The organism is Streptomyces sp. NPDC060000 (assembly GCF_042737375.1).
Lineage (GTDB): Bacteria > Actinomycetota > Actinomycetes > Streptomycetales > Streptomycetaceae > Streptomyces.
In genome coordinates this window covers 1-56,679 of sequence record NZ_JBHWUU010000053.1, presented here as the reverse complement: position 1 = coordinate 56,679, position 56,679 = coordinate 1, and the positions used below count along the sequence as shown (strand labels likewise).

At 66.6% G+C, this 56,679-nt stretch carries 57 protein-coding genes and 4 pseudogenes (1 of these 61 only partly in view); 11 read left to right on the top strand and 50 right to left on the bottom strand.

The genetic code is table 11. The annotated features are described in order from the left end of the window. From ACFWBB_RS26255 to ACFWBB_RS26175, 17 genes are all read right to left on the bottom strand, one after another. On the bottom strand, positions 1-130 hold the 5' portion of the coding sequence (locus ACFWBB_RS26255; RefSeq protein WP_385277188.1) for a hypothetical protein. The gene continues 323 nt to the left of window position 1, outside the view; only the first 130 of its 453 coding nucleotides appear in the window; its start codon is at positions 128-130; the stop codon falls past the left edge of the window. Beyond that, a complete protein-coding gene (locus ACFWBB_RS26250) occupies positions 127-1,632 on the bottom strand; it encodes a DNA cytosine methyltransferase (RefSeq protein ID WP_385277186.1) in 1,506 nt (501 codons plus the stop codon). Before ACFWBB_RS26250 ends, ACFWBB_RS26255 begins: the two co-directional genes overlap by 4 nt. A 68-nt stretch (positions 1,633-1,700) precedes the next feature. After that, on the bottom strand, positions 1,701-2,183 hold the full coding sequence (locus ACFWBB_RS26245) for a hypothetical protein (RefSeq protein ID WP_385277184.1): 483 nt from the start codon (positions 2,181-2,183) through the stop codon (positions 1,701-1,703). Positions 2,184-2,242: 59 nt separating this feature from the next. Further along, a complete protein-coding gene (locus tag ACFWBB_RS26240) occupies positions 2,243-2,398 on the bottom strand; it encodes a hypothetical protein (protein WP_385277182.1) in 156 nt (51 codons plus the stop codon). After that, entirely contained in the window at positions 2,395-2,613 is a 219-nt protein-coding gene (locus tag ACFWBB_RS26235) for a hypothetical protein (protein WP_385277180.1), read from the bottom strand. The genes ACFWBB_RS26240 and ACFWBB_RS26235 overlap by 4 nt, the downstream gene beginning before the upstream one ends. After that, positions 2,613-3,263: a hypothetical protein gene (locus ACFWBB_RS26230; RefSeq protein WP_385277178.1), complete on the bottom strand. Its 651-nt coding sequence runs from the start codon at positions 3,261-3,263 to the stop codon at positions 2,613-2,615. Before ACFWBB_RS26230 ends, ACFWBB_RS26235 begins: the two co-directional genes overlap by 1 nt. A gap of 84 nt (positions 3,264-3,347) precedes the next feature. Then, complete coding sequence (locus ACFWBB_RS26225) at positions 3,348-3,797, bottom strand: hypothetical protein (RefSeq protein WP_385277176.1); 450 nt, start codon at positions 3,795-3,797, stop codon at positions 3,348-3,350. Between the two features lie 104 nt (positions 3,798-3,901). Continuing rightward, positions 3,902-4,882 (bottom strand): helix-turn-helix domain-containing protein, encoded by a 981-nt coding sequence (locus ACFWBB_RS26220; RefSeq protein ID WP_385277174.1) that lies wholly within the window; start codon positions 4,880-4,882, stop codon positions 3,902-3,904. A gap of 89 nt (positions 4,883-4,971) precedes the next feature. Beyond that, positions 4,972-6,099, bottom strand: a complete 1,128-nt coding sequence (locus tag ACFWBB_RS26215; protein ID WP_385277172.1) for a PD-(D/E)XK nuclease family protein — start codon at positions 6,097-6,099, stop codon at positions 4,972-4,974. A gap of 32 nt (positions 6,100-6,131) precedes the next feature. Then, positions 6,132-7,223: an AAA family ATPase gene (locus ACFWBB_RS26210; protein ID WP_385277170.1), complete on the bottom strand. Its 1,092-nt coding sequence runs from the start codon at positions 7,221-7,223 to the stop codon at positions 6,132-6,134. A gap of 23 nt (positions 7,224-7,246) precedes the next feature. Then, positions 7,247-7,591, bottom strand: a complete 345-nt coding sequence (locus ACFWBB_RS26205; RefSeq protein WP_275458596.1) for a hypothetical protein — start codon at positions 7,589-7,591, stop codon at positions 7,247-7,249. A gap of 217 nt (positions 7,592-7,808) precedes the next feature. Next, entirely contained in the window at positions 7,809-8,396 is a 588-nt protein-coding gene (locus tag ACFWBB_RS26200) for a hypothetical protein (protein WP_385277168.1), read from the bottom strand. Between the two features lie 180 nt (positions 8,397-8,576). Beyond that, positions 8,577-8,831, bottom strand: coding sequence for a hypothetical protein (locus tag ACFWBB_RS26195; RefSeq protein WP_385277166.1), 255 nt, complete (start codon positions 8,829-8,831; stop codon positions 8,577-8,579). Between the two features lie 31 nt (positions 8,832-8,862). Next, positions 8,863-9,711 (bottom strand): peptidoglycan-binding protein, encoded by an 849-nt coding sequence (locus tag ACFWBB_RS26190; RefSeq protein ID WP_385277165.1) that lies wholly within the window; start codon positions 9,709-9,711, stop codon positions 8,863-8,865. A gap of 40 nt (positions 9,712-9,751) precedes the next feature. Beyond that, positions 9,752-10,075, bottom strand: coding sequence for a hypothetical protein (locus ACFWBB_RS26185; RefSeq protein ID WP_385277163.1), 324 nt, complete (start codon positions 10,073-10,075; stop codon positions 9,752-9,754). A gap of 72 nt (positions 10,076-10,147) precedes the next feature. Then, positions 10,148-10,654, bottom strand: a complete 507-nt coding sequence (locus ACFWBB_RS26180) for a hypothetical protein (RefSeq protein ID WP_385277162.1) — start codon at positions 10,652-10,654, stop codon at positions 10,148-10,150. Positions 10,655-10,842: 188 nt separating this feature from the next. Then, the gene (locus ACFWBB_RS26175; protein WP_385277161.1) at positions 10,843-11,139 is read right to left on the bottom strand and encodes a hypothetical protein; all 297 of its coding nucleotides are present in this window, start codon (positions 11,137-11,139) and stop codon (positions 10,843-10,845) included. Between the two features lie 36 nt (positions 11,140-11,175). Between ACFWBB_RS26175 and ACFWBB_RS26170 the strand changes: the two genes are divergently transcribed. Next, a protein-coding gene (locus ACFWBB_RS26170; RefSeq protein WP_351768265.1) for an IS5 family transposase occupies positions 11,176-11,975 on the top strand; the annotation gives its coding sequence in 2 pieces (ribosomal slippage) (positions 11,176-11,515 and positions 11,515-11,975; 801 coding nt in all). Positions 11,976-11,991: 16 nt separating this feature from the next. On the opposite strand, the gene ACFWBB_RS26165 is transcribed toward ACFWBB_RS26170, so the two are convergent. From ACFWBB_RS26165 to ACFWBB_RS26030, 28 genes and pseudogenes are all read right to left on the bottom strand, one after another. Next, the gene (locus ACFWBB_RS26165; RefSeq protein ID WP_385277159.1) at positions 11,992-13,569 is read right to left on the bottom strand and encodes an SMI1/KNR4 family protein; all 1,578 of its coding nucleotides are present in this window, start codon (positions 13,567-13,569) and stop codon (positions 11,992-11,994) included. A 313-nt stretch (positions 13,570-13,882) separates the two neighbouring features. After that, complete coding sequence (locus tag ACFWBB_RS26160) at positions 13,883-14,332, bottom strand: phage tail protein (protein ID WP_385277157.1); 450 nt, start codon at positions 14,330-14,332, stop codon at positions 13,883-13,885. Between the two features lie 464 nt (positions 14,333-14,796). Continuing rightward, positions 14,797-17,946: a hypothetical protein gene (locus ACFWBB_RS26155; RefSeq protein WP_385277155.1), complete on the bottom strand. Its 3,150-nt coding sequence runs from the start codon at positions 17,944-17,946 to the stop codon at positions 14,797-14,799. Further along, positions 17,943-19,046 carry a hypothetical protein gene (locus tag ACFWBB_RS26150; protein ID WP_385277153.1) on the bottom strand — a complete coding sequence of 368 codons (1,104 nt, stop codon included), beginning with the start codon at positions 19,044-19,046 and terminating at the stop codon, positions 17,943-17,945. Before ACFWBB_RS26150 ends, ACFWBB_RS26155 begins: the two co-directional genes overlap by 4 nt. A 57-nt stretch (positions 19,047-19,103) precedes the next feature. Next, a complete protein-coding gene (locus tag ACFWBB_RS26145; RefSeq protein WP_385277151.1) occupies positions 19,104-20,033 on the bottom strand; it encodes a hypothetical protein in 930 nt (309 codons plus the stop codon). 15 nt (positions 20,034-20,048) lie between these two features. Then, positions 20,049-20,951 carry a hypothetical protein gene (locus ACFWBB_RS26140; RefSeq protein WP_385277149.1) on the bottom strand — a complete coding sequence of 301 codons (903 nt, stop codon included), beginning with the start codon at positions 20,949-20,951 and terminating at the stop codon, positions 20,049-20,051. Next, positions 20,951-25,228 carry a phage tail tape measure protein gene (locus tag ACFWBB_RS26135; RefSeq protein WP_385277147.1) on the bottom strand — a complete coding sequence of 1,426 codons (4,278 nt, stop codon included), beginning with the start codon at positions 25,226-25,228 and terminating at the stop codon, positions 20,951-20,953. Before ACFWBB_RS26135 ends, ACFWBB_RS26140 begins: the two co-directional genes overlap by 1 nt. Positions 25,229-25,231: 3 nt before the next feature. Further along, entirely contained in the window at positions 25,232-25,537 is a 306-nt protein-coding gene (locus ACFWBB_RS26130) for a hypothetical protein (RefSeq protein ID WP_240203611.1), read from the bottom strand. A gap of 26 nt (positions 25,538-25,563) precedes the next feature. Continuing rightward, positions 25,564-26,175 (bottom strand): hypothetical protein, encoded by a 612-nt coding sequence (locus ACFWBB_RS26125; protein WP_385277145.1) that lies wholly within the window; start codon positions 26,173-26,175, stop codon positions 25,564-25,566. A 14-nt stretch (positions 26,176-26,189) separates the two neighbouring features. Further along, on the bottom strand, positions 26,190-26,684 hold the full coding sequence (locus ACFWBB_RS26120) for a hypothetical protein (protein ID WP_385277143.1): 495 nt from the start codon (positions 26,682-26,684) through the stop codon (positions 26,190-26,192). Positions 26,685-26,816: 132 nt separating this feature from the next. Next, positions 26,817-27,248 (bottom strand): hypothetical protein, encoded by a 432-nt coding sequence (locus tag ACFWBB_RS26115; protein ID WP_385277141.1) that lies wholly within the window; start codon positions 27,246-27,248, stop codon positions 26,817-26,819. After that, a complete protein-coding gene (locus ACFWBB_RS26110) occupies positions 27,248-27,679 on the bottom strand; it encodes an HK97 gp10 family phage protein (protein ID WP_205382930.1) in 432 nt (143 codons plus the stop codon). Before ACFWBB_RS26110 ends, ACFWBB_RS26115 begins: the two co-directional genes overlap by 1 nt. Next, on the bottom strand, positions 27,679-28,083 hold the full coding sequence (locus tag ACFWBB_RS26105; protein WP_385277139.1) for a hypothetical protein: 405 nt from the start codon (positions 28,081-28,083) through the stop codon (positions 27,679-27,681). The genes ACFWBB_RS26110 and ACFWBB_RS26105 overlap by 1 nt, the downstream gene beginning before the upstream one ends. A 40-nt stretch (positions 28,084-28,123) precedes the next feature. Then, positions 28,124-28,549, bottom strand: a complete 426-nt coding sequence (locus ACFWBB_RS26100; protein ID WP_385277137.1) for a DUF6093 family protein — start codon at positions 28,547-28,549, stop codon at positions 28,124-28,126. 1 nt (position 28,550) lies between these two features. Next, positions 28,551-28,982 carry a DUF6093 family protein gene (locus tag ACFWBB_RS26095; protein ID WP_385277224.1) on the bottom strand — a complete coding sequence of 144 codons (432 nt, stop codon included), beginning with the start codon at positions 28,980-28,982 and terminating at the stop codon, positions 28,551-28,553. Positions 28,983-29,099: 117 nt separating this feature from the next. Further along, positions 29,100-29,306: pseudogene (locus tag ACFWBB_RS26090) on the bottom strand (helix-turn-helix domain-containing protein); the annotation flags it as partial. Positions 29,307-29,364: 58 nt separating this feature from the next. Then, a complete protein-coding gene (locus tag ACFWBB_RS26085; protein ID WP_385277135.1) occupies positions 29,365-30,480 on the bottom strand; it encodes a hypothetical protein in 1,116 nt (371 codons plus the stop codon). A gap of 97 nt (positions 30,481-30,577) precedes the next feature. Then, complete coding sequence (murA, locus tag ACFWBB_RS26080; protein WP_385277133.1) at positions 30,578-31,927, bottom strand: UDP-N-acetylglucosamine 1-carboxyvinyltransferase; 1,350 nt, start codon at positions 31,925-31,927, stop codon at positions 30,578-30,580. A 102-nt stretch (positions 31,928-32,029) separates the two neighbouring features. Next, positions 32,030-32,776 (bottom strand): class II aldolase/adducin family protein, encoded by a 747-nt coding sequence (locus tag ACFWBB_RS26075; protein ID WP_385277131.1) that lies wholly within the window; start codon positions 32,774-32,776, stop codon positions 32,030-32,032. Beyond that, positions 32,773-33,480 carry a hypothetical protein gene (locus tag ACFWBB_RS26070; protein ID WP_385277129.1) on the bottom strand — a complete coding sequence of 236 codons (708 nt, stop codon included), beginning with the start codon at positions 33,478-33,480 and terminating at the stop codon, positions 32,773-32,775. The genes ACFWBB_RS26075 and ACFWBB_RS26070 overlap by 4 nt, the downstream gene beginning before the upstream one ends. Next, positions 33,477-34,595 (bottom strand): glycosyltransferase family 4 protein, encoded by a 1,119-nt coding sequence (locus ACFWBB_RS26065; protein ID WP_385277127.1) that lies wholly within the window; start codon positions 34,593-34,595, stop codon positions 33,477-33,479. Before ACFWBB_RS26065 ends, ACFWBB_RS26070 begins: the two co-directional genes overlap by 4 nt. A 268-nt stretch (positions 34,596-34,863) precedes the next feature. Beyond that, the gene (locus ACFWBB_RS26060) at positions 34,864-36,147 is read right to left on the bottom strand and encodes an acyl-CoA dehydrogenase family protein (protein ID WP_385277125.1); all 1,284 of its coding nucleotides are present in this window, start codon (positions 36,145-36,147) and stop codon (positions 34,864-34,866) included. Positions 36,148-36,225: 78 nt separating this feature from the next. Further along, positions 36,226-36,837, bottom strand: coding sequence for a GAF domain-containing protein (locus ACFWBB_RS26055; RefSeq protein WP_385277123.1), 612 nt, complete (start codon positions 36,835-36,837; stop codon positions 36,226-36,228). After that, on the bottom strand, positions 36,834-37,433 hold the full coding sequence (locus tag ACFWBB_RS26050) for an ATP/GTP-binding protein (RefSeq protein ID WP_385277121.1): 600 nt from the start codon (positions 37,431-37,433) through the stop codon (positions 36,834-36,836). Before ACFWBB_RS26050 ends, ACFWBB_RS26055 begins: the two co-directional genes overlap by 4 nt. A 4-nt stretch (positions 37,434-37,437) precedes the next feature. Next, positions 37,438-37,788: a DUF742 domain-containing protein gene (locus ACFWBB_RS26045; protein WP_385277119.1), complete on the bottom strand. Its 351-nt coding sequence runs from the start codon at positions 37,786-37,788 to the stop codon at positions 37,438-37,440. Between the two features lie 56 nt (positions 37,789-37,844). After that, on the bottom strand, positions 37,845-38,357 hold the full coding sequence (locus ACFWBB_RS26040; protein ID WP_385277117.1) for a roadblock/LC7 domain-containing protein: 513 nt from the start codon (positions 38,355-38,357) through the stop codon (positions 37,845-37,847). Positions 38,358-38,383: 26 nt separating this feature from the next. Next, complete coding sequence (locus ACFWBB_RS26035; protein WP_385277115.1) at positions 38,384-39,838, bottom strand: ATP-binding protein; 1,455 nt, start codon at positions 39,836-39,838, stop codon at positions 38,384-38,386. Positions 39,839-39,915: 77 nt separating this feature from the next. Further along, positions 39,916-40,230, bottom strand: coding sequence for a hypothetical protein (locus tag ACFWBB_RS26030; RefSeq protein WP_385277113.1), 315 nt, complete (start codon positions 40,228-40,230; stop codon positions 39,916-39,918). 432 nt (positions 40,231-40,662) lie between these two features. On the opposite strand from ACFWBB_RS26030, the gene ACFWBB_RS26025 reads away from it, so the two are divergent. Further along, complete coding sequence (locus ACFWBB_RS26025; protein ID WP_385277111.1) at positions 40,663-42,135, top strand: XRE family transcriptional regulator; 1,473 nt, start codon at positions 40,663-40,665, stop codon at positions 42,133-42,135. 35 nt (positions 42,136-42,170) lie between these two features. Beyond that, the gene (locus ACFWBB_RS26020; protein WP_385277222.1) at positions 42,171-42,773 is read left to right on the top strand and encodes a 2'-5' RNA ligase family protein; all 603 of its coding nucleotides are present in this window, start codon (positions 42,171-42,173) and stop codon (positions 42,771-42,773) included. Between the two features lie 749 nt (positions 42,774-43,522). Here ACFWBB_RS26020 and ACFWBB_RS26015 read toward each other — a convergent pair. Both ACFWBB_RS26015 and ACFWBB_RS26010 read right to left on the bottom strand, forming a co-directional pair. Further along, complete coding sequence (locus ACFWBB_RS26015) at positions 43,523-43,882, bottom strand: hypothetical protein (protein WP_385277109.1); 360 nt, start codon at positions 43,880-43,882, stop codon at positions 43,523-43,525. 809 nt (positions 43,883-44,691) lie between these two features. Then, a pseudogene (locus tag ACFWBB_RS26010) lies at positions 44,692-45,236 on the bottom strand (IS5 family transposase); the annotation flags it as partial. A gap of 53 nt (positions 45,237-45,289) precedes the next feature. Here ACFWBB_RS26010 and ACFWBB_RS26005 point away from each other — a divergent pair. The 5 genes and pseudogenes from ACFWBB_RS26005 to ACFWBB_RS25985 all read left to right on the top strand — a co-directional run. After that, positions 45,290-45,479, top strand: a pseudogene (locus ACFWBB_RS26005) (xanthine dehydrogenase); the annotation flags it as partial. Between the two features lie 155 nt (positions 45,480-45,634). Beyond that, positions 45,635-46,558: a serine/threonine protein kinase gene (locus tag ACFWBB_RS26000; protein WP_385277107.1), complete on the top strand. Its 924-nt coding sequence runs from the start codon at positions 45,635-45,637 to the stop codon at positions 46,556-46,558. 47 nt (positions 46,559-46,605) lie between these two features. Further along, entirely contained in the window at positions 46,606-47,181 is a 576-nt protein-coding gene (locus tag ACFWBB_RS25995; protein WP_385277105.1) for an ABC-three component system middle component 2, read from the top strand. 5 nt (positions 47,182-47,186) lie between these two features. Further along, positions 47,187-49,202 carry a DNA recombination protein RecN gene (locus tag ACFWBB_RS25990; RefSeq protein ID WP_385277103.1) on the top strand — a complete coding sequence of 672 codons (2,016 nt, stop codon included), beginning with the start codon at positions 47,187-47,189 and terminating at the stop codon, positions 49,200-49,202. 346 nt (positions 49,203-49,548) lie between these two features. After that, complete coding sequence (locus tag ACFWBB_RS25985) at positions 49,549-49,977, top strand: DUF6233 domain-containing protein (RefSeq protein ID WP_385277101.1); 429 nt, start codon at positions 49,549-49,551, stop codon at positions 49,975-49,977. 694 nt (positions 49,978-50,671) lie between these two features. Here the strand turns inward: ACFWBB_RS25985 and ACFWBB_RS25980 are convergent. Continuing rightward, a complete protein-coding gene (locus tag ACFWBB_RS25980) occupies positions 50,672-52,105 on the bottom strand; it encodes a hypothetical protein (protein WP_385277099.1) in 1,434 nt (477 codons plus the stop codon). Next, positions 52,105-52,713, bottom strand: a complete 609-nt coding sequence (locus ACFWBB_RS25975; protein WP_385277097.1) for a hypothetical protein — start codon at positions 52,711-52,713, stop codon at positions 52,105-52,107. The genes ACFWBB_RS25980 and ACFWBB_RS25975 overlap by 1 nt, the downstream gene beginning before the upstream one ends. A gap of 262 nt (positions 52,714-52,975) precedes the next feature. On the opposite strand from ACFWBB_RS25975, the pseudogene ACFWBB_RS25970 reads away from it, so the two are divergent. The 3 genes and pseudogenes from ACFWBB_RS25970 to ACFWBB_RS25960 form a co-directional block, all read left to right on the top strand. Continuing rightward, positions 52,976-53,728 (top strand): annotated as a pseudogene (locus ACFWBB_RS25970) (hypothetical protein); the annotation flags it as partial. A gap of 161 nt (positions 53,729-53,889) precedes the next feature. Next, positions 53,890-54,381: a hypothetical protein gene (locus tag ACFWBB_RS25965; protein WP_385277228.1), complete on the top strand. Its 492-nt coding sequence runs from the start codon at positions 53,890-53,892 to the stop codon at positions 54,379-54,381. 111 nt (positions 54,382-54,492) lie between these two features. After that, positions 54,493-54,723, top strand: coding sequence for a hypothetical protein (locus ACFWBB_RS25960; protein WP_385277095.1), 231 nt, complete (start codon positions 54,493-54,495; stop codon positions 54,721-54,723). 66 nt (positions 54,724-54,789) lie between these two features. Here ACFWBB_RS25960 and ACFWBB_RS25955 read toward each other — a convergent pair whose 3' ends face one another. Beyond that, positions 54,790-55,284 carry an HNH endonuclease gene (locus ACFWBB_RS25955; protein ID WP_385277220.1) on the bottom strand — a complete coding sequence of 165 codons (495 nt, stop codon included), beginning with the start codon at positions 55,282-55,284 and terminating at the stop codon, positions 54,790-54,792. Between the last annotated feature and the right edge of the window lie 1,395 nt (positions 55,285-56,679).

Here is a 56,679-nt window from a genome sequence, read left to right as displayed (position 1 = left end):
CGGGCTCGCAGATGGCGACCAGTTCGATGCCGTTCGTCCATCTGTCGTCGGCAACGGCGAAGTCCTCGTCGCCGAAGCACGGGGCGTGGGAGGTGACGTGGGTGCCGATCTGGGTTCGTGATCCGGTCACAGGACGGGCTCCAATCGCTGGCCTATCCACCGGGCGACGTTGACCGAGACCGCGTTGCCTGCCTGCGCGGTCTGCTCGGCCTGGTTGCCGTAGACGACGTACTTCTTGGGGAACCGCTGCCCTTCGAGCTGTTCGCGGGGCTTGAGCATCCGGAAGTAGCAGTCGTTGATGTCCGGGGCGTTTTGCACCAGAGCGGCTGAGTCGCGAGTGGAGAGGGTGTGGACGGGTTCGGCGGCCGTCTTCACCGCGGCCTTGCGGTACGGCACGACGAGGGTGTTCCGCGCGCGGTCGGGCACCGTGCCGGCGTGCGTGACGAGGCCGTGGTGGTTGCCCTGGGCGGTGACGACGCTGAGCGGGTCGCTCGCGGGGCTGGCGGTGGCGTGATTGCGGTACTCGATGATGAACGGGTCCATCGTCAGCAGGGCTTCGCTCTGGCGGGTGGTGCGAGTACGCATCGGCACGTCGAGGGGGACGGCGTCGGTGTTCCACGAGCCGCCGGTCGGCACCAGAAGCGCGTCTCCCTGCTTCACCGTCCGGGCGGGCATCGGCCGGTCCTCGACGGCGTACGCCCTGTCCCCGCCGTCCTTGCCGTGGGTGAGGGAGATCGAGTACGGGCGCCAGGGGAACTTGCGGCGCCCTGCGCGGATTCGATCCATGGTCGTATCCGCGAGGGGCTTCTTGCGGTCGCCGATACGCTTCCCGAGGTCGCTGAAGTCGATGATGTCGCTGGCCGGGCGAACGTACGGCTCGACCATGGCGTGGCGGCAACGGGTGTTGGGGCAACGGTAGATGTAGTCGCGTCGGTATTTCCCGATACGCAGGCCATCGGTCTTGGTCCAGGACTGGACGGCGTGCACGTCTTCACCACAGTCGACGCAGGGAGCGAGCGGCCTGGGCTCCAGGTCGGGCTTGCGCATGGTCTTGAGGGTGAAGACCACGTACATCCGGTCACGCCACTGCGGGGCGCGCAGGTTGACCTCGTCGCCCACGTGGGCGCTGCTGACGCACACGATCTGGTACTGGTATCCGAGCAATTCCATGGCTTGGAGCCAGGTGGCGAACAGGATCCAGTCCAGGCCGAATTCGACGACGTTCTCTACGACGATGGCCTTGAACCGCTTCGCTTCAGCGGCTCGCACCACGCACCACGCGGTAACCCGGGTCGCCTCGAAGGCGTCCCTGGTCAGGGCCTCCCACTCGTCGCGTTCCTCTTCGAGCAGGTCGAGGAGATCAAGTTGATTGGTCTCCCGGGGCTTGCCGCCCGCGGGGCTGATCTCGGTGCAGATGACGGATGCCCACAGTCCATCGGCCTTGGGCAGCATGCGCATAGGGAAGCCGTCGCTGAGCGTCATGACGGCGTGCTCACAGTTGGGATGGTTGGCGGCGTGGGTCTCGATCGCGAGCCGCCAGTGGTTGATGCCGAGCAACAGCTCGTGCCCGGCTTCGACAAGTCCGGTGCTGCTCCCACCCGCGCCACACAAAAGGTCAATCCAGGTGGCCATGCTGGTAGTTGTTCTCCAAGAGGTCTTGCGTGCCCGGCCCCGCGACGCGGGGCCGGGCACGGCCGAGATCAGTAAGTGCGCAGGCCGCCGTGCGCCTGCGCGCGGCGCAGGAAGGCGATCCAGCGCCCCCACATCGGGTCGCCCACGGGCATCTCTGCGATGGCCACGCCCGGGTGGGCGTCATAGGCGGTGAGGGCAGCAGTGATCTCGGCGACCGTCACGAGGAAGCCGTCGTTGTAGTTGAGCTTGTACCTGGGTATGCCGGTCGGCGCCGCCTCGGAGGCGTCCTTGACGGCCTGGTACGCGGTCCGGAACTCGGCGATGCGGTTCGCCGTGCTCTCGTCGTGCTTGATGCCGTACCGGAGGTCCACGCCCGCCAGCCCGTAGGCGGTCAGCTGGGGGTATGACGGTACGGGCAGCTCGACGAGCATCCCGAAGTTGTTCATCGTGTCGAGGGTGCGCGGCATAGCGGTGTAGGCGAACCGGAAGTAGTTCTGGTCCCCTTCAGCGGGCTTTCCGTCGGAGGTCTGGATGTAGATGTCGTATCCCATGAGGGTGTTCTCCAAGAGGTCTGCGGCTGCCCGGCCCGGAGTCGGGCAGGGCAGCGCGATCAGCGGTGGGCGGCGTGGCGGTGGTGGACTTCGCCGTAGGTCATGCGGAGCGGGACCCGGCTGCGGGCCTCCCAGCGGCGCTCTTCGATGACGATCACGGTGAGGCCGACACCGACACCGAGGGCGAGCACGAGCAGCGCGTACAGCTCCGTCACCGCGCCACCACCTCGTAGCGAGCCGGGCAGGGCTGAAGGAGCTGCATGCAGGCGACGAACACCCCGTGGGCGTCGTTGGTCGCGAGTCCGTTGTCCAACGCGGCCTGGGCTCGAACTCGTTCGGCGTCGTCCTGCGGGTGCGCGATGATGCAGGCACAGCGGCGCTCGCCGGTCTCCTCCGCCGGATTCGGCGGGACCGCTTCGATGCCCGCCATCAGACGATCACCTGCCCAGCGGACGCGAGGTAGAGGATGCCCACCTCGTCGTTCAGCTCCCACACGGTGAGCGGCCAGTCCGTGCCACCTTGCGCGTGGACGCACGTCCAGCCCTTCTCCGCCATGGCGCGCACGACGTTGCCGTACTCCTTGATGGCCGCGTCGTTGTCGGTGAGGGGGTCGTGGAGCAGCTTGGACAGCGGTAGGCGCTGCGCTGTCACGCCCCGAAGCCGGACGGACACCAGGTCGATGACGCGTGGCGCTAGGCGCCGCTCGGTGACGAAGGCCGTGATGGCCTGGATGAGCGGGACGGCGTTGTTGCCGTGTTCCGACTGCTCACCGCTGTCGGTTGAGTCGTAGAGCACCTCGTCGATGTTCGGGTTGTCGTCGTGGAGGCGCTTGACGTGGAAGCCCTCCAGAGCGGCCGGGTCCGTAGGCAGGTCCTCGACCGAGGAGATCCACAGATACGAGCCGTCGGTGAGCTCGGCGGTGATGGCGAACATGTTCCCGGACTCGACGTTCGTCACGAGCGGGATGCGGCGCAGTGCGGTGATGACCGGCTCGTACGCGCTCCACAGGGCCAGCCACAGCGGGTCTTCGGTGTTGTTGTGCACGGGCATTGGGGCCAGCGGCGCCAGGTCGTTGCTCACAGTTCCTTCTCCAAGAGGTCGTGTGCCAGACAACAGTACAGAGTTGGGATCTATCTCAAGGCAAATTGACGCACGCGGACGCGCTCACCACAGGCGAGTGACGAACACCAGGCGCGGGGCCTTGCGCCGTTCCTCTCGCGCCTGCCGGGCGAGGGCGGTCGAAGCCTCCAGCTCGTCGGCACGCTGGAGGGCGACCTCGGCGATGTCCAGCGCCTGGTGGGCGAGGTCACGGGTCTGCATGAGCGCCCGATGGTTCTCGCGGTGGTCGAGGTGGATCTCGGCGCCGCCGACGTCGTCGAGGAGTTCGCCAACGATCTCGTCCCGTACCAGCTTGGCGCGCCCGAGCCCCCCGAGGTGGCGCTCACAGTCGATCACATCCTTGAGGTCAGCGATCTGAATGAGCATGTCGCCGACACCCTCGGGGTCCTGGCGGTAGAGGTCGGCGAGGCCGTGGATCTGTTCGCGGGCGGCAGCACCGTTGTCGAGCGCGAGCGCGCCCTTGTGGCAGCGACGAAGGATGGGCAGGTAGTTCATGTCGTCCTTCCGATCAAGAGGGGGCTCCTCCCCCTCTTTCTGGTTCTATTCTATATGCATTGCCAGGGATGTCCATATTCCTGGTGATATTTTCTTTCGGGTGCCTAAGTTTTTCGCTGGCTGCCACCCTTCCGGGCTCGTACGGCCTCGCGCGCGGCCTTGCGCGCCTCATCGGCCGCCTCCGGGTGCTCCTCGACCCGCTGCCGGCGTCTGGCGGCTTCCTCGTACCAGTTGTCCCAGAAGCGCCCGTGTACCCGCTGTTCCTCCTCCTTGGCCTCCTCCTGCTCCCTCCGGCGTCCTGCGCGCGGGTTGGTGCCGCAGCCACGGCAGGAGGCAGCAGGGCGCCCTCGGTGCTTCGTGCAGCCTCTCGGGGGCTCCCCGCGCTCGGCGGCGGAGCCGTCTGGCGGAGCGGATGCGGGCTCCCCTGCGGCGTCAGCCATGGGGGTAGGGGGGGAAGGAAGGACAGAGGAAGAACCAGGAAAGGAAGGGGTTCCACCACTGGAACCCAGTGGGTTCCCCCCGTGAAACTCACCGGGTTCCACCGGTGGAACCCGGCTGCCCTCCCTATCTGGGTTCCCTCCGTGGAACCCTGCTTCCCCGTCTGGGTTCCCCGCGTGGAACCCAGACTCGACCTGCGACGATTCGGCCTTCTCTCGGCGAGCGGCCTCGCGGTCTTCGACGTCCTGATAGGTCATCGCAGGCTTTGCGGGGGCCGACCGCGTGAGTCCGGGGCGGGCCTTGTTGGGGTTCTTCGGAGCAGCCTTGCGGGCTTCCAGGCGCTCCTTGAGCTCCGGCGTAGTCGGCGTGGGCGGAACCCCGAGGGGAAAGACCCGGTAGACCGCCGAGCGTCCCGCCTTGCCGACCTCCACGCGCTCGACAAGCCCTTTGGCTATCAGCTCCGTGACGATGGTGATGGCGCGTTTGTCGGTCACGCCGACCCAGGCCGCGAGGCGGGTGATGCCGGGGCGCGCGAGTCGCGTCTCGTCGTCGGCGCTGTCCGCGATCTTCATGAGGGCGAGTTTCTGGCTCTGGCTGAGCACGTCAGGCGGCAAGTAGGCCGCAGCGATCATCAGTTGGATGGACACGGTTCCCCTTGGGCGGTACAGGCGCGGCGGCAGGACGGGGTGCCCCGCCCGGTCGTTCCCGGGCGGGGCTGAGACTCACCGGAGTCGGGTCAGGCCGGCGCGATGTTGATGACCGCGGGCGTCTTCTTACCGGTCTTCCGCCGAGGGATCGCCAGTCCTGCGTCCTTGAGGTTCTTGACCATGCGGTTGACGTCCGGCGTCATCGGGACCGGGATTCCGGCGACCTCATGCAGGTCGACCATCGCCTCCACGTCGTCCTTCTCCTCGTCGTTGCCCCCGCCCCAGGAGAGCTTGTTGGGGCCGTAGATCCCCTCCGGGGATCGGTCGAGCTTCTTGCGCGCGAACTCCTTGATCCTTTTCCCCTCGCTGAAGAGCTTGTGTCCGTTCACGTAGTCGATGAGCGCCTGTTCGCGGTCAGCGTCGTTGCGGATGAGCGCCGTCTGCTCGGGCACGCCAGGAGCTGTCCCGGGCCAGCACAGAGAGCGGAACGGGCAGTAGTCGCAGATGGCGTCCAGACCGGGGCCGTTGAAGTCTCGGGGCATCTCTTCGGGGTTGCTGGTCTCGCGCACACGTTCCACCCACCACTGGGCCTCCGCCGCGCGCTGCGGGTCGAAGTCGATCTCCTGGACGTGCTCTGCGCCGGAGTCCCGGTTGATAAACCGGAAGCGAATACGACCGATGTTCAGTGGCCCCAGGCGGGACAGGTACCGCTGGCCGGGAACGTCCTCGAACCCGACCTCGAACAGCGCGCCCGCGTACAGCTGGACCTGCCGCAGCTCGGCGGCCGTGGCACCGTAGCGGAGAACGCGGTCCCACAGATAGGTGGACTTGGTCTTCACGTCCTCCACGGTGAGGACGTCGGCGGGTATCGCTGGCCTGTGGCGAGCGGGCAGGCGAGCGGCGGTCGCCGCGTCGAGCTGTACAACGTCGACATGCCCTCGGATCAGGTTGTCCTGGACGCTGCGTTCCACCAGCCACCTGTACTCCGTGCGCGCCGACTCAAGCAGCCCGTGGTGAATGAACGTTCCGAGGATCGCCGCACGCTTGTCGGGGTGATCGGTCGGTGTGATGCCGTGCAGGATGTAGGCGGCACGTCGGCCGCACACGGTGTCGGACGCGCCCAGCTGTGTCTGACGAGAGCGGGGGCGGCGGGCGTCCACGTGGTGTGCGGCATCCCAGATGGAAGGTGCGATGCCGTCAACGGTGGCTACGGACATAGGGGAGTTCTCCAAGAGGTCAGCGTGGGCGGTCACTGCTCGGCGTCCGCGTCCTGCTCGTCGGCCTTGCGCTGGGCGGCGGCACGGAGCTTGTCGGCGTCGGACAGTGGGCCCTCCCCCATCTCCCGCCGGGGGCTATCCAGTTCGGCGGCACGCTGCTCGGCAGCGGCCCGGATGGTGAGAATCTCGTCGTGGCTCAGGCGGTTCACCGGGTCTGGGACTGCCCGCCACAGCGCCTCAAGGAGCTTCTTGTCCGTCAGGCCGGCGATACGGGCGAGCCAGGGCTGCACGAGATCGCCGACGAGCGCGGGCATGATGCGCGGCTGGGACTCGACGGAACAGCCCAGCTTGTTGAAGACCAGGTCCTCGATGGTGAAGTCCCGTAGCGGCAGCGGTTTGTTCCGCTCAACGCGCATCCGCAGCGATCGAACCTTGATGACCTGCGGGTCGGCGTCACGCTTCATGCGCACCCAGCACGACGAGTCGAAGCCGAGGTCTTTCTGGGCTGAGACCTTCCACTCGCTCTTGTTCTGGATCGGCTGGCCGTTGTCGTCCGTGGCGCTGACCTGCTTGCCGCGGGCCAGCACGATGGCGATGCCGGGCAGTGTGCGCAGAAGATAGATGATCCTGTTCCACCGCTCCGTGGCGTCGTTCCACAGGTTCCGGCCGATGTCGAACGCGGCGTCCGGGTCCTCCTGGAGCAGAGCGCGGTTCTTGCGCGTCCGGCGACCGCGCTCGTAAGTCCAATTGGTGAGCATTCGCCACAGGGCAGATCCCGAGTCGATGGTGAGGACGACTGGGGGCTCTCCAGCTGCCGCCGCGCGCCTTGCCTCGGCGTGCACGGCCTCGACCTGTTCGAGAATGTCTCGGTAGGTGCCGTCGTGCTCGATGATCAGGTAGTTGGCCCCCTCGATGGCCGCGTACTCGTCGGCCGATCCCTCGTCGAGGTCGATCCAGTACATCTGGCCGATGCGGTCGCTGCTGGAGAACTGTGCGGCCGAGTAAGTCTTGCCCGCGCCCTCCTCGCCCTCGATGAGGAGCAGGGGCCAGGGGACGATCCCCGTCGGCTTACGTGTTTTCAGTTGGACTGCGGGCGGCTTTGCGGTGCCCGCCGGTGCGTTCACGATCTGGCTCCAAGAGGTCGTGGTCAGTCCGTGCGCAGCGCCCGGACTTCGAAGAGGGCTGTCCACTCCGGGTGTTCGGCCAGCAGGAGCCGTACGTACCGGGAGCGGTAGTCGTTGTTCAGCGCGAACTCGTCGCCTCGGGTCGCCGCGCCGTACTGGTAGCGCAGGAGCTCGAAGAGCATCCCGATGCCGATGCGGCCGAACCCCTTCTCCGCGCAGTCGGCGGTCATCCGGATCAGCGCCCTGAGAACCCAGGGATTGAGCGCATGGAACGCCTCGAATCGCTGCTGGATGGTCAGGCTGCCGACGTCGGCGGGGTGGCGAACGGGCTGGATGGTGCCGAACAACGGCGGCTGTTCGATCAGCAAGGCTCCCCCCTCAGAGATAGACCTGGCACATTGGAGTGTTGGAATCTATCTCTGAGCAGAGGGATTGTCGATCGACAACACCACCGAGGCCCCCTCGGCGGCCCCCTGGATCGGCACATAATCCCCCCTGAATGCATGAAGCGCACCCCTCTGGGTGCGCTTCTATTCTATATGCAATCAGGGGTTGAAGCAAGAATCGTAAGCCTCTGACCTGCGATTATTCGGCGACCTTCTTCGCCGCTTTGCCGCGCGGCACGATCCTGGATCCGGCCCCGTCGTAACTGCCCGCACGCAGGGCAGCCAAGACATTGCCGTCGATCGCCCAGTCCACTGCACGCGCTCCCGCCTGTAGCGCGGGTGCATCTGCAACGACCGGCTCCAAGAGCCAGATCGGCGATCCGGACAGGTTGTAATCAGCGGGCCGGAACCGGCCCGTGCTGATCGCCTTGCGCAGGAGCTCGCCAGACGGCAGCTGGAACAGGGCCACCAACTCGGCCTGTCCTACCAGCGGCGGGAGTTGCTCAACCTCTCTCACCCAGTAGCCCGGATCCTGTTCCTTGGCCAGACGCTCAAGCTCCGCCTGATTGAGGTGCTTGGGGCGCGGGGTCGTCTCTCCGAAACCCTTCACGAAGTGGAGGAGCCAGTACGGCGACCCGCTGATGATCTTGGCGTAGCGGTAGTCGAGGGTGTGATCCCGGCTGATCCACTGACTGACCTGGAGTGGCCTCACGTCGTACAGCGCGGCGAACTCGACCCTGCCGGCCAGGTACGGCTTCCTTCCCGCCGGCGCCTTGTCCTCTGCCACTCCATCGCCTCCAGCTCACGTCGCGTCTGCATATAGATTGTAACCAACGTGGAAGCAGAGTCCGAACCCGCCACAGAGGCGATAAGGTGGAGTCTCCAAGAGGTCGAAGACCCCCGTCGCGAGACGGGGGTCTTTTTCCATGCTGGGCTCTCGGGCTGCTCGACGTCACCTCATCGTGGGTCAGGTACGGGGCAGGGTGAGCGACGTGTTCTCGTACTTCGGCGGACGGGCGTAGCCGAGCAGCCAGCCGAACCGAGGCGACAGGTGCTCCTCGGCGAGCCGGAAAACGCCGTAGTAGGAGAAGGTGGCGACCGGGGTCAGGACTCCCGTGACGGCCGTGGTGTCGAGATCGAGTCCGTGGCGGAAGGCCACCGCAACGAGCCAGCCGACCGCGGCCGGGACGCCCGTACGCAGCAGCGAGGCGTAGAGGTTCATGGGGATTAGCTCCTTGAGATGGTGAGAGAGATCAGGCGAAGAGACGGCGCCAGGTCTCCGGGCCGGGGTAGCCGTCGGCGTCGGAGCCGGACCACTTCTGGGCGTGCTGGAAGTCGACGACGTTGAGGCGGTCTGCCTCGCCCCAGTCGCGGGACGGGCCGACGCGGTAGTGCTTGCCGTAGCCCTTGCGCACGAGCTGCTGGCCCAGCAGGAGAATCGAAGCGTTCGACTTGCCAGGGCCGAAGGCGCTTCGGCCGGGGAAGGCCGGCGGGCCCGGCTTGGGCGTCGTCGACGTGGTGGTCGGCCACTTCGGCATAGGACCCGGGTCGGTGTGCTGGTTCTCGGGCGTCTGGCCGTGGCCGTAGTGCCCGCCCTCCGTCTCCCAGGTGTGCTCGCTGCGGTTCGCCTTCCAGGTCGGGGCGCCCATCGGCCAGGTGTCCGGCACCCCCCAACTCCGGGCCCAAGCGAGGATCTTGTCCAGACCCTTGGCCGGGCTGTCCCGGACCGTCGCGTACGACTTCCCGTTCACGCGGCAGTACGGGAAGAACAGCGTCTCGACTTGGAGACACACCTTCCCGGTGCGGTTGGTTCGGGTGCCGCCGGCGGTGTCGACGACCGACTTGGCCCGGCTGTTCGCCGGATAGAACTGGGCGGTTCTGCCCGTGAAGGGATCCCAAAGCAGATGGGGCGCGACTCCCTTGCCGCCGCCGGTGAAGTACTGCACGAGCTTGTCGAATGCCACGAGATCGGCGGGCTTGGCCGCCGTGGCGTTCTTGTCCCACGTGATGTGCCAGATGACGCGTGGGTCGTACTGCGTGTCGGTGGGTGCGGTATCGCTGAGGGGGTGCCGCTCAGCTCCAGGCAGCCAGAGATCAGGCATGGCGCGTTCCTTGTTCTCCCCCGCGCCTGCTGTTCCGAGCCTACAGTCCGAGCTTGCCGGTCACGATCGCGACAATCACTCCCACCACGACCGGGGCCACGAGGGCGGTAAGAGCCAACCGCCGTACGCCACGGGCCTCCTGGCGCTCCGTCTCGCGCTCGCGCCGGATCTGGGCGATGTCGTCCTCAACGGCTTTGATCCGTACCTCGTCAGTCCGCCGGTCGGCGTCGTACTGGATCTTCGTCACCATCTCGGCGAGCCGCGCGCTGAAGGCAGCGAAGTCGGCGCGCAGGTCGTCGCGCATCTGCTGCATGGCCCGCAGCAGTTCCCACGGCGTGGGGTCCTGGCCCTGCGGCGCGCTCACCGTGCTCCCTTCGGCAGCCCCGCGCCGCTGAAGATCAGTCTATGAGCAATTTCCCTTGCGCTTGCATCAGTCCTACTGGGATTCCTCGGACCGATCCTCGCCCGCTCCAGCAATCTTGCCGCCGACGAATACCACGCTCGCCCAGAGGGCGACTGCACCGGCGGCTACCACCAACTTCATCCCTGCTCCCAGGAACTGCTTGTTCTCGCTGTCCTTCTCGGATACCCGCCCCACGTTTCGGTCGAGGCGGTCGTGGAGGGCCTCCCGCTGTGCCCAGCTGAGGTCGTCCCGACTGAGGTCGGCCTGCAAGGCGTCCCGCTGGTCCTGCGAAGCCCTGTAGAAGTGGTTCTGGCTGTTCTCGTTTGCTGCGAGAGTGGATTTGTGGGCCTCTGTGACCGCGTCGATGTCGGCCTTGCTCAGGTCCTTGAAGGCGGGGAACTGCTCGATGAGCTCGAGCCGCAACTCAGTGGCCATCTCGGGCATCGCTGCCGCGAACTTGAGCACCTTGTCCTTGGACAGGTTCCGCCAGTTCGGGATAGCCAACTTCCGCTTGACCACTGATTCGTTCACGTCACCCATTCCCTGACTCCGCTCGTCGTTCGTTGAGGCATCCCGGATAGTAGCGGTGCCCACCGACAAGCCGTGGATCGTGTCCGTTGAGCTGTGCGATCACCTGGAACCGCTGCTACCGCAGCGCCGAGCGGTTCGACATTGGTCATCAGGACGGTGATGTCTCTGGAGCAGGACATCCGCGCGGTCGATGAGGGTCAGGAATGAGCTGTTGCCCACCAGAAGTGGGTCTTGTTCGGGATGTCGTATGTGACATAGTCGGTGGCCGAGTTTGAGCTGTAAACGGCGGTGCTCGTGGGAGAAACCCTCAGAGTGTTTTCCGTGTTGAAGAAGGTGTCGCTCCGGAGGCTGTCAGGGATGCCGTTGTCCCAGTGCTGGCCGAGCCTGCCGACGCACGCGCTCAGCCAGCCCGCGTTGCGGTCCGTGTGGTTGTCGGTGGTGAGGCACAGGTCTCGCGTCCGGCTCTTCAGTTGGTGTTGGGTATAAGACGTCATCTCATTTGGCTGATTAAGCTGCCGGTCGTGGTAGGGATCGTTGAACGGCTGGTGCCGGACGAGTTGTGGGAGCTGTTTCAGCGGGTGGTGCCGGAAGCGCCATCGCGGCCTCAGGGTGGTGGCCGGCGTCGGCACGGCGACCGCGAAGTACTGGCCGCAATCGTCTTCGTGGCGACCTCTGGCTGCACGTGGCAGCAGTTGCCGACCGCCTCGTTCGGGCCGTCCGGCGCGACTGCTCACCGCCGCTTCACCGAGTGGACCAAGGCCCGGGTGTGGGCCAAACTACACCGCCTGGTCCTCGACGAGCTGGGATCCCGCGGCGAGTTGGACTGGTCCCGGTGCGCGATCGACTCGGTGAACATGCGGGCCCTGAAAAGGGGGAGCTGACAGGCCCGAATCCTGTGGACCGGGGCAAGTACGGGTCAAAGATCCACTTGATCACGGAGCGGACCGGCCTGCCCCTGTCCATCGGGATCTCGGGCGCCAACACGCACGACAGCCAGGCGCTGATCCCGCTGGTGAAGGGCATTCCTCCGATCCGCTCGCGGCGAGGACCCAGGCGACGACGGCCCCACAAACTCCACGCCGACAAGGGCTACGACTCTAACCACCTGCGGCGATGGTTAGCCGGCCGAGGCATCCGGCACCGCATCGCCCGCAAGGGCATCGAGACCTCGCAACGGCTCGGCCGTCACCGCTGGACCATCGAACGCACCATGGCCTGGCTCGCCGGATGCCGACGCCTGCACCGCCGCTACGAACGCAAGGCCGACCACTTCCTGGCTTTCACCAGCATCGCCTGCACCCTGATCTGCTATCGCAGGCTCGACAGATGAGGCAGACCAAGTAACTTCAGAGCCTGCGCAAGCCCGCGCCCCACAGAGCCGAATCCTTCATGCCCTCGGCCCGGCTGTCTGCGCTCAATGCCCTGCGCAGAAACTCCGTCATGCCGCAGTCAAAGCGCGTCCAGGTGTCATCGCCGTGGCTGAAGAGCACCACCGGCCAGTCCTCAGGATTGCCGTGGGTGAGCCAGCAGTACAGGTCAGCACTGCCATCCGCTCCCCAGGTCACCAGATCCTCGGCTGCTGCATCGACGCCCGTAGGTTCGGTGTCCACCCACGTAGCTCGCGTGTCCGCGGTGATGAACCCCATGCCGCCCTTCGGGGCGCCCGGTTCATCACAGGTCTCAGGAGTCACGATGGCAGGAACCAGCACGCCCAGATCCAGGTTCGGCAGGCCACCACCGTAGTGCGCGAGGAACTCCTTGAAGTCCGAGGGGAACACGAGCCCCCAAGCCCTTTGCACGGCCTCCCAGTCAACCAACACCCCCGCTTCGGCTGGCGGAGGTATCAAGCGGATCAGACCAGCGAGCCCAGCGCGGTCAATCATGTCCCTGCTCCATCCGCATCTGCCGAGACGACCTGTATCGGCACCCCGTGCGTCAACTGGGGCCGACACCTTATCTCGGCCAAATGAGATGGCTTCTAAGGGGAGTCGATCCAGTCCCAGTCCTGTGCATTCCAGCCCTGACACGGGGCAGTGAAGACAGCGGTGGAGCCGGCCGAGGCCGTCAGGCAGTCGCCGTTGTACTTGCTTTGGTACGTCCAGTAGGTGGGCGCAGCCGATGCCGGGGTCACGGCGCCGGTGCCGACGACGAGAGCGGCGAGTCCAGTGACGACGGCACGCAGAGCCCTTGACCGATGGTGTTTCACATGCACTCCATTCCAACGCATCCGACAGATGGTTCCAGCTGTTCGGCTGTACTAGAAGTGGCACGAGATGGAGTAACTGCCAATGCCTGCAGGTCAGTTGAGGTTGTTCAGGCTGCGTGAGCCTCGAGGCGTTCGACGATGTGGCCTCGTTCGAAGCGGGCTCCGGCGCGGACGAGGGCAACAAGGTGGGGCGCCGCTCGTAGAGACCGACTTGGTTCTTCTTCGCGCACAGCGCGGAGTGCGCCTGCTTCTCCTCGACGAAGAAGCGGGCGTGGCCGCGCTGGGCATCGGCCGTCACGGTCACCCCGACCAGGTCGAACGGGGCCAACAGACCGGCGAAGCAGGTGATTTCATCGTTCTTGTCCGGGACGCGCAGCTGTGTGACGGTCAGCCCGCCACCGGTCATGGCGGCGAGCAGATGCGCGGCCGATGTGTCACCGTGGCGGGAGCCGCGTGCGCTCTTGCCGTCCACCGCGAGGGTGTCGGCGCCGGCCGGGTCGGTGCCGAGCAGGTCGGCAAGCCTGCCGGGACAGGTGCTGTTGATGATCCGGCGGACGGTCGCCGTACTGGGCGCGACGCGGACGGCGAACACGCTGGTGGTGCGGGCGCCGAGCCGGGCGAGGGCCTCCTGCGGGGCATTCTTAGCCCGCTGGCCGATCGCGGCGAACGAACGCGCCCCGCTCAGCACGGCCGAGCATGCGATCAGCAGCACGCTCACGAACGGGTGACGTTTCCCGCCCCGGGGGCCGCAGATCGGCCAGCGTGGCCAGCCGCTGCGGCAGCCCCGGGAGTGCGCGGTGCTGACGAGAAGGCGACTTGAGAGGTCACCCGCTCCAACCGGAGCTTCGTTGTGCGCGAGACGGGCCGACCGACAGTCGTCACGCCGCCGCGAACTACGACTTCGCGGCGTCACTCGGAATTTGAAACAGCCCTGCTCATTGCGCCGCGGCGACCATCGCACTCATAAGGTCACTGCGACTTTGGAATCGCCCGGCGGCTGACGCGGTGCCGGAGATCCTCAGCGAACTGCCCTACGACACGATGACCTCGTCGAATTGCAACTTGACGGTCCCATTGATGTCGTAGCTAATGGCATGCGCATTGCGGAGACTGTAGCGTTTGACCTCGTTACTCTGGTAATCAAGAAGCACGACGCTGATGTTCTTACGCACACCAGGATTCCACGCACTGGTAAAGATGAATTCGCTGAAGGCCTGGCTGCCGGCCACGCCCCGGTACAGGGTTATCTGATTTGCGCTTAGGCCATTGGCTCCATTGAGGAACTCGACGCAGGCGCCGTCAAGGATCAACCCGAAGTTGTGCGCGGTCAAAGGATCCCCGCACGGCTTGGAGGCCGCTGCGGTGGTGGCGGGAGCGGGGGCGGCAGACGCGATGGCACTGCCGGAGAAGACGCTGAGGGTCAGCAGTGCCGTGGTGGCTGCACCGGCCAGGAGAAGGCGGCGGCCGATCGAGCGTGTCATCACAGGGTCCTCACAGTCGGAAGCGGATCGGCTGGGTAGACGGCGCAGCATCAGACCGCGTTGCAATGAGACGGTAAAATCTCCATCGGCCTTCCCTGCGTCATACGTTGTGAGAGGATTTCATCCGGCTTGGCCCCGACCGTCGAGCGACAGGGAAATCACCCGCCTCCCATCTAAGTCACGCATGCTGCGGACCGACTGACATCGCCGTGCTGCTGCGATCGTCGGGTTCGGGTACTCGCTGCGACTTCGTCATCGCGGTGGTGCTCGGTTGCGGCGACAAGGCCGTGCTGCTCCCGGTCACTGCGGCTGGCTGAACTTGGCGCTCGATATGCGCTGGCTACTATTCACGGAGACACGAGGGCCACCCCGCCGGGGAATACGCGATACCTCGGCATGCGATCCGCCCAGTCCCAAGGCCGTGGGAGGCGCGGAACGGGACTGGATTACCGTGCGTGGGCTGGTCAGGTGATGGCCTGCCCGCTGTAGTCGCCGGCGGACCCGCAGTCTTCCACCAGGAGATATGCCGTATTGCTGGTGCTGGCGGCGACGGTCCATGTCTGGGCGACCGCGCCCTGAGCGCCGGTCCAGCACAGTGCTGCCGTGACGTCGCTTCCTGTGGTGTTGGCCAGGATGGTCTGGACGGAGACGGCTGCGTTCCCTGAGGAGCCTTGAAGATTGTTGATCCGGATCTGGTCCTTGTAGATCGTTCCCGACACGGTGTTCTTCCGGATCCGATACAGGGCGTAGCTGTCGCTCGGCGCGCTGTGGAGAGCCCAGATGGAGATCCGGTAGGCGCGGCCGGTTTTGAACGTGATGGTGCCGGTGGTGATGACGGCTGTCTCTGTGCTGGAGAAGGTGACGTTCGCGGTGAGGGTTCGCTGCGCGACGAATCCGCGACCTTGGGATTTGCCGTAGACGCTGAGGTCTCGGTCGATCGTGAATCCGCTGGATGTCAGCTTGGCAGTGGACTGGGCCGATGCGGACGGCGCATCGCGAACGTGCAGCTCGATGGACGATCCGGCGGCCGAGGTATCAGCTCCGTACCCGTTGATGTAGGCAACTCCGTTGCCGCTCAGATCGTTTGCGTAAAGGTTGAAGACTGCTCCCGAAAAGCCCGGTACGTGGCTTTGCAGGAACACCCCTGTTTCCTGGCTCGAACCAGTCACCTTCGGGGCGCTCAGCGAAACGCTCGGAACTTCGTAGGTACCGGAGGAATCTGAGGCGTACCCGATGGCGGTATTGAGTTCTGCCGGTGCCGACTCATCGGCACTACCGGAATAGAACTCAATCGATCCGGTCTCCGGATTGGTGTTTCCCGGGCTGATGACAACTCGTTGTCCGCTCGCGGCAGTTTGAAGGGTGCTACCGGTGAGAACGGCTCCGTTGATCGTCTTGCCGTTGATGGCGTCGGCGTCGAGCTTGTCCGCCGTGATTGCCCCGGCCTTGATGTGGGTCGCCTCAACCGCGCCCGCCGATATCTTCGTTGCCGTCACGGCGTTGGCCGCGATCTTGTCCGAGGTGACGGTCAGTGCGTTCAGCTTGTCCGTGGTGATGGACAACGTCGCGATCTTCTCGGCCGTGATGGCCAAGGCCGCGATCTTCTCTGCGGTCACCGCTCCCGCGAGGATCTTGGGCGCGGTGACTGCGCCGTCGGCGATCTGCACGCCCGGCACCACCGGGCGGACGACTGCGTTGTCCCACAACACGGCTCCGGCGGTGGACTGGTACGTCTCCACCCAGACCGTGGCCGCGGTGGTGTTCGCCGGTGCCGTGACCGTGGCGGCAAGCCGCTGCCACGACCCGCGGGTCGGGACGTCCACCTGGGCGACGCCGAAGCCGACGGTCGCGCCCGCACCGTCCTGCCAGCGGGCGTAGAACTTGAGCGCGCCTCCCGCCCAGTCGGCGGACGCGTTGGCGTCGATGGCGAGGTAGAGCTGCTCTCCGCCCAGGACCGGCATCGACGTGAGGTTCAGGGCCCGTGTCGTGGCGGCCGTCGCCGTGGCGTCGACCCGGAGCGCCTTCGCCGAGCCGTTGCCGCCGGAGACGACGGACCATACGGTCGTGGCGATCGCCGCGGTGTAGGCGCCCTCGAACGAGGGGTCGCTGAGCACGTTCGTACCGCCCGCGACCACCAGTTTGTCCGTGGAGATCGAGGCCGCCGCGATCTCGGTCGCCGTGACCGAATTCGCGGCGATCTCACGGCTCGTGATGACATCGGCCGCGACCTTCCCAGCGATCACCGAGTCAGCCGCGAGCGCGGCGGCGGTCACCGAACCGCTCACCAGGTTGGTCGCGTCGACGATCCCGGTCTTCAGCGCCTCGATGGCAACGGCGTCGACCTGCATAACGGCCGGGGAGCCGGAGACACCCATCGAGGCGTAGTTGAGCCACAAGTAGGGGGTGATGAATCGGACGGCGTCGTGCACGGTGCCGGGTGAGCGCGGGTCGTTGTTGGGGCCGGCGGAGCCCGCGGCCGCGCGGTCCTTCAGGTAGCCGACGACCGTGACCCAGCCGTCCGTGGTCGGCAGCGATCGATACGACGCCGCGATGTAGTAGTGGCTGTTCGGGGTGTTCGCTCCGGCGCGGTTGACCAAGGTGGTCTGATCTGAGCCCACGCCGAGCACGCCGACGTAGAACGCGTCCGGGCCGGTGGCAAGTTGGGCTGTGGCCCGGATCCGGGCGCTGATCCGGTACAGGACACCGGGCTCGTACGGGACGAGGGTCGTGCCCCGGAGCCGGATGAAGCCGCGTGCCTCACCGACGTTCCGGCCGGTGGGAGCGTCCGGTACGCCGGTGAGGTGCGCCCACGTGGCGCCGCTGCCCTGGTCGGTGGTCTGCCAGGCGGCGGCCTCACCCATCGTGTCGACGAGTCGCTGACTGGTGGCGTCCGCGAGCGCGCCGCCGAGCGAGCTGAGGGTGATCGCGCCGCTCGCGACCTTGCCCAGCGTCACGGAGTTGGCGGCGAGCTTCCCGGCGAGCACCGCGCCGTCCGCGAGCGCGGTGGAGTTGACTGCCCCGAGGGCGAGCGCCGCGTCGGTGACCGCGCCGCGTGCGAGTTTGGTTTCGTCGATGATCGCGTTGACGAGGTCGTCGGGGACGGCCTGGCGGGCCTGGCCCTGCACAGCGGTCGAGGGCTCTCCGGCCGTGCCGGAGGTGTTGACCGCGATCAGGAGCACCCACAGCGGGGTGTAGGTGTCGATGGCGAGGGTGATGCTTCCGCCGGCAGCCGTGTGGAAGGCTGCCACGGGGCTGTTGGTGTCCGGTTCGGCGTCGGCCGTCGTCGACAGGTGAACCTGGACTTCGGCCAGATCGAGCGGAGCGGTCTCGGCGTCCGTCCACGTTCCGGGCCAGGTCACAGTGAGCCCGGACAGCGCGGACTCGACCACGGGCGGCGTGGGGGTGGGTGGCGGCGGTCCGTTGTGGGCGACGAAGCCGACGGTGCCGTCGTCCTGGAGACCCATGCTGCCGCGCAGGGCACCGTCCTGGTCGTAGACCTCGATCGCTCCGTCCTCGACGGACGAGTACGCCATGCGGGCGGTGCGGGTAGTGCGGGCCAGCTGCCGTTCCAGGACGGCGACGCGGGCGGCCAGGCGGGCGATGTCGCTGCTCACGCGGTGCCTCCCCCGTAGGTGAAGCGGTCTGCGCGCTGGAGCTGGATGACGGCCTGCTCGGGGGTGTCACCGGAGGCGGGCTGGATCTGCCAGCCGACGATGCGGGACCAGGCGTCGAAGTCGGTCCACTGGTCGTGGACCCGGGCCCGTACGTCGTCGCCGATCTGCCAGGAACCGAAGCGGGCCGCGGGGTGGTCGCGGACGGTGATCTCGGTGACTTCGCCGATGACCTGGCGGGAGATGCGTTCCGTACGGGCGCGCGCGGCCAGCCTGTCGTTCGCCTTCTCCTCCGGTACTTCGAGCAGGTGCTCCAGGCGTAGCCGGCCGTCCCGTACGGCGTCGACGGCGCGGCGGCGGTTGCGGCCCTCGCCGGCGCCGAGCGCAATGACGACCTGGGCGAGGTTGTCGGCGTCGTACTCGACCGGGACCGCCTTGACGACGTTCACGCCGGACTCGAAGTGGATGTCCGTGCGGCGGCGGCCGAGGCGGGGCCAGCCGACACGGATGTGGCCCTGCGGGGTTCCGCTCTGCCAGGCGACGTCCTCGGTCCACTCGGGTCCGCCTTCGACGGCGACCATGTCTGCGATGACGTCGCCGAGCGAGGGGGTGTCCCACCAGTCGATCCGGTAGGGGTCCTCGGGTGTGCCGACGGTGACCTTGGAAGTGGTGCCGTCGACCTGAATGCCGAGCTGTCCGTCAGGTTGCTCCTGGCAATACGCCCACACGTCGCGGATGACTCTGCATGGGTCCGCGTAGGTATAGGGGCCGCGGGCGTTGAGCTGTCCGTGGAGGTCGTAACGGCGGTATGGGTACGAGCCCCACCCGGAGGCCTCGATGTTCAGCTGCTGGCCCTCGGGGTCGGCCCGCCAGATCAGGCCGCCCCACAGCAGTCGCCCGTCGCGCTCAACAAAAATTTTGGTGTTCCCCGGGGCGAGCTGAGAGCGGACCAACTGGGCGAGGCGGGGTTCAACAGTTCCGACGAGGCCGCCGGTCGCGGACAGCGCGGGCCCGAACTCGACGCCGCTCAGCGGGAGGTCCCAGGCCAGGACCTTGTTGGTGAGTGCGTCGGTGGTGAGGTAGCGGTACGACGGCGTTGACATCGGGCGCGTCCTTGATCTCCCCCGCGCCGGGATGGGTTCATGGCACAGCTCGTCGTGTCAGAGGACGCCTTCGGTGAACTCGACGTCGGCGATGATCGAGGTGGAGCTGTCGACCCCCAGGTCACCTGTTTCTGACTTGGACATGTAGGTCTGAAGCGAGAGAGTCTGGGTGGTGCCGCGCTGCGCCGCGCTGATGGTGATGTTGTCCGCCACGACGATGGTCTGCCGCCGGGTGCCTGAACCCTGGTCATCGTCGATGGCGGTGTTATCTCCGAGGTCAGCGCCCAACTTCGTTTGCATGGAGGCGAACACGTCAGCCCGTGCCATACGAAGTCCGGCAATGGTGATGACGGCCTTGGCCGACACGGCCCAGGCAGGAATGGGCACCGACCAACTGGCCGAAGTGGGCCAGGCATGCCATTTGTTGTCCTGATACTTCAGCTCACTCAGCGTTGATGGGAAGGCTGTGTATAGCCGTCGGTCGCGCCGAGGGTTCGCGATCTGCCGCAGGTCCACAACCATCGCGTTGGTGACCGTGGCCGTGTTCGCCGGAAGATTCAGTCGGGCCAACGGAATCGCCGTCATTCCGGACGGGACCGTCTTCGTCGTGGCGGATACGCCGGACACGACGTGGAAGTAGCCGATCTCGTCGGCCGCCGGATTCCGGTTTCCTTCGTAGTCCGGGTCCTCGACTCGCAAGCAGATCAGGTCCGATCGAGCCGAGGAGCCCGTCGGGGCGATCGGCACGATGGCATCGCCCACGTTGTACTGGGTGTAGGAGCCCTGGCCCCAGGCCGCTCCCCCCACCACGGCCGAGCCATCGCCGACACGCACGCCGGCGCCGGGGGTGGCCCACTCCCTGACCTTCAGGTCATTTCCTTCGGTTACGCCCGAATTCCCGCGAGCGAGGTCGCGGATCATCATGCGGAAGGCGCGGGCCGGGTGGGTGCCACCATGGGTCAGCATGGGCGGCTGGATCAGTGCCATCTGGTAGTGCTCTCCTTACAGGGCTGTGTAGGCGTCGCGCCACGACACCGTGAGACGGGTCGAGTTGGTGTAGTCCGCGCCGGTCCACCGGACTTCGCTGGTCCGACGGGGCGGGATCTGAAAGAGGTCCAGCCGGGATGCGGCAGACAGGGCGTAGGCGGCGTTACCGCCGTTGCGCAGCACCCAGCGCGTTCCGGGACGGGTGTCGATCTGAAGGATGTCGCTCTCGCCCAGAGCCAGCGCGAGGTCGAGAACACGGCCCGTCTCCGTGATCCAGATGCGGGGATTCACGACCGGGCCCCTGATCGTCAAGGAGGGCCAGGCAGCCAAATCACCGGAGTTGGTGACCCAGCCGGGCCGCTCCTGAGGATTGGCCACGCCGGTCGTAATCGGCGCGGTTACCGGAGTGGTGAAGCCCTCCTCGTCGAAGTCGCGGGCGAGGGGTAGCGTGGTCTGCTGCTCGGTGTCGTCGTGCCACTCGGGGGTGGTCGCGGTGAACTCCAAGGTGATCGGGATCCAGCCGTAGATGGCCTGCGCCATGGACACGGCCTCGACTCGGCGGACCCTGCCGTAGAGCCGCTTGGTGTTGGTACGGCCGGGCCACCACAGCCGCAGGGTCTGCACGGCACCCGCGCTTTTCCGGGTCGCCGGGTCGGCTGCGGCCTGGTCGAGTGCGGCGAGCGCGTCGACGGCGGCTTGCGGGTCGCCCGGTGTCCGGATGCCGGCCTCAATCGTCACCGTGCGAGGGCTGTAGTAGTCCACCCCGGGGAACGAGCCGTCGTCCGTAGGCAACTCGACGTCTTGGGCACGGACTTCTGGTGTCCCCAGACCGGTGATGTCGCTGACCGGGTACGGAGTACCGGGGCCCATCAGGACGCCCGCGAAGTCGACCTGCCACTCCTGATTGATCACCGCCATCAGATACGGCCTCCTCGCTGGGCATTCCGCAGCCGCCTCATGATCTCCGTGCCGACCCGGTCCGCTGCCTTGGCGTCGGCACCGCCGTTGACGGTCACGGGCATGGATCCGACGAGGGCGGCGGGCCGCTCGTCGCGGACGACGACGACTTGGACCGGGGCGGGCCGGGCGTCGACGAGCCGCATGGCTGGTGGGGCGGCGCCGCTGGCCAGGCGCATCCCGAAGCGTGTGGCGACGTCGTGCAGGACTGCGAGGGCGCTGCTGCGCTTCGTCGCGCCGAGCGGGATGAATGCCTCTCCGCCGGTGCTCGGTTCGGCGAACTTGATCAGGCCCCCGGAGGTGGCGTAGAGGCCAGGCGTGAGGATGCCGCCGTTGGCGTACGACAGTCCCTTGTTCGCACGGCTCAGGTCGGAAAAGAACTTGGCGCCCTTCGAGCCCAGCGCGCTCTTGAGCCGGGACAGGCCGAGGTTGGCGATCTCGATGATGTGGTCCTCATCGAGCCCGGTGGCGTCGGCCACCGCGTGCAACCCGGTCGTCTTGCTCTTGATCGCGCCGATGATCGCGACCAGATCCGGCAGGTCGTCACTGGGCACGGTCTTGTCGGCGCTGCGGGCGGCGTCGTTCGCCGCCTTCGCCTTCTTCTTGTCCTTCACGGCCTGGGCGGCGAGTTCGGCCGCGTCCTGGTCACCCTGCTCGGCCAGGCGCTTGGCGAGGTCGCCGAAGCCGCTGGCCGCGAGCTTCGCCAAGTTCTTCTCGAAGACGGTCTGGTCCTTCACCGCTTGGCGGAGCTGCCCGGTGTACTCGCCTAGGCTCGCCTTCGACGCGGCGGCCAGCTCCCGCAGGTCTTTCGCCATGGACCGCACGTAGCGCGAGCTGCCGGTCGCCATCTTGCGAGTGAGCGACACCCCTTCCTCGCCCATCTCCGCGAGGGCGTCTGCCACGTCCTGGCCAGCGCGGCGAGCCACTGTGTCGAGGTCGCGACGCCACCGCTTCGCGGTCGCCACCGAGGAGTGCAGCTTCTTCGCGAACAGCGCGAGGCTGAAGTTGCCCTTCTTGTCCTGTGAATCGCTGGCGATTCCGGACAGGGAGTACAGCGACTGAGGCTGGTAGGTGAAGCCCGACAGACCGCCGTCGGCGTGGTAGGTGACCTCCCCGCCGAAGCGGCTGGCGACCTCCTCCAAGATCCGCTTCGATCGGGCCCGTTTCGCTCCGGCCAGCGGGATGTACGCCTCTCCTTGGGTTTCGGGCTCGGCCCACACGCGCCACGCGCCGGCGGGAGCGATCTGCGCCGTGTGTTCCTCACGGCGGGATCGGACCCCGCCGTCGGCGTAGAAGTCGATCAGTCCGCCGTTAGCCTGCTTCTTCGGAGCTTGGATCGAATCGGGGACACCGTTGCCGTCCTTGTCCCACGACGTGGGCTGCGGCTTGGCGAAGAACGGGATGGTGATTGCAGCGGGCTTGTTGACGGTCACGGTGATGGTCTTCGTCCCGGGGATGCGCCCCACGGACGCGCCGATGCCGTCGAGTTGTGTTTGAACCGCTGCCATGTCGCCGGAGAGAAGGGCGCTGGTGAGGGCCGAGGCCGCCGCCGTTCCCTTCTGCTGGGCCACCGCGACGATGAGGCTGAGCATCCCGGACCATTCGGAGTTCGACTGGACGCCAGCCGCCTTGAATGCTCCTATGACACCGCTCAGATCGGGTGCCTTGATCGGCAGGTCTGCTCCGTACAAGGCGTTGAGCTGCGAGCGGATCTCTCCGATGTCTCCCTTGAGGAAGGACTGCGCCAGCGAAGTCGACGCCTCCTTGCCGTACTTGGCCGACACGTCGGCCAAGAGGTTCATGCCCTGTTCGAGTTGCGCGGCGGCGGACTTGGGCAGCTTCTTCGCCGCTGTCTCCATGTCTGCCACGGTCATGTCCTGCATGACGCGGGCCAGCTTGCCGGGGTCGTTGGTGGCCGCCGCGTCAGCCCATGCCTCAGCGACCTTCTTCCCGTACTTCGCCGAGATGGCGGGCAACTGCTCCAGGCCGGCGCGGAAGGCCGGGGTCGAGCGGGCGGACGATTCCTGGATGATCGCTTCGAGTTCGTCGGCGACCTTGCCCTTGCCCTTCTGGAGCTGCTTGACCAGCTCATCCAGGATCGGGGCGGAGTCGGGGCCGAGGTCGGAGAAGTGGTCGGCAAGGTCGAGGTGTCCCGCGGCCGCCAGCTCGCCCAGGTTCTTCTGGAACTCGCGCTGCGCCTTGAGCTGCTTGCGCAGCTCCGTGACGTAGTCCGACAGGGAAGCCTTCGAGGCGTCGGCGGACCGGCCCGCTTTGCGGTTGGCCTCGGCGACCTTGTCCTGAGCGGCCTTCCACGCCTTCGCCGGGTCAACGATCGAGGCGAGAGACTTGCTCATCGCCTCCATCTGATCGGTGAACTGCGGCGATCCGTTCTTGTCCGTCGGCAGCAACTGCGTCAGGTCCCAGGCCCCGAGCATTTCGCGACGATTGTTCTTGATCTTGTTGTTGACGATCGCCATGTTCGCGGCAAGCTGGCTTTCCTGCTTGACCGCGTTGCTCCAGATCCTGTGCTGCTTGTCCAAGACCTTCTTGGCTGCATCCCACTCCGGATCGGGCGCGTATGAGCCGATGTCCCAGGTCAGCGCCTTCTGAGTGTCCAGATCCTCCTTGAGCTTCTTGAGCTTCGCGCCGCCCGACGTGATCGCGTCGATGGCGGTCACTACGTCAATCCCGGCGTCCTTGAGCTTCTTGACGTCGTCGCTATTCGTGAGCTGTTCGGTGAGGGTGCGCAGCCCTGCTCCTTGCTCGCCCTCCTCCCTCTCCTTGCGCAGGGCGTCGACCAATTCTTCGGTCGCGGCCTTCGCCTTCTGCTTGCTGGCCGAGTAGGCGGCGTACACGCCAATGCCGATCGTCATCAGCGCCGTCAGACCGGCCACCGCGATGCCAGCTCCGCTGAGGACGGCGGGGAGGGCGGAGCCCCCGGCCCGCGCCGCGGCGAGTTCGGTCCGGAAGACGGTGAGCTGTGCGCCGAACCGCAGGAAAGCCGCCTTGGCGAGGAGAGCCGCAGCCGACAGGGCCAGCACGACGCCCATGACGGACTTCACCGGGCCGGGCAGATCGTTGATCGCCCCGGCCAGCACATTCAAGTACTCCCCGACTCCTTGCAGGGCGGGCAGCAGCACGCGCGCCATGTCGATGCCGAGCGCCTGGGCCTGGTTCTGGAACAGACTCCACTGGCCCGCGGTGGTATCCATCTGGATCGCGTACGCCTTCTGCGTCGCGCCGGCGCGCTCGACCTCCTGGCTGATGCCCTGGTAGGTCGCGGCGTAGTTCTCTCCGTCGGCGGCCGAGAGGGCGAGGGCGGCGCGGACCGCTCGGATGTCGCGCAGAAGCGGAACCAACTGGTCTGCGCTTCCGCCGGTGGCGTTGCGCACCTTCTGCATGACGACGTACAGGCCGTCCTGCTGGAGGGCGGCGGCAGCCGACTCGTACCCGAAGCCCTTGATCATGTTGGACAGTTCTTGGGTGGGCTTCATCATGCGCGTCAGCAGCATGTTCAGTGCCGTGACGCCCTCGGCGGCCGGGATGCCCGAGAGGGTGACCGCAGCGAGCGCCGAGCTGATGTCCTCGAACTTCACGCCCGCCGCAGCGGCCATCGGGACGACGTCACCGAGTTGCTGTGCCAGCTCGTCGAACGACACAACGCCGTAGTTGACGGTCTGGAACATGACGTCCATGACGTCGCTGGCCTGCGAGGCGTCCATCCCGTACGCCTTGAGGACGCCGAGCAGGGCGCGGGCGGACGTCTCGGTCGTCGTCAGGCCGGCGGCGGCACCGCGGGCAGCCACGCGCAGGATCGTCATGGCGTCAGCGCCGTCGAAGCCGGTCGAGACGACCTGGTACAGCCCCTCGGCAAGCTGGGCAGCGGACTGCGGGAGCTGGGTGCTCAGCTCAACGATCTGGTCCGTGAAGTGGCTGATGTTGGTGCTGTTGATCTCTTTCGAGATCGTCATGACGTTCGCCATGTGCTTCTCAAGCTCGATGGCGCTTCGAACGCCCATGACGAACGCGCCGCCGAGAGCGACGCCCATCACGGTGAATCCCGTGGTCATCGCACGGCGGGTCCGTTCCGATCGAGCCGCGAGCGCGTTGAGGTCACCGTCGACTCGGCGGATCTGCCCACCAAACGCGGTGACCTGGCCTGCCGCCGTGCGCAGACCTCCGACCAGGCCGGTGACGCCAGCCTGAACCTGGACGTAGAGGGTGTAGGCCCCAGCCACTGGCTAAGCCTTCTTTCTGGGCCGAAGCCCGACCTTCACCCCACGCCCCTCCGGACCTTCCGGGACCTGTTCCTGCTCCATGGCGATCAGCTCGCAGCCGACGCATCGGTGTGTCTCAGTGACGTATGCGAAGCGGTCGCCACCCGCCTGCTCGTCCCACTCCTCCGGCCTGGTCCCGCACGACTCGCACACCGTTCGCGAGAAGCCGAGGTAGGCGATGGCCTTTGCACGGTCGAGCGCCGACCACCGCCCGTCTCCCGCCCCAGTGAACTGCGAGTGCGGGATGCCGTACGAGGCGCAGACCTCCATCTCGGCACGGAAGCCCGGGTCGGAGGTCAGCCTTTTCCCAGGTCCGCCCTCAGCGTCTGGTTGACCAGGAGCGCGCAGGTGAACAGGGCCTTCGCCTCGGAGTCAGGCCACGCGTCGAGGAGTTCCTGCGCCTCCTGCTCGCTCATTCCGGGGACCTCATCCCCGGCTTCATCCCGCTCGATGTGGCATGCGGCGATCAAGGCGGCGGGATACGTCTCGACGTTGTACTCCATGCCCTGGTCTGCCTGGGCCTCCGTCGGCGGATGATCACGGAGGAGCTGTTCCCAGGCCGGGCGCGGCAGGGCTCGGAAGGTCAGGACGACCGTCGCGTCCTCCAGGACCTGTTCGGCGGCGTCGAGTCGCAGTTGTGCGGCGACGACTTCCGGCTGGCCGACCGTCCATTCATCGCGGTCGGCCTCCGAGAGCCCTTGCTCGATGGACTGCCCGCGGGCGCTCGTGCGTGCCTTGGCCAGTTCCAACGCGGCGTCGGTGGCGTTCTTCTTCGCCCCGTCGTCGTCGCACAGCCGAAGGCTGCGCTCGGGCAGCTTGCGCGCCTTGAGCCGCGCCATCTTCGCCGACCAGTGGGCGTCGCGGGCGACGGCGGCGGCCGGGGGTTCGGATATCGCTGTGGTGGTCATGTCGCAGCTCCGGCTCAGATGGTCTTCGCCGGCACGGCGGCGTCGAGAGTGGGCTCGTCGGTGATGCCGAAGGTGACCTTGAACTTCGCCGGTTCCGACGCGGTGCTGTACGAGGGGCTGCGGCTGCCGACGCGGATGGGGAACACGTCGAGCGACTTGGACTGCGGCACGTCGCCCTTGCGCAGGATGGCGATGAACCCGACGACGCCCTTGGACAGCAGGGTCTCGATCTCGTCGCTGACCCTGTCCTCGTAGAACGTCAGCGAGCTGTTGTCCGCCTTGTCCTCGCCGGGGATGGTGGTGGCGAACGTCGACCCCATGTCCGGGGTGTCGATCGGGGTGTTCTCCAGCGACCAGCCTTCGACGTCGGAGATGGTGTCCGACAGGTTCGTGGCGTTCGTGGGCCCGAGTTCGGCGCGGGTGGGAATGTTGTCATCGGAGGCGATCTTCTGCAGGAAGTAGAAGAGGGTGGTGCCTCGGCGCATGAAACGCTGCTGCGTGGTTGACACGCGACTCTCACTCTCCGGGGACGCTGACGGCCCCGGAATACGGCAGGCCCGTCCCCAACAGATCAAGCTGGGAGTCGGCCCGTACCGAGTGGTCGGGCGTCCGCGATGGGCCTCCGCGGTGAGGTGCGGCGGTCAGCCGAGGGTGGTGACCTCGATCGCGAACCGCTGAACGTAACTGTATACGCCGCTGGCGACAGTCACGCCTTCCTCTTTGTCCAGCTCACGGGACATGACCACGTAGCCGGTGGCGTTGATCGGGTAGGTATAGCCGAGCGTGGTCCGGGCCAGCATTCCCGCGCGGACCTTGTCTGCCATCCACTCCGCCTGCTCGGCGGTGGTGGCAACTGACGTGACCTGATAGACGATTCGGGCGTCCGCGCTGGCGTCTCCGAAGGGTGGCCCGTCGCTCGTCGAGCCGACGGGGTAGAGCACGCTGTAGGGGGTGGCCGCGCCGGTGGGCAGACTGCTGGAAGTGGGAGCCGTCCCGTACCCGCAGGACCGGCCGGTGGCGCTGGCGAGCATCGCTTGGACCGCGAGGCTGAGCACTCGCCCGGACACTGCCATCAGTCCCCCACCGCCGCTCCGATTGCGGCCAGGAAGGCGGGACGGATCTGCTCGACGGCCGGACCCACGTGCGGGTAAGGCGGCTGGTTGTAGATCCGCCCCAGGCTGTCGGCCCCGACGAAGCCGTACTCCAGGCGCCTGCTCTGAGGCTTGTTGGTGCCGACGATCGCCTCAACGTTCAGGCCGCTCGTGCTGAACTCATGGGTCCACGAGCGACGGTAGTCACCCGTCGGTGCGTTCGGTCCTGGCCGACCGCTCGCGTTGGCCTTGATGGCGGTTTCGAGCAGCATGGCGTAGTGCTGCACGACGCTGGACACCGCTGGCAGCGCGGCGGCGGCGCGGGCGTTCAACAGCGCCGCGATCTGCGGTGCGTTGCTGTACGCGCCCGCCGAAGGGTGAGCGTTCGGATGCGGGTTGCGTGGGGATGCCATCAGCTCGTCTCCTGGGCTTGGCCGAACTCTCCCCGTGCCCACTGCTGGAGTTGTGCCAGTACGGCCTTGGTAAAGCCGTGCGGGCCGCCGTCCATGTCCGGGCGGGCGAGCGCCGCCTTCTCCAGCAGCCCTGCGTCGATGACCGCGAGAAAGTGGGCGGCTGCCGGTCCCGGCTCGTACGGCACCCCTACGGCGACCCTCGCGTGTCCGTCGAAGTCGGGGCTGGTCCTGCCCTGCGCGAACTGAATTACCAAGTCCGCTGCCTTGCCCGCCTGTTGATGAAGCGTGTAGCCGGATACGACGCGTGAGTAGTCGGTTCCGTCTATGAGTATCGAAGCCTTGCTGCCGTCCGCCGTGACGCTGACCTGCTGAAGCTCGGCGGCCGGAGTGTCCGTGATCTCCATACGTCGAGCGTAGGACGGTTCTCGGACACTCCGATTCGCCTCACGACGGCGGCGTGATCTCGTCCAGCCGCGTCACGCGCACCAGCTCCACGGTCGACGCTTCGGCCGGGTCGAGGACCTGCCAGACACGACCGCCCGTTGCCGCGCTGCCCGAGTGCGCGACCGTGACCTCGACCCGGTCATACCGGGCTGGCACTGGCGCACTGAGCGGTGTCAGCAGCCGGTACCAGGAGACCGTGTCGTCAAGCCACTGCTTGCCGACGATCCCCTCCGCGGTCACCTGGCCGTGACCGGACAGCATGGCTCCCGGACCCTCGTAGACCAGGTCGGCAGGCACCTCTCCGAGGAGCCCCGTGGCGGGGTCGAGGGCCGGCGTGCCGGTAGGCCGGGTGACCCTCACCGTGTCGAGAAGGAGCTTGGCTTCCAGCTCCTTGCGTACTTCCTCCGGGTCGATGACGGTGGTCACCTCACGCTCCTGCCGCCTGCGTGTTCTGGTCCAGCCACGTAGTACGCACGATGCTCAGGGTGGAGGTCTCCCCGATGTCGATCACGCGCCAGGTCCGGCCGATGGCCGACTCGTCTTCGGCCTCTACGACGGCCACGGTGTCCTCCCGCGAGGCGACCGGCGCCGACAGCGGAGTAAGCAGTCGGTAGCGGGACGGGGTGTCGTCCACGTATGCCTGTCCGGCGAGGTGCAGGACTACGGAGGGACCACCGGTGGGGAAGATCGCACCCGGGCCTTCGTAGATGGTGACGGGCGGACCGGGCTCATACTGTCCCGTGTCCGGGTTGAATACCGGCTCGCCAGGCCGGTAGATACGGATCTTGTTGGTGAGGATCTTCTTCTCGACGATCGCGCTGACGGCCCCCAGAGTCAGCCCTTCAGTGGGTGTACTCATGCCACCGACCCTACTGGGCAAAGTCAGCGACTCTGTTCGACAGCCTGTGACTTGCTCGGCGGATGCGCTGGGGCCGCTAGGGCAGGGCAGCCGAGATTCGATTTCGGCCAGAAGGCGTGACGCGGGACAGCCGTATGCCAGGCATACCTTTACCAAAACGGTCGTCGTCGGTTCGGTCACGGCTCGCTCGATCCGTGAAAGCGTCGAACGGCTGACTCCTGTCCGCCGTTCCAAGTCGTACACCGACCAACCACGCTGCTCCCGGAGAAGGACGAGAGAGCGTGCCAAGTCCGCCTTGAAGCGATTGACGTAGCTCTCGTTCATTCCTCCGCCGTCACCAGACACCGCTACCTCATGCTTCTTCGGCGATTCAGAGCAGCCGTTACGAGTCGACGATGAGGGGTTGCCGGCCTTCGAGTCGGCCAGACCAGTACCGCTCATTGCTGCCTCGTGCAGCTCGGACGGCGATGCCGAGCCGTTGGGCGATGTTGCTGCGGTCACGGAGGCTGAGGGCTCCCTGAATGGTGACGGTGCGCGTCGTTGCGTCCCAGTCGAAGACGGGAAGCGTGGGCACGCCGAGCCACACGAGCTGGTTCCGGATGGCGTCGGCAGTGACCGGGGGCGGGGAGGCGGTGGCGCAGCGTTCGCGCTGACTGGCCGGGCAGTGGTTGGCCGTGCAGGTGGGCGTGGCGTGGACATGGTGGTTGTCCGGCCGCCGCAGAACGTGAGCGAGGGCGCAGGAGTTCGTCTGATAGATGGGGTGGTCGGGATACCGGAGCGGCAGGGTGTCCAGCAGGTCCCAGGTCTCGCGCGGCCATACGGCGTCGGCCGACTCCAGGGGCAGGTTCTCGTCGCTCAGTGCGGGCCAGAGGTCAGCCATCTGCTGCCGGGAACCGCGCTTGACTTTGAGGCCGACAGCTACGGAACAGGTGGAGTAGCGGGCGGCCCAGTCCAGGACATAAGTGATCGTCTCAGGGGCGGCGTTCGCGTGGATGAGCGGGCGCCAGTAGTGGATGACGGGGATCCCGTGTTCGCTCAGACGCGGGAAGTTGGCGCGGAGTGCCTCGTGGTCGATGCCGCGTTCGATGTCAGGGCCGAGCCCGGAGTAGCTGAGGTACACGATCACGGGGATGCCGGCCGCCCGCGCCGTGAGGACGGCATCTATGACGTCTTGGGTGACGGCGCACTTCGTGATCAGGCACACCGGGTTGCGTACGCCCCTGGCGACCAGTTCACCGAGGAGGCCGACAAGATGGGCGCGGTTGCGTGGGGTGGCGAGGGCATCGGTGCAGGTGTAGAGGGCAAGGACGGCTTGCCGGTAGTAGTAGGGGCTCGACAGGAGCAGGTCGACGGTCCGCTGGGGGGTGGCCAGTTGAGCTGGCTTGACGCGCGTTTGACCGCGGTCGAGGAGGTAGCAGTAGTCGCAGACCTTGGGGCAGCCCTGATCCGGATTGATCGCGAGCCAGGTGTCGTGCTGGTCGATGACGGGCTCCCACACCCGCTGTGGGGGTAGGAGAGGTAAGGCATTTCGCACGGACGGGTCCTCTTCGGCCGGGGTGCCGCCCGTCCGGCTGTGGGCGGGCGGCACGGACTTGTCAGGCGGGTTGGGTGGTGATGTTGGCGCCGACTGCGGTGAGCTTGGCGACGGGTTCCTCGTAGCCGCGTTCGAGGTAGCGGGTGCCGCTGATGGTGCTCGTGCCGTCCGCGACGAGAGCGGCGAGGACGTAGCCGAAGCCGGCGCGCAGGTCGGGGATGACGAGGTCGGCGGCTTTTAGCGGGGTCGGCCCGGTGATTTTGGCAGTGTGCTGGAAGTCCCGGTTGTGCCATCGGCAGGCGGCGGCTCCCAGGCACCGGGTGGTCAGCTCGATGCCGGCGCCCATGGAATCGCTGAGCTGCTGGGCGTAGCCGAACCGGTCTTCGTAGATCGTCTCGTGGACGACGGAAGTGCCGGTCGCCTGGGTGAGCAGGACCGTCATCGGCTGCTGCCAGTCGGTCATGAAGCCGGGATGGACGCCGGTCTCGACGTCGGTGGCGGTCAGCGGCCGGGCCCGGAAGAACTCCAGGCCGTGCTCCGTCTCGTTGAACTCGCCGCCGACGTGGCGCAGGACGTTGAGAAAGGTGATCAGGTGATCCTGGCGTGCGCCGCGTACCTCGATGCGGCCGTCGGTGGCGACTGCTGCCGCGGCGAAGGAGGCGATCTCGATGCGGTCGGCCACGGTGTGGTGCTCGACGCCGCGGAGTTCGTTGACGCCGGAGACGGTGAGCGTGCGGTCGGTGTCGATGGTGATCAGAGCGCCCATCTTCTGAAGCATCAGCACCAGGTCGACGATCTCGGGCTCGACGGCCGCGTTGGAGATGACGGTTGTGCCCTTGGCGAGGACGGCCGCCAGGAGCAGGTTCTCGGTGGCGCCGACCGAGGGAAACGGCAGGCGGACGTGTGCCCCGGTGAGCCGGTCGGCAGTCACTTTGACGGAGCCGGGCCGGTCCACGATGTCAGCGCCCATCTGGGCGAGACCTCGGAGGTGGAAGTCGATGGGCCGTTTGCCGATGGTGCAGCCACCGGGAAGTGGGACGACGGTTTCGCCGCGCCGGTGGAGCAGGGGTCCCATCATGAGGATCGGGATCCGGTTGACGCCGGAGTACATGGAGGACAGCGAGGTGCTGGTCACCTCGGGGGTGTGGACGCGGACGGTGTGCTCGCCGAGCCAGGACACCTGGGTGCCCAGCTCGGCGAGCATGCCGAGGACGAGGTCGACCTCGAGGATGCGGGGCACGCCATGGAGTACGCAGGGTTCGCCGGTCAGCAGGGTGGCGACAAGTTCCTTGGTCACGGCGTTCTTCGCGCCGGAGGCTTCGACCGTGCCGTGAAGCGGTACTCCGCCGGTGATGCGGTAGGTGTGCCGGTCGGCGGCCATGGGCTGCTCCTGCGAGGTCAAGCTATGCATGCGGCGACGTTCCCTATCCCAGTTAGTGAGTGTTTTGGGACGGAATATCACTATGGATCTAGATCAAATCCCGTCCCATGAGATATGACGATACTGGTGTGGTCACGGTTGCACCGCCGCGCCCCGCCTCTCGGGCCGGAACACCCGGTTGGGGTAGACAGCTCCGCCAGTGAGTTGGGGCTGCAACAGCGCGGTCCGCGCGGTCTCCTCCAGGCGCAGCATCAGGTCGACGGTCTCCTCCAGCTGTCGGCCGACGGTGAACGCACCGTGCCGGTAGAGGGTGAAGGCCAGGCCGTGACGTTGCAGTTCGTCGGCGCGAGGCGCGATGACCTTCTCCAGCTGCGGCCGGTACTCCAGAAGGCTGACGGCGGCGACGTCGGGGCGGTTCACCATGCCCTCCGGCAAGTCCAGCGGGATGGGGTTGGCGACGAATTCGGCCTTCACGGCACTGTCGTCCGCGAGGAGACAGGGGATGTCACCGAAGGTGTCGGCTCGGTTGGTCACGCTCGGCACGGGCAGGCCCAGGGACGCGTAGACCAGGCTGTAGGGGGCGTGGGTGTGCACGATGGCCCCGGCGCGGGGCAGCATCCGGTACAGGTCCAGGTGCACCGGAGTGCCGGATGCGCCCAGGCCGCCGGTCTGCTCGATGATCGCCCCGTCGGGGGCCAGGACGATGAAGTCGCGGGGGCTGACCTTCCAGCGGTCGAACGCCAGTCGGGTGCAGGACAGCAGAATGTTCCCGTCCGGCATGCGTACCGACACGGCGCCTCCGGCCGGGTTGAGCAGCTGCCAGGCGACCATGTCCTCGATCACGCTGACGAGGTGTCTGCGTACGGTTTCGTACCTCATGACGGTCCTTCCAAGGGGGTGGTGATCCGGCTTCCGGACTGCGGCCCGGACACCCGGCTGTTGGCGGGGATCCATACCGTGGCGACGGTGGTGCTCGGGGCAAGGACCGATCGAGCGTTGATGACGGAGCCCGGGCCGACGGTGACCCGTGCGCCGGCGCGGACGCCGTCGCCGATCACCGCTGACCATTTCGGTTCGCCGGTACTCATCCGTCGGCCATCCGGCAGGGCGAAGCTGATGGGCTTGTCTGGGCGGAGCATGTCGTCGTTGGTCATCACGCAGGCCGCGGTGAGCAGGTCTGCGGAGAAGTAGCAGCCGCGGCCAATGACGCAACAGCCCACGGTCGCCCGGTGGGACAGGATGCTGTGTTCGCCGACCAGGCTGCGGGAGATCTCGCACCCGTATCCGATGTGCACGTGGGATGAGATCACTGTCCGCCCGCGCACGGTCGAGTACTCGTGGATGCGCACGCCCGGACCGATCACCACGTCGTCGGCCACGTTCGCCAGCGGGGAGACGTAGGCGTCGGGATGGATGCGCGGCCGGTGGCCGAGCGAGGCGCACACCAGTTCGTACACAGCGCCGGACACGTCGCCGATGGACGCGATGGGTTGCTCGTCCAGGACGCCGGCACCCAGTTCCTTCAGGAACGGGTCGTCGGCGAGGCGCAGCACATCGCCGAGCAGGGGGCCGGCCTCGTTCACCGGGCGGGCTCGAGTGCGCGGGCGGCGGGGCGCTGGCCCATTACCAGCGTCAGGTACTGGGCGGCACAGCGGCCCGGGGTGTACCAGGCTTCAGCCAGAGCGCGGGCGGCGCTGCCCATCCTCGTCAGCGAGGCGCGGTCCAGAAGCGCGTCGGTGAGGGCGGCCACGAGGTCGCCGGGGTCGTCCGGGTCGTAGACCATGCCGGTCAGAGCATCGATGACGAGTTCGGGGCTGGCTCCGGCGTTGGGCACGAGGGCGGGTATCGCTGCACCGGCGGCGTCGATGACAGCGCGTCCGAAGCCTTCCTGAACCGAGGCGGTGGCCAGCAGGTCGTACCCGGCCAGTCGCCGGGGCAGGTCATCGGTGTACCCGAGGAACTGCACCGGCGCTCCGAGTTCGCGCACCAGGCCTTCCAGTTCACTCTGTTGGGAGCCTGCTTCGCCGAACACGTCCAGACGCACCGCGGTGGACAGACGTGGGTCGGCGACCGCCCGCACCAGGTGTTCCGTGCGCTTCCAGGGCACCGTGCGGGCGACTGCAGCGACGAGTAGCCGGCCCGTGCCGGGTCTGGTGCGGTCGGGGACTTCGGCCGGGATGGCGACACCGTTGTGGATGGTGCTGACGTACCGCGCCTTGGGCGCGTGCACCCGCAGGGCTGCTGACGATGCGTGCGAGATACCCACCCACACGGGCACGGCAGTCAGCAGCTCCCACGGAAAGTCTCCGATCGTCCTCTCGACCATCGCACCCTGGTCGGGGTCGATCACCCGCAACACCTGCTCGGCATTGACGACGTGCCGGACGACCGGAATGACCCGGGCATGCGGGGCGAGCACTACGTCGGCGGCCGCGGTGCGGTGGCTGGAGATCACCACGACAGGCCGGCCATCAGCAGGCTGGCAGATGCGAGTGACCGCCTGTTGGTAGTCCTGCCAGTTCGTGACCTCGTGGACACGAGCCGGGGCGCAGAAGCCGCCGGCCGGGCCTCCCTGACGCCACCACAGCACATCCACGTCGGGCACCATCCGGGCGAGGTTCCCGGCCAGTTCTACGACGGAGTTCTCTGCTCCGCCTCGGGCCGTAGTGACCCAGGTAAGGACAACGTGCGGAACCACTGTGCCTCCTAAGGAAGCGGCGAATTTGGTCACAGAACGTTTCTTGGAACCCACGACGCCTCGGGAGAGACGGGGGTGGGGCGCTGCGCCAGGAAAGAGGAAGGCGGGATGGTCAGGCTGCACCGTCGTCGTCCTTGATCGATCGTGAGAGGTGAGTGGCGTCCCGTGGGGACCCCGCGGCCGGGCCGGAAGGTTGGGGGAGACCGGCAGCGGGGCTCGGGCCCGCGCATGGCGATGCGGATTCACGGGGGCCGTGCGCGGGAGGTCTTCAGACGGCGGCCCTCGGGTCGAGCCGGGCGGGCCGTATGCGGTCGGCGAGGAGAACGGACCACGCGATGCGGCCGGTATCGTCGGTCTGCTCCGCCGAACGCCTGTGCTCTTGCAGAAGGCCTTCGGCGAGGCGGATCCGCTGGACTTCTCCGGTGCCGGCGGGCGCATAAGTGGTCTGCATGTCGCGCCATACCCGCTGAAGCGGATAGCTGTCGTCGAGGGCGTTCGCTGCGTGGAGTTCCATGGCGTCGGTGCCGGTGTCGGAGGCGAGTTCGTGGCCGATGCCCTTGGCCGTGATGAGCTCCATGTCGCACGGCAGGCCACGGTCGAGCATGTCGACGGCGTGGTAGGTGAGGATCCGGGCCATGATCTCCCGGGCGGACATCTGCCCAAGCCGGTCACGGACCACCCCGAGGTCGGCGAGCGTGCCCTTGGAGCGGGGCCGGGCGCTGACGTACTGCGCGGTGAGAGCGACGGCGCTCTCGTGCAGGCCGAGGCTGACCGCCGCCAGGTTGGGCCGCCCGTACAGGACGCTGCTGGACTGCGCGACAGCGAATCCCTGACCCTCCTCGCCCAGCACGTTCTCCGGCGGGATGCGCACGCGGTCGAAACTGATCAGACCGAATCCGAAGCCGTGCAGGCCGAGCTTGCTGATGTGGCGGTGGACGTGCACTCCTCGCTGGTCCGTGCGGACGAGGAACGCGGTGAGGGCCTGCGAGGTGCGGGTGCCGTGTGGGGCGGTGCGGGCGACGACGACGTGGAGGTCCGCGATGTGGCTGTTGCCTACATGGGCCTTGGTCCCGGATAGGACCCACGCTTTGCCGTCCCACTCGGCGCTGGCCTTCATACCTCCGATGTGGCCGCCCTGGTCCGGCTCGGTGACCGCGATCGACATCAGCATGCTCCCGTCGGCGACGCTGGGGAGCAGAGCGGTGCGCTGGTCGCTGGTGCCGAAATGGAGCAGGGCGGCGACCGGGATCAGACTGGCCTGGAGAATCGCGGCGGCCGCGCCGGATACCCGGGCAAGGCGGTGGATCAGGATCGTCTTGGCGACGTGCCCGGCCTGCATGCCGCCGAACGCTGCGGGAACGGTGACACCGAACCAGCGGCGGTTGGCCATGAGTCGGGCCAGCTTCCGGTCGACGCGGCTGGGCGCGCTCTCCATACGCTCCACCAGCGGAAGAACCTCCTCTTGGGCGAAGGCGTCGACGTCCGCCCACAGGGCCTGGTGGCTGGGGGTGAGAAACCTGTCGAGGGTGGCGGGCGTTATGGGCATGGGCATGGCGGTCCCTCTCCCTGATGGGCTCACATGACGGCTGCGGCCAGAACCGCGTGTGGGGGTTCCCGGGCACTCGGCGCGTCAGGGGACAGGCATCTTGATCTTGAGCTCGGCGGCGGCCGCACGGGTGCCGTCCTTGACGATGGCCTGAAGCCGCGCGGCATCGGCGAGAGTGCGCGGCTCGGGGTCGACGATGCAGACCGTGGCCAGCACGAGGCGGGTGGCCTCGTCGATGATGGGGGCGCCGAAGTAGCTCTGGATTCCGATGGCGTCGACGACGTGGTTGCCCTGGAAGCGCGGGGAGGCAGCGACGTTCGGCAGGGGCAGGCCGCGTCTGCGCTGGACGACCTCGGGGCAGTACCCGTGGGCGCGGCTCATCGTGCGGCCGACGATGGGGTAGCCGGCGTCGCGCGGCGGATTGCGCAGGCCGAGGAAGGCCTGTTCTTCGCCGAAGGCGTTCACCATGGCGTAGAGGAAGCCGGCGCGCTCGCCCATGTCGACGGCGATGTCGTCGAGCACCTCGGATCCCTCCAGGCGGATGCCCAGCTCGTTGAATCGCGACAGGCGGGTGGCCATCTCGGTGAGTTCTGTGGCCGGGTCGTCGGTAAAGACGTGAATCCGGCGCTGCACCGTGTGAAGGGACGGGATCGGGGCCGGTACGGAAGTGGCCTGGTGGGGCGGGGTGAGGGTCATGGTGCGTCCAGGAGTGCGGAGTCGGTGGTGGCGGTGTTCACTACGTGCTGGACCAGGGCGAGCAGGATTCCGGCGACGGAATCGGCCTTGCGGGCGTCGCAGAACATCAGCGGCACTCCGGCGTCGACGTCGAAGGCCTCGCGGATCTCGTTCAGGCTGCGCGGGGCGGCTCCGGGGAACCGGTTGATCGCGATGACGAAGGGCAGGCCGAGCTGTTCGAAGAAGTCGGCTGCGGGGAAGCTGCTGGCGAGTCTGCGGGTGTCGGCCAGGATGACGGCACCGAAGGCGCCCTGAGCGATGTTGTGCCAGAAGCTCCAGAACCGCGGCTGCCCGGGGGTGCCGAACAGGTACAGCTCGACAGGCTCGGGTTCGTCCCAGCCGACCCGGCCGAAGTCGAAGGCGACCGTGGTGGTCGTCTTGTCCTTGATGCCGTGCAGGCTGTCGACGCTCTCGCCCTGTGCGGTGAGGACTTCCTCGGTGCGCAGGGGAGGGATGTCGCTGATGGATCCGATGGCGGTGGTCTTGCCGACGCCGAATCCTCCGGCGACGACCAGTTTCAGGACGGCCCGCTCGGCGGGCTGCGGCGGCTGGGTCACGAAGTCACCCGGCCAGCGCGGCCGCATGGGGCCACTTGCGTCTGAGGCCGGCGCTGAAAGCCTGGAGCGTCTGGACGTCGGGACCCTCTCCGTCCGCCCGCTCCGGCGCGGGCACGGTCAGAGAGCCCGCGTCGATCAGGTCGGAGACCAGGACCGTCACCGAGGCGACGTGCAGGCCGATGGTGCCGGCCAGTTCGGCGAGCGGACGCCGCCGTTGCCGGCACAGCTCGATGATCTGGGCGCTCTCCTCGGCCAGCCCGGGGCGGGGCTTCCGGTTGCCGGGCCCCAGCACGGTGTGCAGGCTCAGTCTGTGCCGGGGGCGGGTGCGGCCGTCGGTGACGGCGTAAAGCCGCACGATCGAGGCCGTCTCATCCTCGGCCCCGGCCGGTAACGAGGCATGGCCTGGGCGGCTCATTCGGCACCGTCGCTCTGGCCGTCGTGGGCGCGGACGGGTGTGGTCATGAACGGTGCGAACCGCGTCACCAGTCGTCCCGTGGCGTAGGCGACCGTGCCGATGTTCGCGTCGGAGCGGGCCAGAACCACCAGCACCGTCGCAACGATGCCCCCGCTCTTGTTGAACGCCCGTCCGACGCCGGCGTCGGTGACCAGGAACAGCGCGTCGTCCCGCTCCACCAGGACCTGCTGGGGCGGCAGCTTTGCACGCATCGGCCCGGAGACCCCTCCGGCCAGGCCTGCCATTCCCGCGAACGCCGCGGCCAGCTCGTCGGCCCAGTCGGCGTCCATGTGCGAGCAGCGCACCTGCTGCATGCCGTCGCGCGAGAGCAGCAGCGCGTCCGTGACACCGGGAGTGTCGTCGACGAACTGTTCGAGCAGGCGAGTCATCTGTCCCTTCACCTCGTCGGGGGAGGTCGCGGGAAGGTCGGTTACCGCAGCGGCTGCTGCACCGTTCACGTCGTAGGCCATGGCTGCTCCATGCGAGGTAGTGGGGTTCAGGAGGCGCTGATCGGGGGTGTGCTGGAACCGGAATCCGCGCTCAGCCCGGCGTTGAGGCCCGTTCGCCAGTCGGCTACGACTCGGGGGTTCGCGGCCTGGGATGCCACCGCATGCTGGGCGGCGGTCGGCATGGGCCTGTCCACGCGCTTGCGCCGGGGCAGCGAGTCGACGCCGCCCCCGTTAGGGCGCACGAGTTGCTGGACCGCTCCCGTGTGTGTCAGCTGCGGGGCGGCGGGTGCCGACTCGGTCGAGATAGTGACAGTGCCGACCGTGGGAGTGGTCGGGACGAGGTAGCGGTCGGGGACGACCACATTGGCGGTGGTCCCGCCCATCGCGTTCAGCGTGAGCCAGACCCTCAGGCCGTGCCTCGCGGCGATCTTGGCGGTGGTGATCAGGCCGAGGTTTCCGTTGCGGACCTGGCCCGCGACGTCGGCCTGGTCCGGGTGCGTGAGGAGATGATTCAGCATGTCCCGCTGGGCGGGATCCATAAGGAGCGTTGCTCGGTCCTCGACCTCGATCAGCAGGCCGGCCGCCACCTTCTGCGCGCGCACAAAGACTTTGGTCGCCGGATCGGAGTGCTCCAGGCCGTTGTCGATCAGCTCGGCGAGCAGGTGCGCCACCTCGGGGTGCACATGGGCGGGCAGCGCGAAGGCGGAGCCGACGCCACCCGACGCAGTCAGGACGCGCGTGTACTTGACCACCTCGGACTTCGCGCCACGCAGCACCGTGGCGACCTGAACGGGTGCGCGCGTCTCACGCAGGGACTGGCCGCCGAGGACGACGGACACGCTTTCCACCATGCGGCGCAGCCGTGTTGCGAGGTGGTCAATCTTGAAACTCCGATCCAGGAGCACCGGATCTTCGGTCGCCTTCTGCAATCCGGTCAAGTGCTCCAGCATCTCGTCGATCAGACCGTGCTGGCGCCGCGTCAGGGTCCGGTGCATCTCCACCAGAACCGCCGCCTGGGACTCGTCGTGCACCCGCAGCAGGGCACCCGCGCCCTGAACCTTCAAGGAGCCGATCAGTTCGAAGACCTTCTCCAACGAGTCGTCACCAGCTCGCCCAGACTCCTGCGGGAGCGACGGCCGCCCTCCTCGGCAGAGCTGATCGGCCGTCCAGATCATGGTCTGCTCAGCAGCGCCGGCGGCTTCCGCGACCAGTTGCAGCTCCACGTCCCGCTTGAGCTGGAGCGAGGCTGCCACGGTCTGTATTCGGATGAAGCCGACCAATGCCGCGATCAGCACGCTGCCGCCAAGGGCCGTCGCGAGCTGGGTGATGCCGAGCCGGTACACCCAGGCGGCGAGAAGGGTCATGCCCCACAGCGCGACAATGCACAGCAACGGCGCGAGCAACACACCGCCGACCTCGTCGAGGAAACGGTTCGCGCTATGGCGGCGGTTTCGTCTACGGCGATGGGTGACCGGCCGGGAGGAAGGCACGCGGTCAGACATGGGGGTTCCTCAAGAGTCAGTTCCGACAGGGAGCAGAGGAGGGGAATGCGCCGATCAGGCGGTCCATCGTCGGCACATCAGGTGATGGGGAGAATGGCCTGCACGGTCTTGCCCACGGTCTCGCGGTCGACGCTCTTCACGTCCCACGACAGACGCCCCCTGTAGTGGGCCACCCACCACAGCCCCGTAGGCGTACCTCGGGCTTCGCCAGTCTGGTTCGCCACCTCGTCGAAGCCCGGGAAGTCCGGGTAGGCGTCGTCCACCTCGATCATCAGCTCGTGGGTCTCCGGGATCACCGCCATCCGCAGGGCGACGTGGGCAGGAGCGGAAATCTTGCCGTGCTTGACGGCGTTGTCCACCAGCTTGTCGGTAACCCGGGCCGCGATGTCCACGTTGCCGTGCCAGTGGCCAATTGTGAGCCAGGTCCGGGTCCGCAATCGGGCGTTGGGTCCAGCTGCCTCATTTGCCAGCAGTGACGTGCTCCAGTCGAACGCGGGCTTCTCCGGCCATCGCAGAGGAAGGAGGGTCTGAGCCTCATTCGCGCAGCGTCGCGAAGCGGACCTGCCCGCCTCATTCTGAAGTGTCGTCATGTGTGTCCTCGGGGTGCCGGTTTGCGGTGCCCCTACCGTTTCAATCAGGGCAGTTGGCGTCACGGGCACCGGTGACCAACTTTTCTGGACACCCACCGCCGCACCCACCAGGGAAAACCCGCCTTTCTGGACAGACAGTTGGTCTCCCCATCCCCATTCCTCCAGGCCAAGCCCAGCCGAACGATCGATGACGCAGCTACCGTGAGTCCCCGACACCGCATAGGGAGCACGCCCATGAACGCCCCCTCGAAGCCCGGTTCTAAGGCAGACCGGGATGCCCTCCGCCAAGACATGACTGCCGCCGGATGCACGCTCGCGGACATCGCCATCGAGCTGCGCTCCCGCTTTCGGATGCGCCCCAGGGAAGCGTGGCGCCACGCCCACGGCTGGACGCTTCAAGAGACAGCAGACCGGATCACCCAAGCCAGCACCTCACGCCCCGGCGAGTCTGTCGCCGCCGACGCCTCCCTTGTAGGCAAGTGGGAGAAGTGGCCGGGCCCCTCCTCACGTCGTCCCAGCCTCCCGGTCCTGTCTGCCATGGCGGAGGCCTTCGCGTGTGGCGTAGAGGATCTATTGGACTTGGAAGATCGACGGGCGCTACCCAAGTCGGATCTGCGTCTGCTCATCCACCGTCCGCCGACCGCCGGATCGTCGACCCCACCGATGTCCCTCGTCGCCGCGCAGGAGCCAACCGGAACCGATCTCGTGCGCCTAGCCGCCGACGAGTCTGCGACGTGGGCCCAGTGGGCAGAGGCCTCCAACGTCGGCGACATCGCACTTGAGCAACTGATGGCCGAGACACGCTCGCTCGCGTCGGACTACCTCACCTCAGATCCCGTCCCGCTCTTCGTACGGACCCGGGCACTTCGCGATCGCGTCTTCGCCCTCCTCGAAGGCCACCAGTACCCCCGTCAGTCAGCCGACCTGTACGCCGCGGCCGGCTACCTGTGCGGGCTCCTGGCGTGGATGTCCTCAGACTTGGGTCAGCTGCGCAATGCGGACACCCAGGGCCGGACGGCGTGGCTGTGCGCCGAGCTGGCGGGTCACAACGAACTGCGCGCCTGGGTGCTTTCGACGCGCTCGAAGGTGGCGTTCTGGGACGGACGCCATCGGGAGGCGATCAACTTCGCCCGGCACGGCGCCACATATAACACCACGGGCACCGTGGCAGTGCTCCTCGCCTGCCAAGAAGCCGACGCCTGGTCCGAACTGGGTGCCCAGGACGAGGCGCTGACGGCGCTCGCGCATGCCCAAGACGCGCGCGCCGCAATCAGCGGCGAAGACGAGATCGGCGGCATCTTCGCCTGCCAGCCCGCGCGTCAGGAGAACTACGCCGCAGCCGTCCAGCTGCGTGTGGGTCGCCCCGCTGATGCCTTGAGATCCGCAGACAACGCCCTCAGACTCCTGGCTGTACAGCCGGTCAGGGCGTACGGCACCGAGGCGCAGATCCACATCAGCCAGGCCGCAGCCCATCTGGCCAACGGTGAAGCAGAGGGCGCTCTCGAATCCCTTGCCCCTGTCCTCGCGCTTCCGCCAGACCACCGCCTCGAACCCGTCACCCGCCGCCTCAGCGAACTATGCGCGAGCGTTGGCCGCCCCTATGCCAGTGGCACCGCGACTGTCGGACTGCGGCAAGCCGTCGAAGAGTTCTGCAGGGACTCAGCTCCGCGACACCTTGCCCTCTCGCCAGGAGAGGGCTCTCCCTGATTTGATCGCAAGCTATGACGACTCAACCCGAGACCATGCGGAACCACTGGTGGTGGCGGCCCGGCTGGAGCGTGGGCCGCCGCTTCTACACCTGGCACCTCACGTTCGAAGGCCAGGACGACGTGCACCGGCTCGCTGCCGAGTACCGTTCCGCCCTCGCACATCTCGGAGACAATCTCACCCCAATCCCCGACCAGTGGCTGCACCTGACCATGCAGGGCATCGGCTTCGTGGGCGAGACCAAAGAGCAGGACGTCTACAGCATCGTGGACGCAGCCCAGACGCGGTTGGCCGCTGTTCCGGCCTTCGACGTCCAGATCGGACCGGAGGTGCGGGACCCCGAAGCGGTACTTCTGCACGTCCACCCCGACGGCCGTATCCGGGCCGTCAGAAACGCCATTCGGGAAGCTATCGGAGATGTTCTCAATGAGGTCCCGGAGAAGGCCGAGGGTTTCACTCCGCACGTCTCCGTGGCCTATAGCGCGGGAGACGGTCCTGCTGAGCCGATCGCGCGTGCGCTCGCCGACCTCAACCTCACGCCGGCGCATGCTCGCATCTCAGCCGCGGAACTCATCGTGATCCACCGAGACAACCAGATGTACGAGTGGGAGACCTTCGCGAAGGTGCCGCTCGGCTGATGGCTCTTCCCATACGGGGTCTTGCCGCTGTGAGCCGCAAGATCCCGCACCTCACTTGAGCACCCTCTGCGGTCCAGGGTGACTCGGTGAGCGTGGCAGAGGCCGTCTGCCACTTGCTGCGGGACGTCCTTGACGGCTGTGGGCGGGGATCGACGCGGTCAGCGCCAAGCAGGGCAAGCTCTTGAGGGCCGAGCCGATCGCCCAGCAGATGGTCGAGGACCGCGTCCGGGTGCGCGGCGCGTTGGTCGACCTGGAGAACGAGTGGGCGACATGGCAGCCCGACCGACCCCGAGAGCCCCGGCCGGATCGACGCCTCCTGTGTGCTGGTGGGTGTACGGCCTGATTCCCGAGGCGAACAAGGGCGCCATCGTCCACGCCCCGCTCCCGACGGCTCCGCGCCCGGGTAAGTTCAGCGGCCGGTCCGGGCTGGCTTCCGGTGCGGCGGCCCTTATGAGGCCACCGCGGTGGTGCTCTACACGCCGACGTCCGGTACGGCGGTCGAGTTCTGTGAGCCAAGCCCGTTCCCGCTCGTCGACGGCCCGGAGGTCCGCTTCCGGAGGCACCGCGTCGGCCACGTCACCGCTGTGCGGCAGGAACGCGACCGGGTGCTGTGGCGCGGCGTCCTGGACGGGCCGCCGCTGCGTGGATTGGAACGCGAACCCGACCCCGTTCAGCTGGACCAAGACCAGCCGAAGAGAATCGACGACTTACTTGCCCGCTTCTGCCAAGCGGATCTCTGGCGCAGGACACTAGGACAGAGGATTTGGTTGAACTCCGGGTGCCTGCTGAATTGTCACCGGGCCGACTGTATTGAGACCTGGAAGGTTACTGGGCACCTCCGTTGAATTCTCTATAGCTTCGGTGTAGACCTTCTCGCCTATACGGAGACAGGTAACGAAGGGTACCCGGAGCGCAAGGTCAGCGAGTTCAGCGACGTCCCAGTACACCTTGTACATCTGGCCCGTGCGCTCATCCTCAGCAACGGCGTATCCGGAGTTGAAACCCTTTATGAATTTAAGGGTCCGGTCACCTGTTGGGCCGAGGAGCTCGACTATCTTGGGGAGTTTGCTGAGCGAGGCGGTCCCGCACTTCACTATCTGCTCCTGCACCGGAGTGAGCGGGCGCGGCGGGACTCTTGTTTGAGCTGATGGGTGGCTGGTGGTTGGCGTCGTGAGATCGGGCGTTGGTTGTGTGCTGGTGGTGCCCGAGTTCTCTGATGGGGTGCTGGGGTGGTCGGCAGTGCCTGCACCCGTGGTGTCGGTGGTGCCCGAACCGTCAGAAGGGGTGCTGGGGTGGTCGGCAGTGCCTGCACCCGTGGTGTCGGTGGTGCCCGAACCGTCAGAAGGGGTGGTCGGACCTGTTGCGTCTGCGGGTGCCTGTGAGGCTGCTACGGCGGTAGTGGCTCCTGCGGAAATGAGGAGCGCGCCGCTAATGCAGGAAGCGCAAATAAGTCGGGGGATTCGCCCCCGGGCCCTGGCAGTCATGATGACTCCGTGTATACGTATCGCTTGCGGTGGGTGCGAATGCGCTTGGCCTCTTTAAGGCTCATCTGTTGAAAGGGGCACGACTCGGGCGCAGATTCCATCAGGACGCAAGCCCGAGGGCCCATATGGCTCATCCTTCTCCACCCTGTCCTCCACTGCAAATTTTCGACCGACATGTCGCATGGCTTGACGGCTAGGGCAGCGCCGAGTGTAGATCCCCTTTCATTCCTTCCCTGTGCCGTGTGCCTCACATGTACGTGATGCCGCACGGCCGCGCGCGTCGGGCGTACGGCGCAGGAGGGCATTCGCTGTACGAGGTCGGCGGGCAGTCGGCACACTGGTCAGCTGTGAGGTGGAGGAGACGGCGGTAGCGTGCGAGCTCGTCCAAGGCGATTGCGAGTGTCTGGGTGAGGTTGGTCGTGCCGGGGCGCCCGCTGCCCCGGCGTGACGACCAGGGACAGGGGGCGACACCGGCCGTCGGCGCTCAGGTGGAGTTTGCTGGTGAACCCGCCCCGCGAGCGGCCCAGTTCCTCACCTCCTGCACCACCTCCACCAGCCGGGCGAGCAGGCTCTGCCACGGCGTTTCGCCCTGATGTTCTGCCGTCTCGGCCCCCTTTGACGCAGGTGCCGGCGGCGGTTCGGTCCGCGCACCGGCCGCGTGCTGATGGGCACGCACGATGGTGGAGTCCACCGAGATGTCCCAGTCGATCTCGCCCGCGGCATCGGCAGCAGCCTGGACCTGTTGCAGCAGACGTTCCCACGTGCCGTCGGCCGACCACAGCCGGTGGCGTTCATACACGGTCTTCCACGGCCCGAAACGCTCGGGAAGATCCCGCCAGTGCACCCCGGTCCGCACCCGGTGCAGAATCCCGTCGATCACCTGCCGGTGATCCCGCCACCGGCCACAACGCCCATTACTCACCGGCAGGAACGGCCGCAGCCGTTCCCACTCGGCATCCGTCAGATCACTCCGCCCCATGCCCATAACAACGACTCAGGCACAGGGCAGTCACATGATCGCCCGGACAGCTCCTAGCCGCATTGCATTCCCTCATCGGTCTCGGCCGGAGCACGTACACCCGAGGAGACGGCCGTGTCCATCACCGCGGAGATCATCGCCCACGCCAACGGGGCGAGTGGACTGCCGCTGTCTCTGCACACCGGCCCCATTCACCGTGCCACTGCCGGGATACTGCCGACCGCAAGCACCTTGATCGAATGATTCCGTAACACGTACGCTGACGGCCGTTACTGTGTGTGGCGCAGGGCGAACAGCCCGCTGAACGCGGTTCGTTCGGCTTGCCTGCGGGATGCGGGGGTGCAGGGTTGGACAACTCCATGCCGGTGGCAGCTGGTGTTCCGCCCATCCATTTTGGAGTGCACGAACTGCGGACCGGAAGTGCGGACGGGGCACGGGCCGACTTCGAGAAGATGCTCGCGCAACTCGCCAGTGCGACCAATCCGAACGTCCGGATGATCGCCGCGAATCCGGGCGACTGGGGAATCGACGCTTTCGCCGGTGACCTCGGGGGCGCCATCACGGTCTGGCAGTCCAAGTACTTCATGCCGAAGACCACAACCAGCCAGTCGCAGCAGATTCGCGAGTCCCTCGCGAACGGGCTGAAAGCCGCAGCGGCCAACGGCCACACCATCACGCTCTGGATCCTGTGCATCCCCTCCAGCATGGACGGGCCGGCAGCCCAATGGTGGGACGGCTGGAAGAGGCGGCAGGAGAAGGCTCATGGCCTCGTCATCGAGCTGTGGGACGAGACCAAGCTCGTGAAAAAGCTGCTGAGCCCCGAAGGTGACCAGGTACGCCGCGCCTATTACGAACCCTTCACGGCGCCCGCCGTCCCCGCCCAGGAGCAGATGCGCCTCGTGCTGGACGTGGAGGAGGACAGGGCGGCGGCGCTCGACTCGGCTCTGTTCGTGCGCCAGATGACCGAGGCCGGCCACGTCGAACTGGACTCGGCGAAACGGCAGTTCTTCAACGCCGACCTGGTGGCGCGCGAAGTCGCGCACAAGGGCGTGCCGGCTGAGGTTGCTGCCCTGAGCTCTGCTGATGCCACCCTTCACGGGGTGTGGGAGATGCAGTTCAACGAGTGCTCGGCTGAGGGCACCCTCGCTGCTCTGCACGGCCGGGTATGGCGCGAGGTGCGCGGGGAGCACGACAAACTGCCCCAGGTGCTGCGTCTGGAGGTGACGCACAGCTGGGGTCTGGTCCACCGGCTGGTCGACAACCGTCGGGCAGGGTGGGTCACGCACTGGCGGCAGATCGCGAGCGGTCATGCCGACGACTGAGGGTTCGCATCCGTCCGTACCGCTCGACCACTGATGAGGAGCATGCCGTGCAACCAGACCGGCCGGTTGTGATGCCCGAGGACGAGGTACCTTTCCGGCTGGCTCAACTGCTGCTGCTCCTTGACGCCGTCGCCGCGCAGGACGCAAACGGAGCGACCCTGGAACGCATCGGGTACTACGACTTCCTGTCCGCGAACCCCTTCCTCGTGATTCCCTCCGAGGGCCGGGACGCGAGCCTCCTCCGGCTGGCCGGATTCGACCCGCAGGTCCTCGCCTACGCGTCCTCTTCACAGCGATTCACGAGCCGGCGAGAACGGATCCAGCACGACTTGGCGCTCCTGGTGGCGTATGGGTGCTGCCGGGTCCGAAATAGCAACGGCTCCCTCACCTACTCGATCACAGAGGTCGGTCAGCACCTCGGCGGGCAGTTCACCGCCACCTACGCCACCTCCTTTGCTACCGCCGCCGACATCGTCGTCCGCCAGCTCCGCAAACTCAGCGACAAAAGGCTGCGCGAGCAGACCGCACGGTGGCTCAGGCCGGACGGACCCGGCGGACCTGCGGCTGCCCTCATGAGCGTCCTGGGGCCAGGACCGTTGCTGGAAACGTCCTGGGAGGGATGATCACCATGGAGCCGCTTCCCGGCATCCGGATCCGCCGTCTACGCCTGGTCGGCATGGAGCGGTCCTACAACGTCGATTTCACCGCCGAACAGCGGGTACGGAACCTCTCCGTCATCGCCGGGGCGTTCAGCTCCGGCAAAACAGCCGTCCTGGAGTTCATCGCCTACGGGCTCGGCGCGAAACGGCACCCCCGCCACCAGGAGGTGCTGCGAAGGGTCCGTTCATGCCTCCTCGAGGTCGAGCTATCCGGCGAGCCGCACGTGATCGAGCGGTCGGTCGGAGAGCCTTCGAAGGTCGCCTTCGTACGCCTCGGAACCCTCGACAGCAGGCCCACCTCCAGGGCCGAGAGCAGGCCCATCGACCCGCCCGGGGCACCGGAGAGCCTGTCCTCCCTCCTCCTGAGTCACTGCAAGCTCGAGGGCGTCCAGCTACGCGAAGCGCCCACCAACAGCGAATCCCGCACGGACCCGCTCAGCTTCCGCGACTTGATGTGGCTCGCCTTCCTGCCCAACGAACGCGTCGCTGACAAGAACTTCCTGTTCGAGAACGACTACATGCGCAAGCACAAACTGCGGCAGGTCGTCGACGTCGCCTTCGGAGTCCACGACGACCGCGCCGTAGAACTCGGCCAGCGCATCCAGGAACTCGGCGGCCGGCTCAACCGCGCCAAAGCCGAACTCGCAGCAGCCCGTACCTTCGTCGTGGAGCAGGATCCCACCGCACTGGACGGTGAACCCACACCTGCCGTCCACGAACAGGAGCTGGCTGACATCACAAGCCAACTGGGGGAGTTGGACCGCCGCGCGCAGGCGGGAACGGAATTCGCAGCCCAGCTGCGTCACCAGCACAGAACGGCGGCCCAGACTTCTCACCGGGCGGCCGCGGTCCTGCGGGACTGCGAAACGCAGCTCCAACGCCTGATGCCTCTCCGGGCACAGTACGCGGACGATCTCCTCAAGCTCGGCATGCTCGGCGAGGCACAGCAGCTCTTCGACCCCCTGAGCGTCACCACCTGCCCCGCGTGCCTGAACCGGCTGTCGGCTCCCCCCGCCGCCGACCACGGACGCTGCAGCCTCTGTCGGCACGAACTGACAGCAGCGGAAGGGACGTTGGTCCTGGGCACTGCTGACACCAGCAGCCAGGCCGGGGACAGCCGGGTGGACGTCGCGGCCGAGACCCGGTCCACAAAGGCCCGCCTCAAGGAGATCACCACCTACATCGATGAGCTAGGCGCCTCGCTCACCGCACTCAAACTCCGGGCGGAAGAGGCGGCCGTCCGGGAAGAGGAAGCCGCCGCCGCGCTGGACGCCGCGACGTCGCCCTCCGTCTCACCGTTCCTCGCCGCCCGCGACGACCTGCACCGAAGGCGCGAACAGGTCCTGCGTCAACTCGAACAGGCCGAGAGCGCGGTCAAACTCCGCGAAGGACTCGCCAAAAGGGCCGACGCCGTGGAACGCCACGAAACCCAGATCACTCGTCTCCGCGAGGAACTTGCACGGCTTGGAGACGCCTCCCATGACCGCGATCGGGTCATCGCCAAGATCAGCAGCCGATACGGCGAGCTCCTGCGAGCCTGGCGCTATCCCAAGGTCAGTACGCCCTTCATCAAGACCGACCTCACCCCCTTCGTACGCGGTGAGCCGTACCAGGAAGCCTCCTCCGGCGCCCGCACCCTCCTGACCCTGGCCTGGCAGCTGGCCGTCTTCGAAATCGCCGTCGAAGCAGGGGCCGCACACCCGGGATTCCTCATGATCGACAGCCCTCAGAAAAACCTCGGCCACGGCGGCACCCTCGATGCCGTAATCGCGGACGCCGTCGCCATTGACGACTTCTACCACCACCTCTCCCTCTGGCTCGCAGACCGCGGCAGCCGAACACAGCTCATCGTCGCCGACAACAGCCCGCCACCGGTGGTGGAAGGCAGTGTGGTGGTGCGCTACAGCCGCGACGAGGACCGGCCGCCGTATGGGCTGATCGAGGACGAAACCAGTGCGGACGAAGAGGCAGAAGCCGACGCGTGAAAAACCCTCCCAGCCACGGTGCCCTTCATCGGTAGCAGGCTGATCCAGAAGACCGCAGCGTTGCGGATCGCTCACTCAGAAGTTGAGGCGCGGGTTCGGGTCTGGCGTCCGCCCGGCAGCCGCATGTCGGTAGGCATCAGTGGCTGCCGGGGCTCGGACGGGTGACGCAGACCATGGCGCGGTAGAGGGCGGCGGAGACGACAAGTGATGTCAGCTCCCGAATGACACCACTTGTTGACATCCAACCGAGTCGGCCCAGGTCAGCAGGCTCCACACGACTAACTTCGCTGTCAAAAGACAGCCCCGCCCGGGGACGGCGGGCCCTTACCCACCTAGAATCAAATATGTGTTCGATGACCTGCCGGAGAATCTGCCCCGCCTGGAGACGCTGCGGGTGTGGCACACCCTGTGGCTGACCCGCATCGATGCGAAGATCGCCGCCGTGCAGCAGCGGCAGGCAGAAACTGAGCACCGCCGACGCCGCCGCCCCGAGCCGCCGGATTGGACGGTCGAGCTCGGTATCGGAGCCGGACGGCCGCCCGTCCAGGTTCACGCCGGTGACTGCCACATGGCGGGCAAACGGTGCCGCCCGGTCGGCCGCGACGAAGCACGCCGCCTCCTCGCCGACGGCCTGCGGTCCTGCACCCACTGCCGCCCCGACACCCAGCTGGACATCGACTTACCCTGCGGCACCACCCCGGCCCCCAGTCCCCTGCCGCAAGGACATCAACACGATGAGTACTCCACCGCCCCCGCCGCCGCTCGCAGACCCTGACCCGTCCGCATTCGTCTGCCTGGGCAGCCAGGTCGGACCCTGCGCCGTCTGCCAGCGCAAGACGCACAGGTACGGCCACGGCGGCAGCCCGCTCTGCCAATGGTGCATGGCACCCGTCCTGGAGGGCTGGGGGCCGACCACCCGATTCACCAACACCCGCATCTGAAGGTCAGCATGCCTGGCGCCGCATACCGGGCCGTCCCGGAGTACACCCGAACGCCACGGCCGCCCGGTGGAAGAGATCTCCGGTGACCCCAGCCCATGCTGACCGCCCCGACCGCCGACCCCGCGGTGCGAGAGCGGTGTGCATCGTCAGCGCCGGCCTGCATCCCGCCCCTGACTCTCTTGACGAGTAATGACGCAAAGTCGCGTTAATGGCTCTCGTGAGTCCCGAGGTCGTCGTGGAGGTCTCCGGAGACATCGCCCGAGACAGCGCCGACGGCTTCCGCCCTCCGGTACGACTGCGGCGCATCGGGCACAACATCGGCGTCCAGGGGTGCCGCTGCTCGGAGCGGCCGCCTGTCGGCAAACGCATCACAGCCCGCATCACCCTGCTTGACAGCCGACGCGCCCACCAGACTGAGCCCCCTGCTGCTGCGATGCGGCAGAAGGCCAAATACGTTGAGTCACCTGGGGCGCATCGGCGGCGGAATGACCGATGCGACGTCCCAGTCATTCCGGCCGGTGAGTTCCCCTACTCCACGGCGTCGTCGTCGGCCTCGATCTCCCTGCGCAGCCTCACTGGGGTGTCTGGGAGGCTTTCCATGAGGCGAAGGATTTCGCCGTATTCACTGCGTCGAAGTGTCCTCAGCAGCGGAATGGCGCCCTGCATGAACTCCGACAGGTAGATCTTGGCCACCGTGCGGCCCGTGGCAGCCCTCTTCGTTAGGTCACACTTGATGTGCCTCGTTCCGCCGAGGGAGATGACCGCTGCGCGCACCGAGGACCTTTGCCCAAGGGCGCCCCGGAGGTCATCAAGGATCACCTCGGTACCTAGACTGAGCGGTGGTGCGGTGTACTCAATCTGGCCTCCGGCAGCTGACTCGATTGTAAGCTCGCTGATGACCACTTCGGCTTCGGCAGCTCTGTCGAGCAGTTCAGGTAGCCCAACTGAACCGTCTTCGATCTCTTCCATGAAGTCCATGGAAGAGATCGGGCCGACCGAAAACAGGGCGCGATATCGGTCAGTCGTATACCCGAGGACACCCCCGTGGGTGAACCACCTGGGCTCGGCTCCGTATCCGCTCTTCGTAAGCGCATCGGATACACGGCAGCTCTTCGCCTTGAACCGGTCCAGGTTGGCGCTGACGAGTCGTTGAAGGTTGACGGAGCTGGCTGGCATTTCGATCTCGCACAGCTGAGCCAGAGACACGCCGGATCCAATGCGCTGCCAGAACTCCTCGTCCTCAGCAACGGCGATTTCAAGCAGCAGCTTCAAACCTTGTGCGTCAAGGTCCGGCCGGACGTCGGTTGCGCCTGGGAAACTCGCCGGGGACGCCCCAGAACCCAGCCAGACAGCGTGAAGGAGCCGGGTGAACTGGTCGGCGTGGGACGGGTCGAGCAGGGACTCTGCGGCTTCCACAGCCCCCCGCGTCTGATCGACTTCGGCCCGCTGCGCACCATCGAACCCCAAGCCGACAGCGTCACTCGTAGATCGTGCCCTCGTCTGGTCGACCAGCCCTTTGCCGCCCTGCAGTACAGCGCGTGAGAGCAGTCGCAGCACAGGGCGATCTTGCCGGTCAGCCGAGAACGTCTGAAGGCTGTCCGGATCGGCGACCAGGGTCCTGGCGTTGGCCGACTCGCGGCCCAGTTCCTCGGTGTGACCCTGGTCTCGCAACGGAGCGAGCGGCATCAAGATGGGCTGACGCGCCGAAATTACCGCGATGTCCTCTCTGAGGTACTGCGGATTAGTGTTTGTTCTGAGGAACACCTGACGTTCTTCTTTGCTCCCAGTCCACCGAAGTACAAGGTCAGGCGCGTAGGTGTGGTTGAAGTACTCGGTCGACTCGACCCTCACCGCCTCGTCAGATGAGCGGAAGTTTGCGATCACCGCACTCTTAATCGACTCCACATTTCGGGCCGGATCGTCCCCCATGAGATTGGAGATGGCGACAGAGTATTCACTCATCAAATTTCCCCCTTCTCGGCTTGGTGGGCGAGAATTAGCCCGCGGTGCTGTGGCGTGATTACGAGCTTCTCTTGCTTTTCGTGCAATACAATCAACCAGAGGCGTTCTGCGACATCGACCACGACACTCTGGTCGATCTCGGAAAGCGCCTCCTCTCTATCCTGCGTGCCAAAAATCCGCTCAATATTGCGCGGCTGAAGTAGCCCCTCAATCACCGTCTCCGGGCTGCAAAGTGAAGTCCATTTTGTAACGCGGAAAGGATGCCAAGTAATCCACATGAAGTGATCTGCCAAACGGTGGTGATCTCGGCGCGTGAGATAGCACTTGGCTACCCAGTCGTCGTAGTGGGTTCCCTGATCGCCGGCGTCATCATAGTTTTTACACTCACCAACGAAGAAGTGCCCGTCGAATTCCCCGCCGCTGAGAATGCCGCCTACATCGAACGAGTAGGGTCGTTTCTCTCCATGAGGCCAGTTGAACTCCAGCCTTGAAGCCATCACAGAGTCTTCGTTGGTCCAGGAGCTGCGCACCCTCGTGGTCGAGTCGAGCCACCGTTTCGCTCGTCTTGCACCATCCGCCCCCTTGATGTGCATCGCTTCCCCTGTCATGCCGCGATGGTAGCGGCACACACCGTCACTTGTAGCCGCACGAGCAGGACGAGGATGGCCGGCGTGAGGACAACCCTCCAAGCGTTGCGGTCCGTGGCCGACCGGCCGCATTCGACCTTCACGGTGGCGGTAACGCGGTTGCGGTGAGCCATCCGCGGCCCGCCACGCGCTTCGCATGCCACATCGCCCGGCGCTGACCTGAGCTAGTCCTCTATCTACAGGTGCCCTGCCAAATTCCGTCGGTCTCTGCGAGCATCTGCCAATGGTCGACAGTAGGGACCCTTCGGCGCTGCGCACACTGGTCGGCAACCTTGTCGCGGGTCTGGGCAGCCTGACACACAAGGAGCTGAACCCAGCCTTCGAGCAGCTGGGCATGCCGCCCGTCCCTGATGACGGCACGAGCAAACGCGACCGGATCGAGTTAAGCCTCAGCCAGGTACCGGACGACGGACTACGGCGGGTCACGCAACATATCTTGGAGCACAGCCACCTCCACGTGAGTCCATCGCTCCGCTACCAACTCGAGGACCTGTTGTGGGCAGAGGACGCCCCCGAGATACCCAAGAAGGCCCGACGTGAACTGGCGCGCGCGCTCGTCCTGTGGGAGCTGTCCCAGCACCACGACCGCTTCATGCGGCTACTTGAGCAATTCTGGTTAGCCACGGATTCGGGTCCCTCCTACGAGGAGCTGGAGGGCTTGCTACTGAACGGGATGCGTCAGGTCACGCTGAGAGACCTCATCGAGCGGCACGTCTTCCGTAATTCCGGGGACTGGTCAACGGAGGACCTTTTCGAGGAACTTGGCGCGTTCGAGGCGGGCAACGCCAGGTTCACCCGCTTCCTGGAGGGCCTGGTCTCAGCGGACGTCCTCCTTGACGAAAACCTCCAGGCGAAGACCGTCGGCACGATCAACCTTCATCTCCGATGTGCTGGGGTCGAGTTAAGAGTGACCGGCAACGATGGTGGTTATCCCCTGTACACAGCGATCTCGACGCGCCTGCCCGGAAATCGACGGCCGAAGAACATCATCTTTGCGTCTCTGGGAAAACCGGACATTCGTTTCCGCTCCTCGGTGGACAACGACATCGAGATTGTCGGAGGGCGCCCGGACAACGCCCTCGTCTATGACCGGGAGATCCCCACCGAGGGCCTACGCTGGCGTGATCTCCACATCTGGTGGCAGGACACCCTAACTTCAGCAGTGCCATCGACGCCCGGAAGGATCTCTACCAGCGACTCCTCAAGAGCCTGCCGAAAAACTCGAACGGCCAGAAGAATCTCTTCACTGCCTACCACGAGGTATTCGCGCCCTCGGTCGAAGTTCCGGCGCTCCTGCCCGAAGTGTGGCTCCACTGGGACCACAAGACCGTTGAAGAGCGCGGCCCTGAGGCGTTGCTGCGCTCCCGCATGGATTTCCTCCTGCTACTGCCCCACGGCCTGCGCATCGTCCTAGAGGTCGACGGAATACAGCACTACACCCGCGATCATGGCCACACGCCGGACACTGCCAAGTACGCCGAGATGGTCGCAGCAGACCGGGACCTGAAGCTCCGGGGGTACGAGGTGTTCCGCTTCGGCCACGACGAGCTCAGGCAAATAGATAGCGCCCGCGCGCTTCTGAAAGGGTTCCTCCCGGACATGCTCCGTCGCTTCAAGGTGACCATCTGACGCCGCTGTGACGCTGGCCCGGCGCGGCTGCGGTTATCCACAGGCCGTCACCCAATTCGCAGTCGCGCCGTACGTTGCTGCCCTGGGTGGATCACGAGCACGGGGGTGTGCATGACGTACGAGGTGGACTTGGCGGTTCGGGCCGAGGACGTACTGAACGAGTTGCCCGAACACGGCCACCAAGAGGTCATGGAGGTGATCGCCGCGGTTCTGGTACGGCCCGGGTCATGGCCTCCGCTCGGTGGCTGGGATGGGGCTGTGGTCTTTGGGCCACGGTCGTGGGTGGCGTTCACCGCGTACCTTGACGGAATCGAGGTCTACGACATGGGCTGGGCAGGTTGACGCCCTCTGTGTCAGGGCGGCGGCGCTCCCAGCCCCAGACAGCCCCGTACCTGACAGCCTTGGCCCTCAGTCTGCTGGCAATAGGCCCCTCTGCTTCATCCAGCGGACCAGTTCCTCGTCCACGCTCGGATACCCCCTCTCCTTCGCGTCGGCGATCCGCTGTTCGGCCTGCTTCCGCGCCCTCGGCACGCCATACGACGCAGAGGGGTAGCCGTACAGTCGATAGCGGGTCTCGAACCAATCGCGGCGTTTCGGATCGGCGATCTCGGCGGCCGCCGTGTCCAGGTCGTCGAGCAGCGCCAGGACCTCTTCGTGGACCGAGAGGTACATCTCTCGGAGGCTCATGCTGCTGTCGCCGAGGCCACCCCCTCCTTGCGGGGTGCCGTTGCCGCACCAGCGGATCGTCAGGTCCATCCCGATGAACCAGGTGGGAGGAGTCTTGTCCCTCTTCCTCCGGTTGCAGTCGTGGCAGACCGGCACGAGGTTCGTCAGGTCATCCGCGCCACCGTCAGCGAACGGGATCACGTGGTCCATGGTCTGCGAGGTGCCGGCGCAGTACATGCACTCGCCGTTGTTAGCCGTGAGCACTGCGAGCCATTCCCAAACCATGAACCGCCGACGGCGCCTCATCCTGACGTCGTGGGGACCGCCACGTCGACGTCCATGCATCCGGCGACCCAGGATTCGACGAGGTCCAGGCCGTACTTCTCATCGAGGAGCTGCCGGTCCCACTCGGCCCGACACTCCGCCTCAGCCGGTACAGCTTCTACCGGGGACGTACCACCGCGAGCCAGAGCCGTGTCTCGTAGCAACTGCCCCGCTGTGGTCCCGGCATTGCGGATTTTCATCCACTCATCGACACGCTGTTGCGCCTCGGCCTTGATGCGGTCGCTACGCTCCTGGGCCGACTCATCCGAGCCGCAGCCCGCCATTCCTCCGACAAGAGCCGCAACCAGTACGAGGGTTGCAGCCCATCTCCCTTGTCTCCCCATGATCGCGGACAGTACAAGGGGGCCTCCGTTGTCCACAAGGCGTCATGTGTCCACAGAAAATGAGGAGTTGGAAGCACCGAGGAGAATCCTTGTATATCGTCGCGACTACGTGTTGCCCGGCCTTCCAGTGGTCCCACGTCGCAGCTAGCGACGGCGGCCATAGGGAGGCTGGATGGCACAGCACCGGAAGAGTCGCGCAAGGTCGAAGTCCCGACCGAAGCGAAAGCACCGCGCGAACTCTGCGGCGCAGAAGGGTGGATGGCCCGACCTAGTGAAGGTCGGGGCCATCCTCGTCCAGCTGGGAATCGTGATCTACGACCACCATTCCTAGCCGGACACACGGCGTCGGTCGCCTTGACCCTGGAAAGTGAGGGTGACCGGCGCTCTCTTGCATCAAGCGACTGATCACGCCCGCAGAACTCCGCGAACGCTCAGAGCCAGCCACCGAAGCCCCAGAGCGTCGATGGCCCCGGTCCGCTCGTGAAGACTGCGGGACGCGACCAGCTGGCTTAGGACCCCACCCTAGAGCACCTAAGGATGCGCTGGCGTCTCTTTCCGACTCTTATAACTTGACGTCGTTCAGCAATGTGCGTAAACCACGGCTCGCACGCGCTAACCAGGTCGACCTCTAACCCCCTAACCCCCTATTTGGGCCGTTAGTAAGGTGGGGGTCTCTAAAATCCGCGCGGACCCGGTGCGCTCCGCGGATACTCTGCGGATTGGTTTCTTGACGCCGGGAGGCTGGTCTAGGCTGCCGCCGTCGCTGGCAACCGAGGTCGGCAGGCAAGGAGAGGCAGACGATGCCGCAAGCGGGACACGCGCCCGGCCCGGCGGGCGCGCCGGGCCGCCGGACGCTCAGTGCGGTGGAAGAAGCGGCCCGGATGGACGCGGTGCGCCGCTACGACATCCTCGACACCCCGCCGGACGGCGCGTTCGACCGCGTCGCGGCGATGGCGGCCCGGCT

Bases quoted from the DNA above. Each gene is read 5' to 3' on its own strand.
- ACFWBB_RS26250 (WP_385277186.1), bottom strand. From the start codon at position 1,632: ATGGCCACCTGGATTGACCTTTTGTGTGGCGCGGGTGGGAGCAGCACC.
- ACFWBB_RS26245 (WP_385277184.1), bottom strand. From the start codon at position 2,183: ATGGGATACGACATCTACATCCAGACCTCCGACGGAAAGCCCGCTGAA.
- ACFWBB_RS26235 (WP_385277180.1), bottom strand. From the start codon at position 2,613: ATGGCGGGCATCGAAGCGGTCCCGCCGAATCCGGCGGAGGAGACCGGC.
- ACFWBB_RS26225 (WP_385277176.1), bottom strand. From the start codon at position 3,797: ATGAACTACCTGCCCATCCTTCGTCGCTGCCACAAGGGCGCGCTCGCG.
- ACFWBB_RS26215 (WP_385277172.1), bottom strand. From the start codon at position 6,099: ATGTCCGTAGCCACCGTTGACGGCATCGCACCTTCCATCTGGGATGCC.
- ACFWBB_RS26195 (WP_385277166.1), bottom strand. From the start codon at position 8,831: ATGAACCTCTACGCCTCGCTGCTGCGTACGGGCGTCCCGGCCGCGGTC.
- ACFWBB_RS26190 (WP_385277165.1), bottom strand. From the start codon at position 9,711: ATGCCTGATCTCTGGCTGCCTGGAGCTGAGCGGCACCCCCTCAGCGAT.
- ACFWBB_RS26180 (WP_385277162.1), bottom strand. From the start codon at position 10,654: ATGGGTGACGTGAACGAATCAGTGGTCAAGCGGAAGTTGGCTATCCCG.
- ACFWBB_RS26175 (WP_385277161.1), bottom strand. From the start codon at position 11,139: ATGACGTCTTATACCCAACACCAACTGAAGAGCCGGACGCGAGACCTG.
- ACFWBB_RS26160 (WP_385277157.1), bottom strand. From the start codon at position 14,332: ATGACACGCTCGATCGGCCGCCGCCTTCTCCTGGCCGGTGCAGCCACC.
- ACFWBB_RS26150 (WP_385277153.1), bottom strand. From the start codon at position 19,046: ATGTCAACGCCGTCGTACCGCTACCTCACCACCGACGCACTCACCAAC.
- ACFWBB_RS26145 (WP_385277151.1), bottom strand. From the start codon at position 20,033: ATGGCACTGATCCAGCCGCCCATGCTGACCCATGGTGGCACCCACCCG.
- ACFWBB_RS26140 (WP_385277149.1), bottom strand. From the start codon at position 20,951: ATGGCGGTGATCAATCAGGAGTGGCAGGTCGACTTCGCGGGCGTCCTG.
- ACFWBB_RS26130 (WP_240203611.1), bottom strand. From the start codon at position 25,537: ATGGAGGTCTGCGCCTCGTACGGCATCCCGCACTCGCAGTTCACTGGG.
- ACFWBB_RS26125 (WP_385277145.1), bottom strand. From the start codon at position 26,175: ATGACCACCACAGCGATATCCGAACCCCCGGCCGCCGCCGTCGCCCGC.
- ACFWBB_RS26115 (WP_385277141.1), bottom strand. From the start codon at position 27,248: ATGGCAGTGTCCGGGCGAGTGCTCAGCCTCGCGGTCCAAGCGATGCTC.
- ACFWBB_RS26110 (WP_205382930.1), bottom strand. From the start codon at position 27,679: ATGGCATCCCCACGCAACCCGCATCCGAACGCTCACCCTTCGGCGGGC.
- ACFWBB_RS26105 (WP_385277139.1), bottom strand. From the start codon at position 28,083: ATGGAGATCACGGACACTCCGGCCGCCGAGCTTCAGCAGGTCAGCGTC.
- ACFWBB_RS26095 (WP_385277224.1), bottom strand. From the start codon at position 28,982: ATGAGTACACCCACTGAAGGGCTGACTCTGGGGGCCGTCAGCGCGATC.
- murA (WP_385277133.1), bottom strand. From the start codon at position 31,927: ATGCATAGCTTGACCTCGCAGGAGCAGCCCATGGCCGCCGACCGGCAC.
- ACFWBB_RS26075 (WP_385277131.1), bottom strand. From the start codon at position 32,776: ATGAGGTACGAAACCGTACGCAGACACCTCGTCAGCGTGATCGAGGAC.
- ACFWBB_RS26060 (WP_385277125.1), bottom strand. From the start codon at position 36,147: ATGCCCATGCCCATAACGCCCGCCACCCTCGACAGGTTTCTCACCCCC.
- ACFWBB_RS26055 (WP_385277123.1), bottom strand. From the start codon at position 36,837: ATGACCCTCACCCCGCCCCACCAGGCCACTTCCGTACCGGCCCCGATC.
- ACFWBB_RS26040 (WP_385277117.1), bottom strand. From the start codon at position 38,357: ATGGCCTACGACGTGAACGGTGCAGCAGCCGCTGCGGTAACCGACCTT.
- ACFWBB_RS26035 (WP_385277115.1), bottom strand. From the start codon at position 39,838: ATGTCTGACCGCGTGCCTTCCTCCCGGCCGGTCACCCATCGCCGTAGA.
- ACFWBB_RS26025 (WP_385277111.1), top strand. From the start codon at position 40,663: ATGAACGCCCCCTCGAAGCCCGGTTCTAAGGCAGACCGGGATGCCCTC.
- ACFWBB_RS26020 (WP_385277222.1), top strand. From the start codon at position 42,171: ATGCGGAACCACTGGTGGTGGCGGCCCGGCTGGAGCGTGGGCCGCCGC.
- ACFWBB_RS25990 (WP_385277103.1), top strand. From the start codon at position 47,187: ATGGAGCCGCTTCCCGGCATCCGGATCCGCCGTCTACGCCTGGTCGGC.
- ACFWBB_RS25980 (WP_385277099.1), bottom strand. From the start codon at position 52,105: ATGAGTGAATACTCTGTCGCCATCTCCAATCTCATGGGGGACGATCCG.
- ACFWBB_RS25975 (WP_385277097.1), bottom strand. From the start codon at position 52,713: ATGACAGGGGAAGCGATGCACATCAAGGGGGCGGATGGTGCAAGACGA.
- ACFWBB_RS25960 (WP_385277095.1), top strand. From the start codon at position 54,493: ATGACGTACGAGGTGGACTTGGCGGTTCGGGCCGAGGACGTACTGAAC.
- ACFWBB_RS25955 (WP_385277220.1), bottom strand. From the start codon at position 55,284: ATGTACTGCGCCGGCACCTCGCAGACCATGGACCACGTGATCCCGTTC.